Origin of the sequence: Oxalobacter vibrioformis (genome assembly GCF_027118995.1) — a bacterium.
GTDB lineage: Bacteria > Pseudomonadota > Gammaproteobacteria > Burkholderiales > Burkholderiaceae_D > Oxalobacter > Oxalobacter vibrioformis.
This window is the reverse complement of the sequence record NZ_CP098242.1, coordinates 1,948,015-2,005,685: the sequence shown is the minus strand read 5'-3', so window position 1 is coordinate 2,005,685 and position 57,671 is coordinate 1,948,015. Positions and strand designations below refer to the sequence as shown.

Annotated in this window: 57 protein-coding genes and 1 pseudogene (2 of these 58 only partly in view); 7 read left to right on the top strand and 51 right to left on the bottom strand. The window is 52.3% G+C overall.

The genetic code is table 11. The annotated features are described in order from the left end of the window. From NB640_RS09880 to NB640_RS09870, 3 genes are all read right to left on the bottom strand, one after another. Positions 1-924 carry the 5' portion of a heme biosynthesis HemY N-terminal domain-containing protein gene (locus tag NB640_RS09880; protein WP_269308541.1) on the bottom strand. Its footprint begins 267 nt before the window's first position, so only the first 924 of its 1,191 coding nucleotides appear in the window; its start codon is at positions 922-924; its stop codon lies beyond the left edge, outside the window. A gap of 11 nt (positions 925-935) precedes the next feature. After that, positions 936-2,063 carry a uroporphyrinogen-III C-methyltransferase gene (locus NB640_RS09875; protein ID WP_269308540.1) on the bottom strand — a complete coding sequence of 376 codons (1,128 nt, stop codon included), beginning with the start codon at positions 2,061-2,063 and terminating at the stop codon, positions 936-938. Between the two features lie 332 nt (positions 2,064-2,395). Then, on the bottom strand, positions 2,396-2,527 hold the full coding sequence (locus tag NB640_RS09870; RefSeq protein ID WP_269308539.1) for a hypothetical protein: 132 nt from the start codon (positions 2,525-2,527) through the stop codon (positions 2,396-2,398). A gap of 68 nt (positions 2,528-2,595) precedes the next feature. Here NB640_RS09870 and ppc point away from each other — a divergent pair, with 68 nt between their 5' ends. Next, positions 2,596-5,472, top strand: a complete 2,877-nt coding sequence (ppc, locus tag NB640_RS09865) for a phosphoenolpyruvate carboxylase (RefSeq protein WP_408637924.1) — start codon at positions 2,596-2,598, stop codon at positions 5,470-5,472. Positions 5,473-5,487: 15 nt separating this feature from the next. Beyond that, positions 5,488-6,312, top strand: a complete 825-nt coding sequence (locus NB640_RS09860; protein WP_269308538.1) for an enoyl-CoA hydratase-related protein — start codon at positions 5,488-5,490, stop codon at positions 6,310-6,312. Here the strand turns inward: NB640_RS09860 and NB640_RS09855 are convergent. Further along, the gene (locus NB640_RS09855) at positions 6,299-7,921 is read right to left on the bottom strand and encodes a sensor domain-containing diguanylate cyclase (RefSeq protein WP_269308537.1); all 1,623 of its coding nucleotides are present in this window, start codon (positions 7,919-7,921) and stop codon (positions 6,299-6,301) included. The genes NB640_RS09860 and NB640_RS09855 overlap by 14 nt on opposite strands. A 346-nt stretch (positions 7,922-8,267) precedes the next feature. Between NB640_RS09855 and NB640_RS09850 the strand changes: the two genes are divergently transcribed. Next, on the top strand, positions 8,268-8,600 hold the full coding sequence (locus tag NB640_RS09850; protein ID WP_269308536.1) for a helix-turn-helix domain-containing protein: 333 nt from the start codon (positions 8,268-8,270) through the stop codon (positions 8,598-8,600). Positions 8,601-8,612: 12 nt separating this feature from the next. On the opposite strand, the gene NB640_RS09845 is transcribed toward NB640_RS09850, so the two are convergent. The 13 genes from NB640_RS09845 to flgB form a co-directional block, all read right to left on the bottom strand. Beyond that, entirely contained in the window at positions 8,613-8,819 is a 207-nt protein-coding gene (locus NB640_RS09845; protein ID WP_408637923.1) for a hypothetical protein, read from the bottom strand. Positions 8,820-9,064: 245 nt separating this feature from the next. Beyond that, complete coding sequence (locus NB640_RS09840; RefSeq protein WP_269308535.1) at positions 9,065-9,292, bottom strand: hypothetical protein; 228 nt, start codon at positions 9,290-9,292, stop codon at positions 9,065-9,067. 181 nt (positions 9,293-9,473) lie between these two features. Beyond that, positions 9,474-10,781, bottom strand: a complete 1,308-nt coding sequence (gene flgL / locus NB640_RS09835; RefSeq protein WP_269308534.1) for a flagellar hook-associated protein FlgL — start codon at positions 10,779-10,781, stop codon at positions 9,474-9,476. A 13-nt stretch (positions 10,782-10,794) separates the two neighbouring features. After that, positions 10,795-12,771 (bottom strand): flagellar hook-associated protein FlgK, encoded by a 1,977-nt coding sequence (flgK, locus tag NB640_RS09830; RefSeq protein WP_269308533.1) that lies wholly within the window; start codon positions 12,769-12,771, stop codon positions 10,795-10,797. Between the two features lie 88 nt (positions 12,772-12,859). Then, on the bottom strand, positions 12,860-13,873 hold the full coding sequence (gene flgJ, locus NB640_RS09825) for a flagellar assembly peptidoglycan hydrolase FlgJ (protein WP_269308532.1): 1,014 nt from the start codon (positions 13,871-13,873) through the stop codon (positions 12,860-12,862). A 38-nt stretch (positions 13,874-13,911) separates the two neighbouring features. Next, positions 13,912-15,027 carry a flagellar basal body P-ring protein FlgI gene (locus tag NB640_RS09820; protein ID WP_269308531.1) on the bottom strand — a complete coding sequence of 372 codons (1,116 nt, stop codon included), beginning with the start codon at positions 15,025-15,027 and terminating at the stop codon, positions 13,912-13,914. A 35-nt stretch (positions 15,028-15,062) separates the two neighbouring features. Continuing rightward, positions 15,063-15,713, bottom strand: a complete 651-nt coding sequence (locus tag NB640_RS09815) for a flagellar basal body L-ring protein FlgH (RefSeq protein WP_269308530.1) — start codon at positions 15,711-15,713, stop codon at positions 15,063-15,065. Between the two features lie 33 nt (positions 15,714-15,746). Beyond that, complete coding sequence (flgG, locus tag NB640_RS09810) at positions 15,747-16,529, bottom strand: flagellar basal-body rod protein FlgG (protein ID WP_269308529.1); 783 nt, start codon at positions 16,527-16,529, stop codon at positions 15,747-15,749. 53 nt (positions 16,530-16,582) lie between these two features. Further along, the gene (locus NB640_RS09805) at positions 16,583-17,326 is read right to left on the bottom strand and encodes a flagellar basal body rod protein FlgF (RefSeq protein ID WP_269308528.1); all 744 of its coding nucleotides are present in this window, start codon (positions 17,324-17,326) and stop codon (positions 16,583-16,585) included. Positions 17,327-17,361: 35 nt separating this feature from the next. After that, positions 17,362-18,663, bottom strand: a complete 1,302-nt coding sequence (flgE, locus tag NB640_RS09800; RefSeq protein WP_269308527.1) for a flagellar hook protein FlgE — start codon at positions 18,661-18,663, stop codon at positions 17,362-17,364. A 70-nt stretch (positions 18,664-18,733) separates the two neighbouring features. After that, positions 18,734-19,450 carry a flagellar hook assembly protein FlgD gene (locus NB640_RS09795; RefSeq protein WP_269308526.1) on the bottom strand — a complete coding sequence of 239 codons (717 nt, stop codon included), beginning with the start codon at positions 19,448-19,450 and terminating at the stop codon, positions 18,734-18,736. A gap of 39 nt (positions 19,451-19,489) precedes the next feature. Beyond that, complete coding sequence (flgC, locus tag NB640_RS09790) at positions 19,490-19,897, bottom strand: flagellar basal body rod protein FlgC (protein WP_269308525.1); 408 nt, start codon at positions 19,895-19,897, stop codon at positions 19,490-19,492. A gap of 3 nt (positions 19,898-19,900) precedes the next feature. After that, positions 19,901-20,326 (bottom strand): flagellar basal body rod protein FlgB, encoded by a 426-nt coding sequence (flgB, locus tag NB640_RS09785; protein WP_269308524.1) that lies wholly within the window; start codon positions 20,324-20,326, stop codon positions 19,901-19,903. 353 nt (positions 20,327-20,679) lie between these two features. On the opposite strand from flgB, the gene flgA reads away from it, so the two are divergent. The 4 genes from flgA (at position 20,680) to NB640_RS09765 (ending at position 23,430) form a co-directional block, all read left to right on the top strand. Further along, positions 20,680-21,498: a flagellar basal body P-ring formation chaperone FlgA gene (gene flgA, locus NB640_RS09780; RefSeq protein ID WP_269308523.1), complete on the top strand. Its 819-nt coding sequence runs from the start codon at positions 20,680-20,682 to the stop codon at positions 21,496-21,498. Positions 21,499-21,609: 111 nt separating this feature from the next. Then, positions 21,610-21,957, top strand: coding sequence for a flagellar biosynthesis anti-sigma factor FlgM (gene flgM / locus NB640_RS09775; protein ID WP_269308522.1), 348 nt, complete (start codon positions 21,610-21,612; stop codon positions 21,955-21,957). A 3-nt stretch (positions 21,958-21,960) separates the two neighbouring features. Continuing rightward, on the top strand, positions 21,961-22,455 hold the full coding sequence (locus tag NB640_RS09770) for a flagella synthesis protein FlgN (RefSeq protein ID WP_269308521.1): 495 nt from the start codon (positions 21,961-21,963) through the stop codon (positions 22,453-22,455). A 372-nt stretch (positions 22,456-22,827) separates the two neighbouring features. Continuing rightward, positions 22,828-23,430, top strand: coding sequence for an HD domain-containing protein (locus NB640_RS09765; protein WP_332880242.1), 603 nt, complete (start codon positions 22,828-22,830; stop codon positions 23,428-23,430). 103 nt (positions 23,431-23,533) lie between these two features. On the opposite strand, the gene NB640_RS09760 is transcribed toward NB640_RS09765, so the two are convergent. From NB640_RS09760 to thrS, 34 genes and pseudogenes are all read right to left on the bottom strand, one after another. Beyond that, positions 23,534-25,018: a flagellin N-terminal helical domain-containing protein gene (locus NB640_RS09760; protein ID WP_269308520.1), complete on the bottom strand. Its 1,485-nt coding sequence runs from the start codon at positions 25,016-25,018 to the stop codon at positions 23,534-23,536. A gap of 625 nt (positions 25,019-25,643) precedes the next feature. Then, positions 25,644-26,438, bottom strand: a complete 795-nt coding sequence (gene motD / locus NB640_RS09755) for a flagellar motor protein MotD (RefSeq protein ID WP_269308519.1) — start codon at positions 26,436-26,438, stop codon at positions 25,644-25,646. A 50-nt stretch (positions 26,439-26,488) separates the two neighbouring features. Further along, positions 26,489-27,247 (bottom strand): flagellar motor protein, encoded by a 759-nt coding sequence (locus tag NB640_RS09750; protein ID WP_269308518.1) that lies wholly within the window; start codon positions 27,245-27,247, stop codon positions 26,489-26,491. Further along, positions 27,229-27,960: an RNA polymerase sigma factor FliA gene (locus tag NB640_RS09745; protein ID WP_269308517.1), complete on the bottom strand. Its 732-nt coding sequence runs from the start codon at positions 27,958-27,960 to the stop codon at positions 27,229-27,231. Before NB640_RS09745 ends, NB640_RS09750 begins: the two co-directional genes overlap by 19 nt. A gap of 3 nt (positions 27,961-27,963) precedes the next feature. Next, positions 27,964-28,794, bottom strand: a complete 831-nt coding sequence (locus NB640_RS09740) for a MinD/ParA family ATP-binding protein (RefSeq protein ID WP_269308516.1) — start codon at positions 28,792-28,794, stop codon at positions 27,964-27,966. Continuing rightward, a complete protein-coding gene (gene flhF, locus NB640_RS09735; RefSeq protein ID WP_269308515.1) occupies positions 28,787-30,196 on the bottom strand; it encodes a flagellar biosynthesis protein FlhF in 1,410 nt (469 codons plus the stop codon). The genes NB640_RS09740 and flhF overlap by 8 nt, the downstream gene beginning before the upstream one ends. Further along, positions 30,193-32,310, bottom strand: a complete 2,118-nt coding sequence (flhA, locus tag NB640_RS09730) for a flagellar biosynthesis protein FlhA (RefSeq protein WP_269308514.1) — start codon at positions 32,308-32,310, stop codon at positions 30,193-30,195. Before flhA ends, flhF begins: the two co-directional genes overlap by 4 nt. After that, positions 32,307-33,485, bottom strand: a complete 1,179-nt coding sequence (flhB, locus tag NB640_RS09725; protein ID WP_269308513.1) for a flagellar biosynthesis protein FlhB — start codon at positions 33,483-33,485, stop codon at positions 32,307-32,309. The genes flhA and flhB overlap by 4 nt, the downstream gene beginning before the upstream one ends. A 690-nt stretch (positions 33,486-34,175) precedes the next feature. Beyond that, positions 34,176-34,571 carry a chemotaxis response regulator CheY gene (cheY, locus tag NB640_RS09720; RefSeq protein WP_269308512.1) on the bottom strand — a complete coding sequence of 132 codons (396 nt, stop codon included), beginning with the start codon at positions 34,569-34,571 and terminating at the stop codon, positions 34,176-34,178. A gap of 81 nt (positions 34,572-34,652) precedes the next feature. Beyond that, positions 34,653-35,711 carry a protein-glutamate methylesterase/protein-glutamine glutaminase gene (locus NB640_RS09715; protein ID WP_269308511.1) on the bottom strand — a complete coding sequence of 353 codons (1,059 nt, stop codon included), beginning with the start codon at positions 35,709-35,711 and terminating at the stop codon, positions 34,653-34,655. Between the two features lie 253 nt (positions 35,712-35,964). Continuing rightward, complete coding sequence (locus NB640_RS09710) at positions 35,965-37,221, bottom strand: EAL and HDOD domain-containing protein (RefSeq protein ID WP_269308510.1); 1,257 nt, start codon at positions 37,219-37,221, stop codon at positions 35,965-35,967. A 240-nt stretch (positions 37,222-37,461) separates the two neighbouring features. After that, complete coding sequence (locus NB640_RS09705) at positions 37,462-37,947, bottom strand: chemotaxis protein CheW (protein ID WP_269308509.1); 486 nt, start codon at positions 37,945-37,947, stop codon at positions 37,462-37,464. A 55-nt stretch (positions 37,948-38,002) separates the two neighbouring features. After that, positions 38,003-40,075, bottom strand: a complete 2,073-nt coding sequence (cheA, locus tag NB640_RS09700; RefSeq protein ID WP_269308508.1) for a chemotaxis protein CheA — start codon at positions 40,073-40,075, stop codon at positions 38,003-38,005. 195 nt (positions 40,076-40,270) lie between these two features. Next, on the bottom strand, positions 40,271-40,636 hold the full coding sequence (locus NB640_RS09695; protein WP_269308507.1) for a response regulator: 366 nt from the start codon (positions 40,634-40,636) through the stop codon (positions 40,271-40,273). A 94-nt stretch (positions 40,637-40,730) separates the two neighbouring features. Beyond that, positions 40,731-41,279, bottom strand: coding sequence for a hypothetical protein (locus tag NB640_RS09690; RefSeq protein WP_269308506.1), 549 nt, complete (start codon positions 41,277-41,279; stop codon positions 40,731-40,733). Between the two features lie 39 nt (positions 41,280-41,318). Next, on the bottom strand, positions 41,319-42,257 hold the full coding sequence (gene motB / locus NB640_RS09685; RefSeq protein WP_269308505.1) for a flagellar motor protein MotB: 939 nt from the start codon (positions 42,255-42,257) through the stop codon (positions 41,319-41,321). A gap of 22 nt (positions 42,258-42,279) precedes the next feature. Next, positions 42,280-43,140 (bottom strand): flagellar motor stator protein MotA, encoded by an 861-nt coding sequence (motA, locus tag NB640_RS09680; protein WP_269308504.1) that lies wholly within the window; start codon positions 43,138-43,140, stop codon positions 42,280-42,282. A gap of 156 nt (positions 43,141-43,296) precedes the next feature. Further along, the gene (locus tag NB640_RS09675; RefSeq protein ID WP_269308503.1) at positions 43,297-44,112 is read right to left on the bottom strand and encodes a class I SAM-dependent methyltransferase; all 816 of its coding nucleotides are present in this window, start codon (positions 44,110-44,112) and stop codon (positions 43,297-43,299) included. Positions 44,113-44,152: 40 nt separating this feature from the next. Further along, entirely contained in the window at positions 44,153-44,695 is a 543-nt protein-coding gene (gene flhC, locus NB640_RS09670; protein ID WP_269308502.1) for a flagellar transcriptional regulator FlhC, read from the bottom strand. A 33-nt stretch (positions 44,696-44,728) separates the two neighbouring features. Beyond that, positions 44,729-45,046, bottom strand: a complete 318-nt coding sequence (gene flhD, locus NB640_RS09665) for a flagellar transcriptional regulator FlhD (RefSeq protein WP_269308501.1) — start codon at positions 45,044-45,046, stop codon at positions 44,729-44,731. A gap of 803 nt (positions 45,047-45,849) precedes the next feature. Beyond that, positions 45,850-46,473, bottom strand: coding sequence for a septation protein A (locus NB640_RS09660; RefSeq protein WP_269308500.1), 624 nt, complete (start codon positions 46,471-46,473; stop codon positions 45,850-45,852). Positions 46,474-46,503: 30 nt separating this feature from the next. After that, positions 46,504-46,914: a peptide-methionine (R)-S-oxide reductase MsrB gene (msrB, locus tag NB640_RS09655; protein ID WP_269308499.1), complete on the bottom strand. Its 411-nt coding sequence runs from the start codon at positions 46,912-46,914 to the stop codon at positions 46,504-46,506. 92 nt (positions 46,915-47,006) lie between these two features. Continuing rightward, positions 47,007-48,359, bottom strand: coding sequence for a 23S rRNA (uracil(1939)-C(5))-methyltransferase RlmD (gene rlmD / locus NB640_RS09650; RefSeq protein ID WP_269308498.1), 1,353 nt, complete (start codon positions 48,357-48,359; stop codon positions 47,007-47,009). Between the two features lie 55 nt (positions 48,360-48,414). Further along, the gene (locus NB640_RS09645) at positions 48,415-49,221 is read right to left on the bottom strand and encodes a peptidoglycan DD-metalloendopeptidase family protein (protein ID WP_269308497.1); all 807 of its coding nucleotides are present in this window, start codon (positions 49,219-49,221) and stop codon (positions 48,415-48,417) included. 35 nt (positions 49,222-49,256) lie between these two features. Next, a complete protein-coding gene (locus tag NB640_RS09640) occupies positions 49,257-50,123 on the bottom strand; it encodes a protein-L-isoaspartate(D-aspartate) O-methyltransferase (RefSeq protein WP_269308496.1) in 867 nt (288 codons plus the stop codon). Then, positions 50,120-50,857, bottom strand: a complete 738-nt coding sequence (surE, locus tag NB640_RS09635) for a 5'/3'-nucleotidase SurE (protein WP_269308495.1) — start codon at positions 50,855-50,857, stop codon at positions 50,120-50,122. Before surE ends, NB640_RS09640 begins: the two co-directional genes overlap by 4 nt. A 60-nt stretch (positions 50,858-50,917) precedes the next feature. Further along, positions 50,918-51,331 (bottom strand): MerR family transcriptional regulator, encoded by a 414-nt coding sequence (locus tag NB640_RS09630; protein WP_269308494.1) that lies wholly within the window; start codon positions 51,329-51,331, stop codon positions 50,918-50,920. A gap of 11 nt (positions 51,332-51,342) precedes the next feature. Next, on the bottom strand, positions 51,343-51,699 hold the full coding sequence (locus NB640_RS09625; protein ID WP_269308493.1) for an integration host factor subunit alpha: 357 nt from the start codon (positions 51,697-51,699) through the stop codon (positions 51,343-51,345). A 77-nt stretch (positions 51,700-51,776) separates the two neighbouring features. Continuing rightward, on the bottom strand, positions 51,777-54,206 hold the full coding sequence (gene pheT, locus NB640_RS09620; RefSeq protein ID WP_269308492.1) for a phenylalanine--tRNA ligase subunit beta: 2,430 nt from the start codon (positions 54,204-54,206) through the stop codon (positions 51,777-51,779). Between the two features lie 58 nt (positions 54,207-54,264). Further along, positions 54,265-55,281, bottom strand: a complete 1,017-nt coding sequence (gene pheS / locus NB640_RS09615; protein WP_269308491.1) for a phenylalanine--tRNA ligase subunit alpha — start codon at positions 55,279-55,281, stop codon at positions 54,265-54,267. Between the two features lie 264 nt (positions 55,282-55,545). Continuing rightward, complete coding sequence (gene rplT, locus NB640_RS09610; RefSeq protein ID WP_269308490.1) at positions 55,546-55,905, bottom strand: 50S ribosomal protein L20; 360 nt, start codon at positions 55,903-55,905, stop codon at positions 55,546-55,548. Between the two features lie 25 nt (positions 55,906-55,930). Continuing rightward, positions 55,931-56,128, bottom strand: coding sequence for a 50S ribosomal protein L35 (gene rpmI / locus NB640_RS09605; RefSeq protein ID WP_269308489.1), 198 nt, complete (start codon positions 56,126-56,128; stop codon positions 55,931-55,933). A 317-nt stretch (positions 56,129-56,445) separates the two neighbouring features. Beyond that, entirely contained in the window at positions 56,446-56,991 is a 546-nt protein-coding gene (gene infC, locus NB640_RS09600; protein WP_269308488.1) for a translation initiation factor IF-3, read from the bottom strand. Between the two features lie 56 nt (positions 56,992-57,047). After that, positions 57,048-57,671 (bottom strand): annotated as a pseudogene (gene thrS / locus NB640_RS09595) (threonine--tRNA ligase); it runs 1,285 nt beyond the window's last position.

Here is a 57,671-nt window from a genome sequence, read left to right as displayed (position 1 = left end):
CGTCCCGGTCTCTGCCGCTGCTTCGCGGTAGGCATGAATCAGCCTGTCATCAAAGTCCGATTGGATTGCCGTTGCCAGCAAGTCGCGCGCTTCATCGCCCAGCCCGGCAGCGGTAAAGGCTTTCGCCGCCCTCACAGCAATATAGGGACGCACCCGGTCAGCTTCAGGCACCTTCTGCCACAAACGCCTGACACGCTCGGCATCATGTGAGCCGGAAACAAAAAGATCGGCATACGCCAGTTCCCGCAAACGATCTGCCAGCACCGGCTTGATCGCATGATGCTTGTCCAGCGACTGCACGAGCTTTAACACCTCATCCCAGTTCTTCGCCTGCTGTTGGGCCTTCAACGCCCAGCGCTGCGCCTGCACATGCCGGGTTCCGCTGGCGTTCAGTTCATTTAACACCTCAAGCGCCCCACGGGTCTGGTGATCCCTCACCAAAAACTCCAGGCTTGTCATGAGGCGGGCCGTGCGGAAAGACTCATCCTTTTCCAGACTGGCCAAAAAAGCGTCACGTCGGGCCGTCTGCGAAAGAGAATGCGCCGCCCGCGCACCGATTAACGCGGCATTGCCCGCATTTTCCGGCAGCTCCTGCGCTATGACCGCTGATTTTTCCGCCTGCACAAAACGGCCCTCAAAAAGCGCCTTGATGGCTTCCCGCAACGCCCGGTTGCCTTCATTCTCCCGTTTTTTCCTGCGGTACTCCGTTACCTGCGCCGGCAGCCGCCGCGCAGTATCTACCGCCCGTATGATGAGATACATCACGAAGAGAAAGAGGAAAAGAATCAGCAGGAAAAAATTCAGTGAAAAATCGATCCGGTATGGCGGAAAAAAGATCACTACATTACTGACGTTATAGCGCACCAGGACAGCCAGCCCCACCGCTGAGGCAAAGAGTCCGAAAAACCAGAGAAAGATGCGCATGAGAAGCTTCCCTATGGTTTGGTACGGTAATTCTGCACCGCTGTCAGGCTGTCTGACAGGCTGGGCAGCTCGATAGCAACATTATTTTCCATGATCTGGGCAAGCGTGGTCTTGACGGCCTGCACCTGGGAAGAAGACGGATCAAAGTAGGTATCCACCACCTTGATGGCCGCTTTCATGTCACTGGAAAAGGACACATGGTCACGTGCCATCATGGCCACCCGGGCACCGAGAAGGCGCAGCGTCAGGTTTTCCCGCAGGAAGTACGCCTGTGTCGGCGAAAGGATCAGGGCTTCAGGTGACTCTACATTGCGCACATGCACGAGTGTTTTCACCTCACCCCAGAATTCCCCGGTCCATCGGTTCCACATTTTTGACAGGGGCGAAAACCACGATTCTTTTGGTGCTTCCCGATCCACCTTGGCGGCGGGCGCCTCCTTTTCAAGAGCCGCCATTTCCTTTCCTGCATCCGGCACAGGTCTGATCTGTGCATCAGACAACAGCGGCAAAGTCTTGATCTGGGCAATCACCACATCCAGCTTGACAGCCATGCCGGTCACATCCACATACGGCACCGCCCGCAAACGCTCAATATCTTTCGCAAGCGAACGCCGGATGCCGATAAACTGCGGCCGGTCTTCCCGCGCCAGGAGCCTGTCGGCATTTTCCAGTGCAATCAGCGTGCCATGCACATTACTGGACAACTGCAACTGCTGGTTAGCCATCAGGAGGATCTGCTCGATATCTGTCAGTACGCGGTCATCCCGGTTCTTGGCCAGCTCCCGGTACATCTGCTCCAGTGAGGTATGCTGGCTTTGCGACTCCATCTGGCGGTTTTCCAGTGCCGCCACCTTGGCCTGCAGGTTCAGTACCGTATCCTGCATGGATTTGGCAATCCCCTTCACTTCCGTGCTGACCGTATCTCCCGTTTGCAGCCGTCTTGCCATTTCCTCGCGCAGACGGATCGTATCCTGGCGTTCCAGCCAGAAATGCGCCAGCAGCCCCGCAACCACGATGCAAAGCACAACCGCCAACACGATCAGCCAGCGGCGCTGCTGCCTGATCGGGTCCGGCATACTGTCAGAGGGTCGAACCGGTGGCACGGTGGCAGCCGGTTCATCGGGAGAAGGCGTACGCATTCTTGAGCCTCAAAGAGGGAATTAACCAGTTTGTCTATTACGGCATTGTAGCGCAGCCCGTTAATTTGCACATGCGGGGGCGCTTCACGCAGATCAAGAGAAGAACAAATAAGCCAGGCCGTTATACCGGAAAAAGCCAGGTATGCGTCAGGATGCGCATCAGGCCACTCTCTCCACGCAACCAGCATTTTCACCTTCCATGTTGCAAATATGACACGCTTGCCCGAAAAGCCGGGTTGCACTGCTCCTTACCCGGCGGATAACGCGGAGGTGGCAAAAAAATAAAAAAGGGGGTACTCTGGCATTTGTCAGACACAATGGCATAAAAGCTGTTATCCGGCCAGCGGGGAATCATGGACTGCTTCACTGTCATCCTGCGAGGGACGAGGCGGCATACCCAAACGAAAAACCAGCCGCCCGGCTTTTCGCAAGCCCTGAAAATAGGCAACGCGGGCTATCGGCATATCGAACAATTTCCTGCCGGGCCTGCCGCCAACGAAAAATCAGTAAACCCCGAAAGAACAAACACATCATGGCAAAACAGCATCAGGAAAACAGCCATTCCCCCTACTATCTGGACAGTTCCAATGAAGCCATGCGGGCCGACATCCGGATGCTCGGCTACATGCTTGGCGACGTAATCCGCGACAGGGAAGGTGAGGAAGTTTTCAGCCTCATTGAAAATATTCGCCAGACAGCCGTTCGCCTGAGAAAAAATCCGGAGCTGTACGCTTCTGACACACTGAACAACCTGCTCAAAGACTTAAGCCGCAATCAAGCTATTTCGGTTGTGCGCGCCTTTTCCTACTTTTCTCACCTGGCCAATATCGTCGTCGACAAATTTGAAAACCGGCGTTACCGCGAAGCCTGTATTGCCGGCGAGGCAGCCCCCCAGGGCAGCCTCGCCTGTGCCTTGAACCGCCTTGATGAAGCAGGCGTCAGCGGCACCGATATCAAGAAACTCCTGCAGGACGCCCTTATTTCCCCCGTACTCACCGCCCACCCGACCGAAGTACAGCGGAAAAGTACACTGGAAAATGAGCGCGAAATCGCGCGGCTTTTAGCCCAGCGCGATGGCGATGTCACCCCCCGGGAACACCGCCGTATCACCGATATTCTCCACGGACGCATAGCCGCCCTGTGGCAGACCCGTATGCTGCGCTATACCCGGCTGGCAGTCGAAGACGAAATCAATAACGCCCTGTCCTACTACCTCATCACCTTTTTGGAAGAGCTGCCGGCGCTTTACCTTTCTATTGCCGAGGAAATCAGTGACCGTTACCCCGATTCAGCAGACGGCATCCCTGCGCCGGACGGTACCTGCCGCTATCTCCAGATGGGCAGTTGGATCGGGGGCGACCGTGACGGCAACCCCAATGTCAATGCCCATACCATGCGCCTGGCCCTGGAGCGCCAGTCCCATCTCATCATGGATTTTTATCTTGAGGAAATCCACAGCCTGGGTGCCGAGCTTGCGCTTTCCTCCATGCTCAACCCCGTATCAGCAAAACTGCAGGCACTGGCTGACGCCTCGCAGGACAGCTCGCACCACCGTGACGACGAACCATACCGCCGGGCCCTGATCACTATCTACAACCGGGTGGCAGCCACCGCACGCGACATGGGCATACGCAATTTTATGCGCAACGAAGTCGCCAAAGACCAGCCCTATACCACCCCCGAAGCACTCAGCGCCGATCTCCAGGTATTGATCGACTCCTTAAATACCCACGCGGGAAGCCGGGTTTCCTGCTTGCGTATCGCCTCTTTCAAAACAGCCGTTGATGTGTTTGGTTTTCACCTGGCCACACTCGATATGCGCCAGAACGCCGATGTCCATGAGCGCACCCTGGCCGAACTTTTTGCTGTGGCACAGGTTGAGCCGGATTACGCCGCGCTTCCGGAAGAGAAAAAGATCGAACTGCTTTTATCCGAACTCAGCCAGCCCCGCCTGCTTTTCTCGCCTTTTGTGACCTATTCCGAAGGCACCACGTCCGAGCTTGAAATATTCCGTACCGCACGGGCCATCCGCGAAAAATACGGCCACCGCGCCATTCGCAATTACATCATTTCCCATACCGAGACCGTCTCCGACATCCTGGAAGTCTATCTCCTGCAAAAAGAATCGGGCCTCTTGTGCATGACATGGGAAAAACAAACCGAAAGCACTTGCCAATGGCTCGACACCAGGCTGGAACTTATGGTGGTACCGCTTTTTGAAACCATCCAGGATTTGCAGTGCGCCGCCAATATCATGGGCGATGCCATGAATATCCCGCTGGTGCGCCACTTTATCGAAAGACAGGGCAACCTGCAGGAAGTCATGCTGGGCTATTCCGACTCCAACAAGGATGGCGGTTACCTCACCTCCAACTGGGAGCTGTACCGTGCCGAACAAAGTCTGGTGGAGCTTTTTAACAGCAACGGTGTAAAACTCCGCTTTTTCCACGGACGGGGCGGTACGGTCGGACGTGGAGGCGGCCCCACCTATGAGGCGATCCTTGCACAGCCGCACGGCACCGTCAATGGCCAGATTCGCTTAACCGAGCAGGGCGAGATGATCGCTTCCAAGTACTCCCATGCCGAAATCGGCTCACGAAACCTTGAACTGATCGTTGCTGCCACGCTGGAAGCCAGCCTCATGCCCGAAGAAAAAGCCAGTGTGCATGGCCGGACCAAGCGCCGCTTTGAATCCACCATGCTGGAGCTTTCCCGGATTGCCTACAAAACCTACCGCAACCTGGTGTACGAAACCCCGGACTTCCCGGACTATTTTTTCCAGTCCACCCCGATTGCCGAAATCTCCCGCCTCAATATCGGCTCCCGTCCGGCATCGCGCAGTGCCAGCCGCAAAATTGAAGATTTGCGCGCCATCCCCTGGAGCTTTTCCTGGGGACAGTGCCGCCTGCTGTTGCCGGGCTGGTATGGTTTTGGCACCGCTGTCATGACATGGCTTGATGACCCGGAAAGCACCATCTCACGTGAAGACAAAGCCAGTACCCTGCAGGCAATGTATCGCGAATGGCCTTTCTTCAATTCACTTTTGTCCAACATGGACATGGTGCTTTCCAAGGTCGACATGAATATTGCAAAGCGATATGCCCATCTGGTCACCGATGAAAAACTGCGCCATACTGTCTTTACCATGATCAGTGAAGAACACGCCCGCACGGTATCGGCCTTTGAGATCGTCACCGGCGAAAGGGAAAGGCTGGTCAACAACCCGCATCTGGCTCGCGCCTTGAGGGACAGGCTCGCTTACATCGATCCGCTCAATTACCTGCAGATCGAACTGTTGCGACGCCACCGCGATCCGGATACGGCACCGGAAAATACAGATTCACGCGCCCATCGGGGCATACATCTATCGATCAATGGTATTGCCGCAGGCATGCGCAATACCGGCTAAACCAGAAAAACAGATATGACTGAAGAAACCATCCAGGCAAAGGAAAATGAAACCCCGGTACGTCCGGAAGCCATCTATGTTGAACGCGATGAACACGTTGCGACCATCGTCATCAACCAGCCGCAAAAGCACAATGCCATCACCCTTGCCATGTGGCAGGAAATCCCGGACATTATCAATGCGCTGTCAACTGACGACAGCCTGCGCTGTGTTGTCTTGCGCGGTGCCGGGGAAGAAGCGTTCTGCTCCGGATGTGATATCGGCGAATTTGTCGATGTCCGTTCCAACCGCGAACAGGGCATTATCTATGGCGAGGCAATGAAAAAAGCCGTTTTTGCCCTGTATAACTGCCGGCACCCGCTTGTCGCCCAGGTACACGGCCTGTGCCTGGGAGCCGGTATCGAGCTCCTTTCCACCTGTGACATCCGGATCTGTGGCGAATCCAGCATTTTTGGTGTCCCGGCAAAAAACCTCGGGCTCGTCTTATCCTACGCCGAACTCGAACCGCTTTACCACCTTGTCGGCTCCAATATCCTGATGGAAATGCTGCTTGAAGGCCGCGTCTTCGGTGCAGAAGAAGCACGGGAAAAAAAACTGGTGACCCGGGCTGTGCCGGATGAAATGGTCGCAGAAGAAACGACCACAGCAGTACAGCGCATCATCCAGGGCGCACCGCTTACGGCGCGCTGGCACAAGAAATTTGTCCGTCGCCTGGCCCGTTCAGAGCCAGTTACGTCCGATGAAAATGCCGAAAGCTTTTATTGCTATGACACCGAGGATTACCGCATCGGCTGCGCGGCTTTTCTTTTACGTGACCACCCGATATTCAAGGGAAAATAGGCTCTGCCCGGGTAACACTGGAATAAAACGCAAAATGGGCGCGATCCGCATCCTTGACATGATAAAGCGCCTTGTCCGCATGCTGCAGCAGCTCCATCAGCGTCCTGCCATCATCCGGATATATGGCAATCCCGATACTGGCTGACAGGTTGATTGCCGCTTCCTGCACCACCATCACCTGCTGGACTGCATCCAGAATATGGGTTGCCACACTGCCGACGTTTTCAACCGTGCGGATATGGTCCAGCAATATCAGGAACTCATCACCGCCATAACGGATAATCACATCCGACTTACGCACAGATGCCTGCAACCTCAGCCCGATCTCTTTTAACACCTCATCGCCAACCGCGTGTCCGTAGGTATCATTGACCTCCTTGAAAAAATCGAGATCAATAAAAAGCAGTGCAAACCGCGTATGCGTCTCACCCGCGTGGGATATCGCCTTTTCCAGCATGCTTTCAGTCACCACACGGCTGTATACCCCTGTCAGCACATCATGCGTGGCAATGTGCTCAAGCACCTCCTGCCGCTTCCTGTTAAATGCGGCCACCCGCCGGCTTCTGATCTGGTAAACCACGCCCGTCACAATCAGGATGCCAAGCCATCCGCCAATCAGCAGGAGAAAAAAGACAAGCGTTCCATTTGCCATGATTGCCGCAGGAAAAGCCGCTTCTTCGGCAATCATCAACTTGAGCCTGTTTTGCAGCAGTTCAACTGATTCCACATAATAAGGAAATTCAGATTCACCAAGAGAAACAAACTGCTCACCCAACTCCTTGCGCCAGGGAGAAATAGGCAGTGTCACAAAATCTTTCCGTTTATAGCGTGCCAGCCGTTCCGCCTCAGGAAGCGAAAGCACCGTTGCATCCGGCATCGCCATCATCACAAATGCCGGATTTTTCGCCTCGACAATCACGCCAAATTCATCAATCAGAAACCCGTTGGCACGCCGTACAAGATTAGCCAGATCCTTCAATGCCACCTTCCCCGCAACCACACCAATCACCCGGTTTGTCTCATAAACAGGAGAAGAAAAATAGATGCCCTGGCTACCCGTCTGACTACCGACACTATATTGAACGCCTGCCTTACCCTCCATTGCCATTTTGAAATAGCGGCGCAAAGACAAGTCGTTACCCACATAACTTTCCAGGGTCTGTGCATTGCTTGAGAGGATGGTTCGCCCTTCCCTGCCGATAATCCAGATTACATTTATAATCCGGATTTCTTTGGCCGACATGGAAAGTGAACGATTGATCTTGGAAAAAGCCGGATCGTGTTCATATGTTTTTCGGTAATCCGCCGTTGAAAGCCTGTTGCCGAGTAGCGTGGCATTGGCCTTTTTCAGGGCATTCCCGATTTCGACGTCACGGCTGAGAATGGCAGGTACCGCATGCAGTACGCCAAGCATTTTATCAAACCCTGACTGAAACTCACTAATGGATTCATGCGTTTTCTTTTTTACCTGCTCAAAAGCTTCATCCGCCTGCCAGTCCACATAGGAATTTATTAGCAATTTCGCAACAAAAAACCAGGCTAAAAGCAATATCACCAGAATAACAATATATGGTTTTGCTGAAAGCGAATCCTGAGTGGGTTTTATCATTGTCCAGAAACAAAAAGTGCGTTCTGCTGCGAAAAACAGCGTGCCATATTCAGGCAATTCGGAAGACGTCACTCCAGAGTGATGCCACTCAGGGGAATGTCACATCAACCATTTCCCGCAGCAGACTCGCACAAGACCAGCGATAAACAGATTGGCAGCCCCGGACATCACTCACAGCGCCTCATGATGTTTTATATCAAAGCCTTATTGGCATACCAAAGATATTATTTTTTATGGAAATAGATGCAATATGTTAATTATAGGCGTCACATGATATTACATAACTTTTTCCATTAATACAACATGACCAGCACAGAGTTCAGAGTAATAAACCATTGATGGCTAAATGAAGACAGACATAGCGCAACGGATAGGAAAAAAGATCGCCCATGCGAGAAGAACAGCAGGCAAAACACAGGCACAAATCGCCGAACGTATTGGAATTGACACCGTATCCCTTTCAAGAATAGAACGTGGCGTAGTCACCCCCAGCATCCCGACCCTTGAAAAAATCGCTGACGAACTCAACGTCAGCATGGCCATCTTCTTTGATGGCGCTTCGGCAAACGCGGCCTCATTGGCTGACAGTATCATTTCACAGCTGGAACCCCTGCACAGGGATGACCGGCTTTTTCTGCTGGAACAAATCAGAATCTGGGCAGAAAAACTTTCCGGCTAGGCCAGGCTTCCCTTATCGCGCGTCCTTTCCTTCATTTGTCTTCGTTATCATGTATCCAGAGGAATGATTTTTCCTGAGCGCTGAGACCTGTCGCTGCTTTTTCGGCTTCGCCTTCTTTTCTCTCGCCACGCCCTTGTAAGCAGAATAGCTCGATCGCTCATCTCCCATCAGGCGGCGCAATTCCTGAATACTCAATTCACTGACTTCATGTATGCGCACCAGCAATCCTGCACTCACGGGAACCAGCTAGGCATGCTGGGCGATATCCTGGCAGGATCCGAACCTGGACAGCAGGCCAGTCCGGCATGGCGCTTGAGGGATTTGACGGCTACTATGACCACTACACGGTCAATAACGGGCTGGAAACTATCGAGATGTATGTCCAGAGCAACAGCCATATCATGTAAGCAATGCCAACAAAAAAGACGGGATACTTTCCCGTCTTTTGGCATGGAAAAAAACACCTACTTCAGTTCCTCTGATGCCGCCTCGTAAAAGGCCATGGTGCCTTCAAATGCCGAAATATACTCATCGGCGACACGTTCATTCAACATCATGGAAAACTCGGATTCCCGTGCAATTCTCAGCCGTTTTTTCAGTTTATCCTTCTGCGGATGCGTCTCGATAAGGGAGAGAAGCGTTGCCCGCATGGCCCGGATGGTACCTGCCATTTCATCAATATTTACCGGCATGACAAGCCTTTCAGTTAACTTCCTCAGGGAAATATCAATATAACATACCTTTCCCCCGGATATTGGCTGTCCTGGCGCCCGGTTCGTTCCATAAAAAAAGGCGTGAGGGACACATGTCGCTCACGCCGCAAAGACTGTTACAGTTAAAAACTGTCAGCCCACCTCACACTACTTCAAACCATTACATCAGATTAAAAAGCGACATCCCGTTCGTCATCATGAAAGTCTGCTGCGCCGCCTGAAGCGTCAACTGCTGCTGGTACAGATCGGAAATCGCCTTGTAATAATCCAGATCCTCCAGATCAGAGATCGATTCGGTATATTGCAGATCCTTGTCGGTACCGGAAAGCGTCAGTGCATCCAGCTCTTTCAACCGTGTGCCCGCGAAACCCTGCGCTGTCACCACCTGATCGAGTGCCGAAGCCATATTGCCGAGAAGCGCTTCCAGGCCCAGCGCCAGATTGGTGCTGCCGCCGTTGGACTGCAGATTTGTGCCTTCCAGCAAGCCAAGCGCTGTATTGATATAGTCAAACACATCGGTTCTGACAGGTTCGCCAGGCGTGATTCCTACCGTATCGCCATTGGATACCTCACCGCTGACTGAAAAACGCACCCCGTCAAATTCCACTTCCATCTTGTTTTTCTGGTCGCTGGTGTAAGGGGCACTCTTGGTCAGATCAACTGGGCCAACCGGAAGCGTAATAACGGTTCCATCAGGATTGAGAAGCGGATTCCCGTTTGCATCCATATCGATCTGGGCGCCGTTTTTCCAGAGTGTATACGATGCAGCAGGAGAGTCTCCGCTGAACCGGATCTCATAGTTATGCGCCGGGATACTCAGCAACGCCTCATCCTTGATGTCCACATCAATTGTCAGGTCATTGCGGCTTGGCGTAACAGTAGAGCCTGTCATGCCCTTGATTCCCATGAAAATGTCTTTTCCCGAATTGGTTGTGGCCATAAAACGGGCAGCATCCACCTGGACCTTCATTTGCCCGCCGTCACCCTTATAGGTGATCTGTCCGAGCACTGACATGTCAAATGGCTCGGTACCTGCCTTGTGTCCACTGAAAAGATAACTACCGTAAGCATCGCGGGTATTGGCATAGCCCACCATCTCGTCACGGATGGCACGGACTTCATCGGCCACCACACGAAGCTGTTCCTCGGCATAGCCGCCATTACCGGCCGACACCAGGAGTGTCTGTATCCGCTGAATACCATCGGTAAAGCTGTTAAGGGTGCTTTCCTGCAGTTTCAGCGCATCCTCGGCGATGCCGCGATTGCTGGCAAACTGCGTATTCATCGATTTACCCTGCTTCAGATCCAGCGCACGCGCTGCCGCCACCGGGTCATCCGCCGGGGTCAGAAGGCGGGTATTGGCTGAAAGATGCTGCTGGGTTTTATCCAGTTGCGCCTGCAGATTGGACAGGCGCTTCATGCTTTGCCCGTACTGCATGTTTTGACTGATTCGTGCTAAAAAAGCCATGATCGTTACTCCATCAGAAAATTGCCAGGATCGCGTCAAACATTTCGTTTGCCGTCTGGATCACCTTGGAAGCCGCATTGTAGTTCTGCTGATAGCGCATCAGGTTGATGGCTTCCTCATCCCCGTTAACACCCGACTGGCTTTGCTGCTCTTCATAAATTGAATTCAAAAGGTTGCCCGTTGATGTGCTCATCACCTCCAGTTCGCGTGTTTTCGCACCAACGCGATTGACCAGTTGTGAATAGGCTCCCTGATAAGAAGCCGTGCCATTCAACATGGTCTTGGCATCCTGCAACGCGGCAAGCGCCAGCATGTTGCGGTTGTCGCCTGTACCGCCTGTATTTGGTTCGATAAAGAAGGTATCACCTGTTTCCGGATCACCCGTGATGCTGAAATCAAAATCACCAAAGTTGTAGGTGGCTCCCTCCTGGTACGGCACATTGGTAGCGCCTGCCATATAAAGGGTGGGGGCACTCCCATCCGGCGGGTAATACCAGACATTTGAATCCGTGGTAAAGGTACCTGCGGTCTTATCAAAAGTCAGCGTACCGGAAGTAGCAAAGCCGGGACCTTTTACCTCACCCAGTGAAATCTTGCCGGTACCCAGGTTATCTGTTCCCGAAATCGCATTCGGCCCTGAGCCGGTGCGGACGGGAGAAGCGGCTGCAATCTTGTTGGGATCGGAAATCAGCACATCCAGGCTGGCAGCGATCTCGTTTAATGGCTTCAGTACCAGCGTTTCGCCGACATTAAGTCCGGTCGCCTCAAATTTAATCCCGTCAATGGGGACGGGGACAGGCATCTGCCCGTTCCAGACTGTTCCATCGGGAAGCGTAGAACCATCCTGAAAAACCGTGCCATCAGACTGGCGCGTAATTTTGTATTTACCGCCAGCAAGCGCCTGTATCTCGTAATTACTGGCAACGAGATCCTTGACATGATCCAGATCGATAGTGCCCTTGACCGATCCGGTTCCTGCCTGATTCCCCACTGACGCCACCGTATTAAAGCTGAAGAAATCCTCTCCCATCTCGCCGTTCAGGTCCATACCCAGCTTGTGCTGTTTATTGAAATCCGCCGCCAGATTAATGGCGATCAGGCCCAACTGGTTCAATACCGGATCAATCTGCTCATTGCGGTAATCCATGTACCCCTTGATATTGCCGCCTGTCAGCAGTTTTTCCGGAATCTGGACTTTCATGCCATTATTGATATAGCCGATCTCGACTTGCTGGGGGTCCTTGGCCGAATATTCCGCATACATCGCAAACGCCTGGTTGTTGATCACCAGCGGCTGGCCATTGCCGATATACACATCCAGGCTGTTGCCGTTGACCACCGTGCGCACACCGATCTCCTGCGACAGTTGCGAGATCAGGTAATCGCGCTGGTCCAGCAGGTCATTGGGGGCAGGGTCCGTAATCGCAATCTGCGCACGGGCAATCTGGTCATTCAGCTTGGCGATCTCCTGACCATAGGTATTGATCAGCTCCACACTATGGATGATCTGCGCATTGGCCAGATCGCGCTGTTCCGTCAGCTGCTTTGCCAGGTTATTGTAGCGCCCTGCCAGAATATCAGCATCAGACAGCATGGCTTCACGGGTCGCCGCCGAAGTCGGCGTCGAGGCAATTTCCTGCACCGCGCTGAAAAACTGCTGCAGGGCAGGCGAAACGCCCGCCGTGTCATCCGCGAGCTTGTTATTGATCTTGGCAATCTGGTTGTAATATGTATCCAGCCGGCTCGATTCCGACTGGGTATCAAGAAACTGTTTGCCTAAAAATTCATCATACACGCGCCGGATATCGTCCAGTTGGACACCACTGCCCACAAAACCAAAACCAAACTGCTGCCCGTTTTTGCCGGATTGCAGGATCACCTGGCGGTTATAGCCGGGCGTACTGGCATTGGCAATGTTGTGGCCGGTGACGCTGATCGCATAATTCGCCGACAGAAGCGCACTTTTACCGATACTGTAGATATTTGCCATTTTTGATTCCCTATATCTCTACAGATTAACTACGGCTGTTTGGCCAATAACTTGAGCAAACCCGTTAATCTTTCCATTCAAGGCCTTATCAGCCCTGAGATACCCTGTTGATCACCCGCATGAGCTTGGAACCGTATTCCGGGTCGGTTGCATATCCGGCGCGCTGCAAGCCATAGGCAAAGGCTGCCGGGTCCTGTGCATTCATCACCTTCTCATAACGCGGGTTTTCACTTAATAATCTTGCATAATCCTTAAACGAATCGGCATACGAATCATAAGCGCGGAACTTTTCCACCTTCTTGATCATCCTGCCGTTCTCAAATTCCGAGGTGAGCACATCCACGGTCTTGCCGCTCCAGCCATTGGCCTTGATGCCAAAAAGATTATGGCTTTCCGAACCATCCGGATACAGCATCTGTTTTTTGCCCCAGCCCGTTTCCAGTGCCGCCTGTGCCAGCATGAATTCCGGGGGGATGCCTGTTGTCCTGCTGGCTTCTTTCGCATGGGACATCATCTTGTCCGTAAAAGCTTTCACATGGCCTGGAAGAGAAGCGGGCTTATCCCCTGCATCCACACCCGGCAGCGTGATCGCCTGTGCCTGCGTCCCCTGCCGTGTCACTGCTTCGGCCGCCTTGCCTTCCGAACGGAAAATCGAATGCTGCCCCTGCAGCAGTGAAGATGCCTGCTCCCTGGCCGATCCAATCGACATCGAACGGTACGCATCCACGGATGTGGAAATCTGGCGCTTGGAAAGATACGGCTCGGTCTCTTCCGCATTCAAAAGACCGGTTGCCACCATCTGGCGGAGCATCTGGTCAGCCAGGCCAATCCCCTGTTTGGCCACATGCTGGCTGACTTCCTCATCCAGAAGCTGGGTATACAGCTTCGTCTGCTGTGAATTAAAAAGCCCGTCCTGCGGCAGTGATTCCCGCATGCTCTTCAAAATCATCGAAAGAAAAAGCGCTTCAAACTGCTGGGCAGCCGCTTTCATGGCCGCAGGCGAATTACCGTCCCGGTTCGCCACCGCCTTGATATCATGCAGATTGCGCGTATTGATCGCCTGCATGGCTGAAGAAGACACATTTTCCGTCAGGTCGCTCATACTGCCTTCACCGCTTCAAACCCGATGTCTGCGGTTAATCAAATCACTTCCAGCTCGGCACGAAGCGAACCGGAAGCCTTCATGGCCTGCAAAATCGCCAGCAGATCCTGTGGCGTGGCGCCAATGGAATTCAACGCCTTAACCACATCGGCCAGCGTTGCTGCCCGATTTAACAGGATCACCTCGCCTTCATCTTTCTTGATCTCGATCTGGGCGTTCTCAACCATGGTGGTCTGTCCCTGGGAGAAAGGCGCGGGCTGGCTTGCCGTATTTTCCGTATTCACGATCACGGAAAGATTGCCATGCGAAATCGCACAGGTATCCAGTGTCACCGTCTGGTTCATGACAACCGAGCCGGTACGCGCATTCAATATCACCTTGGCGGATTGCACCGCCGGCGTCACATCGAGGTTTTCCAGTTCACCAATAAAGGCCACTCTCGCATCCGGGCTTTGCGGCGCCTTGACTCTGATCACCCTGCCATTCACGGCAGAAGCCGTTGTCATGCCAAAACGCGTATTGATTGCCCCCACCATGCGGCTGACCGTTGAAAAATTGGTATCCGTCAGTTCCAGTGTAATCGTTTCACTGTTATGGATGGTGCTCGGTACCTCGCGCTCAATAGTGGCACCGTTGGAAATACGTCCGGCTGCCAGGTGATTTACCTTCGCACTGCTGCCCCCGGCTGAGGCGCCGGCACCGCCGACCACCAGATTGCCTTGCGCCATGCCATAAATATTACCGTCTGCGCCTTTCAGGGGCGTCAGCAAAAGCGTACCGCCTTTAAGGCTCTTGGCGTTACCAATGGAAGAAACCACTACATCCACCATCTGGCCCGGCTGGGCAAAGGGCGGCAGATTCGCCGTGACCATGACCGCTGCCACATTCTTCATCTGAAGGCTGCTGCTGTTAAACGGCACGGTAACACCGAGTTGCTGGAGCATATTTACAATACTTTGCACCGTGAAAGGCGTCTGTGTGGTCTGGTCACCGCTGCCATCCAGACCGACGACAAGGCCATATCCCAGCAATTGGTTGTTACGAACGCCCTGGATGGTTGCCAGGTCACGTATGCGCTCCGCATAAGTCGGCACCGAGGCAAAAAGCCCCAATCCCAGCAAAAAGGCACCGATTGCTTTAACTGATAGTGACATATTCACTCCTGTACAAAACCCTGACAACCTCAAGCCTAGAACGGCAGCACCGAAAGGAAGAAGCGGGAAAGCTTGCTGGCCACTTCTGCCGCATCAATACGTGTATTGGTACGATACTCGATTCGCGCATCGGCGACCTTGGTCGAAGCTACCTGATTGCCGATAGCGATATCCTTCGGATCAATCACGCCGGAAAAGCGGATGAATTCAGAGCCGTTATCCATGGCAATCTGCTTTTCACCACTGACGATCAGGTTGCCATTTGGCGCGACATCAATCACGCTCACCGCTATGGTGCCGTTAAACACATTGTTGGCACTTTTCGCTGATTCTTCCTCATATTCACGCATGCCGCTTCCAGAGGCTTCCACTTTCTCGAAAGAACTGCCAAAGAATCTCGGCTTGTTAAAATTGGCGCTGTTAGTCCGCTCCGAACTGTCACTGCCGGCCTTGGTGGCGCGATTGCTTTCTGTAATCACGATCGTAATATTGTCCCCCACCAGTCGCGCCTTGTGATCCTCGAAAATCGGACGGTAGGCATTCTGGTGGAAAATCGCACCATTCGCACCGACAGCCGGCTGCGCATATTGCGTATTACTTCCGGGGCGCTGATGGGTAATGGTATCCGGCGTTACAGCGCATCCACCCAACAACAACGCCAATATCGCCAAAACTGTCAAATTCATTCGCATAAACCGCCTCCGTTACTTCTCAGCCTGTTACAGCTGTGTCAGCCTGCCCAACATCTGGTCAGATGTGGTAACTGCCTTACTGTTGATCTCGAATGCGCGCTGCGCGATGATCATGTTCACCAGTTCTTCTGCCATGTTCACATTCGACGTTTCAACATATTTGTGCAACAGCGTGCCCGAGCCATTTAAGCCCGGTGTGTTTACCTGCGGCGCACCGGATGAGTTAGTCTCGACATAAAGGTTTTCACTGATGGACTCCAGACCAGCCGGATTGATGAAAGTCGCCAGTTGCAGATCACCCACCTGGGTTACCTGGGTCGTGCCAGGCGTGGTGACCGACACAACACCATCGCGTGCCACCGTAATGGAAAGCGCATCCACAGGGATCACGATCGTGGGCTGGATCGTATAACCACTGGAAGTGACCAACTGCCCCTGGTCATCCTTCTGAAAGGAGCCGTCACGCGTATAGGCGGTGGTGCCATCAGGCATCAGCACCTGGAAAAAGCCCTTGCCGCGAATTGCCACATCCAGCTCGTTTTCAGTGAGCTGGACATTACCCTGTGTATGAATCCGTTCCACTGCCACTGGGCGCACACCGGTGCCGATCTGCAAACCGGTAGGCAGATACGTCTGCTGGGAGGATTGCGCGCCGGGCTGGCGGATGTTCTGGTACACCAGATCCTCAAAAATCGGACGCGAACGCTTGAAACCGCCTGTGCTGATATTTGCCAGGTTATTTGAAATCACGTCCAGATTCGTCTGCTGCGCATCCAGGCCGGTCTTGGCTATCCACAACGATCGCATCATAATAAAAACCCTTTCAAAAACAATTAACTACTGCAACCAACCCACTGAAATCATCAGCCGTTCAGCGTGAGAATACCGATAGCGCGGCTTGCATTTTCATCCGCATGCTTGATCATGTTCATCTGCAATTCAAACTGCCGCGCCAGGCTGATAATATTCACCAGCGTCTCAGCCGGATTGACATTACTGGCTTCCAGTGACCCATTGACCAGCTTGACCCCCGGATCAAAGGCCGGAAGCGTCCCGTCCTTCATCCGGAAATAACCATCAGTGCCGCGCACCAGCTGGTCCTGGGGAGGATTGACCAGCCGCAGCTGCCCGATCACCATGACCGTCCTGGGAGTGGTCGTGTCATCCATTGCCGATATCGTTCCATCCGTTTCAATCGTGTACGGAATATCAGTCGGCAGGACAATCGGCCCTTCCAGTCCCTTGACGTTATAACCTTCCCGCGTCTGGAGGAGACCCTGTGGCGTTGTCACCAGGCTGCCGTGGCGCGTATAGCTTTCCGAGCCATCCGGCATATCAATCACCAGCCAGCCCTCATTAATCAGGGCCACATCAAGGATACGGCCAGTCTGCTGGATCGCACCCAGGCGAAAATCAGTGCCGACTTCGGCATCGACCACAAAATCCCGGGTAGGCGATCCTTCACTGATAACCGGCACGGCACGGAAAGAATCCACCTGGGCCCGAAAGCCCGTGGTGGTCACGTTTGCCAGGTTGTGCGACGTTGTCGCCTGCTGGTTCATCGTGTGAATCGCCCCTGTCATTGCCGTGTATAGCAGCCGGTCCATATCCCTGTTCCCCTAATTATTTCCGTCAGTCCTTATTACCTCATGCTCACCAGGGTCTGCAGGATCGCATCCTGCGTCTTGATGGTCTGCGCATTGGCCTGGTACACCCGCTGCGCCACAATCATGTCAACGAGCTCTTCTGTCAGATCCACATTGGATTCCTCAATCGAATAGTCATTGATCTGGCCAAGCGATGCCGTCAGCGGCGAACCGATAATCGGCGCGCCGGACTCCAGCGTCTCAACCCACTCATTGTCACCAACGGGATTAAGTCCATTCGGATTGCGGAAAGCCACCAGGCAAACCTGTGCCAGGACTTTCGCTTCACCATTCGAATAACGGCCCAGCACATTGCCATAAGGATCCACTGTAAAGCCGGTGAGACGCCCGGAAGCATAGCCATCCTGCTGGTTATCATTCACGGCAAAATTTGAGCCGTATTGGGTGGTGCCTGTGTAATCAATGGTAAAGTCAAAATCAGCTGCACCAGCCATAGCAGGAATTTCAACCGACAGTTGAAAACCGGGCAATAAAGTCGAGCCATCACTGGCATAGGCATCCTGAGGCTGACCATAATCATTAAACCGCAAATATCCAATCGGATTCACCACACCCGGATTCGGATCAGCCACACCAGCAGTATCGCCAATATAAAGCCCGTCTGCATAAGCATATACCGCCCACGTAGACGGCATGGTGTCAGTGGTTCGGACATAAAAAGTCTGCAAAACATGCATATTACCCAGACTGTCATACACATCAATCGCAGTGGCATCATTGTAGCTGAGCGGGTCATTCACATCGAATGGGTGTGTTGTCTGATCAATAACATCCTCACGTGAATCAAAATTCAGAAGTGACGTGACCTGACTGGTGATTTTCGGCTCAATATATTCTGTTGACAACTGGATGACAGTCGCTGCGCCGGATGCCACCAGTCCCGTATTCGGATCTACCGGAAAGCCCGTCAACTTGTGATTGGCACCATTGACCAGGTAGCCTTCCTTGGTCAGCTCCAACTGACCGTTACGGGAGTAAAGGACGGAACCCAGTTCATCCTGAAAACGGAAAAAACCATTGCCATTAATCGCCAGGTCCAGTGAATTGGCCGAAGGCGTCACATTACCCTGGGTAAACTGCTGCTGTACCCGCATGACCGATACGCCGATACCCACCTGGTTAGACGCTGCGGTATGCATGGTCATCGAATAAATATCGGAAAACTGTGCCTGCCCCTGCTTGAAGCCCACGGTACTGGCATTGGCCACGTTATTACCAATTACATCCAGTGAAGTGGATGCTGCTTTAAGGCCGCTCAAACCTTGTTGGAAACCCATTGTTATCTCCTGTCAAACTGCTTGTTAGTTCTTTCTATATAGTGATTCAGCTATATAGGAATAGTATTAATTAAAGAATCTGGCGAATGTCAGACAGCTTCACAGAACCAACCGTCAGCACATTCAGGAGCACACTGTTGTCTGCCCCCTTTGTCACGCTCAGTACCTCGCCAAAGGCAAGCGGATTGGCCTTGACCGACTGGCTACCGGAAGCGGCTTCCACCGTAAAGGTGTATTTGCCCGGCAGTGCCGTATCGCCATCATTCGTTGAGCCATCCCATGAAACCGGGATCACACCGGCATCAGCCGCCCCGATATTCATGGTTTTAATCAGGGCGCCTTTTTCATTGTAGATATTGACCGTGACACTGGTGGCACTGGATTCCAGATCCACACCAAAGATCGCCAGTGACTGGCCTGTCGTGGTTGTTCCATCCTCATTCGTTATATCATCCGCCTTGGACAGCACCATCGAATCACCACTCACCAGCACGCCGTGGCCAATCATGGCAGCCGCTTCCAGCGTCTGGTTGGATGACAGGCTTGTCATCAATGCACTCAGCGTCTCATTTAACTGGGTAATACCCGTTACCGTGGAAAGCTGCGCCATCTGGCTGGTCACCTCGGCGTTTTCCATCGGGTTTAATGGATCCTGGTTCTGCATCTGCGCAATCAGCAGTTTCAGAAAGCGGTCTTCCGTTTCCTGGGCTGCGCTCTTGGTCGATGAGTTCACATTCCGTGTATTCACCGAATTCAACAGCGCATCATCGATATTATTTACTGCCATGTTGTACCTCCGTTCGAATGATTTCTTTTACCCTGGTTATTACTGGCCGATCGTCAGGGTTTTTAAAAGCATGGTTTTTGCCGCATTCATCGTTTCCACATTGGACTGGTAGGAACGGGAAGCGGACAGCATGTTCACCATTTCCTCCGCCAGATTGACATTTGGCAGAGCGACATAGCCTTGCTCATTGGCTGCCGGGTGTTTCGGGTCATAAATCAGTTTCGGCTCCGAGGCATCCTCAACCACCATTTCCACTTTCACGCCGGTTGACGCATGCGATTCATCCAGTCTAACAGGTTGGAAGACAACCTGTTTGGCACGGTACGGTTGCCCTGTTGCGCTCGTTGCGCTGTCAGCATTGGCAATATTGGATGCCACCACATTCAGGCGCTGGCTTTGTGCACTCATGCCAGATCCGGAAACATTGAAAATCTTGAATAAAGACATAAATCACCCCGCAATCACGGCAAGCAGATTCTTGATCTGGTTGCTGATAATGGAAATGCCGGCCTCATAGCGCAAGGCATTGTCGGCAAACTGGTTGCGTTCCACATCCATATCCACCGTATTGTTATCCACACTGCCCTGGTGCATTTTGCGATACAAAAGCGGCACACCGGCCACCATATCCACCCCCGCTTCCCCACCGATACCGGCTTCGGGCTTATGTTCCGAATCCGTCAGGGAAAGCCGGTTTTCACCGGGCTTTGCCTGTCCAAGCGCCACCTGCAGTGCCGCCTTGAAATCAATGTCCCGGGCGTGGTAATTCGGTGTATCGGCATTGGCAATATTGGATGCCAGCACCTGCTGGCGCTGGGAACGCACCCTCAGCGCCGCCTCATGAAAACCCAGCAATTCATCAAGTTTTCCAGCCATTTCACACTCCTGAAACTGGGGCCTGTTAACGCCAAACTGTCGTCGCGAAAAGTTGTTATGTTTCAAAGGGCAAGGCGCAGTGGACAATCTGGATGCAGATGGTGTAAACACCATCAAATTCAGATTTTTCACTGCAACACCGCCATTTGGAACCTAACGGCTTTACAGCAGATGGTTTGGTGTTAGCAGGCCATAAGCCCCTGCCCGAAAAAAAAGAGTCTAAAAAGGAGCCATCCGGGCAATGGGGGCAATGACATGAATCTATCTTACAGGCAACACTTTTTTCCAATCACCCAAAAAGACTCCCAAAACACCCCCTATTCTCGGCTTAACTTTTCATCAGGCACGCTACCATGGTCTCTGTCATAAACCCGACCCAATATGGCTTGCCTGTGTTGAGAAGAAAAAACCTGACAAAAGCCCTTTTATTGCTGCTTGCCACGACGGCAGGCAGCGCTTTTGCGCAATCGGCTGCCTTGCAGACGGCCTCGCTCACCCCTGCCCAAACACAGGCAGCATATGCCGTCGCCCCACAAAACACGCCACAAAGCCAGAGCCTGGATGAGCTGGGCCTGCTTGCCGAGCAATTCCTGATCGAAAAAACAAAAGACCTGCCCGGAAAGACCGAAATCGCCATCACCCCTTTGGACAACAGGCTTAAGCTTCCGGCCTGCCCGAATCTGGTTGCATACCAGTCCCAGGGTGCCAGAATCTGGGGAAAAACCACCGTTGCCATCCGCTGTGAAGGCCCGGAAGCCTGGCGGATTATGGTCAAGGCACACGTCAAAATCCATACCGCCTACCTGGTCGCGGCCAGGGTCCTGCCGCAAGGCCACGTTATCCGGGAAAGCGACCTCACGCTGGTCACAGGCGATGTTACCGCCATGCGCCCGGGCGTTCTGACGAGCAAGGAACATGCGGCAGGGCGCACGGTTGTCCGCTCCATGCAGCCCGGAGCCGCTATCTGGGCCGAGCAATTGCGAGCGCCTAAAGCCATACAGCAGGGCCAGAGCGTCCGCATCATCAGCCAGGGGCAGGGGTTTTCTATATCAGGCGAGGGTTACGCCATCAACAGCGCCAGCGAAGGCCAGGTGGCCAAGGCAAAGATGCCAAATGGCGCCATTATTAGAGGAATTGCAAAGGAAAATGGCATAATTGAGGTGAATTTTTAAAAAAAAGCGATAAAAAAACAAATATAAATGCGCAACAAACTAAAGTTTCAGGCTGGAATACCGATAATGGTGTAGAGCCATAATGAAAACCAGTCTGAAAAGGAAACCGTTGTGAAAATAGATGACTCAATGAAAAAAGCTGCCTCGACATCGACAACCGATGTCAAACAAAGGCAGACAGCGAATACCGGGGCGACGCAAGCCGGCGGTTCTGCGAGGTCACATGCCACATCTGGCGCCTCCGGTTCCGGCAGCATAGACTCAGCTGTTAATGTCAGCCTTTCTTCACAACTGCAAAGTGTGATGGAGCAGGTTGGCGACACCGCAGTCTTTGATGCGAAAAAAGTCGACGAGATCAAGGCAGCCATTTCCAGTGGCCATTTTCAGATCGACACAGAAAAAGTCGCCGATGGGCTTCTTAAAACCGTGAGTGAATTGATCCAGAAACCCAGGGAATAAGAAATGAATGCAATACATGCAGAAATGACAAGCTACCTGAACAAGGAAGTCGTGGCGGCGCACGAGCTGATCGATATCCTGCAGGAAGAGCAGAATCGTCTGCTGTCAGCCAGTATCGATGAACTCGAGCCACTGGTTGCCCAAAAAGCGGCTTTGGTTGCGCAATTGACGCAGCATACCCGGGGTCGCCATGAATGCCTGAAAAAAGCCGGATTTGAGGCTAACCTGGCAGGCATGAACGCATGGATTGAAAACGGTAAAGATCAACCTGATACCATCAGCATTGAGAAAAACTGGGGCGAGCTTGTCTCACTCACCCAGTCCGCCAAGGAGTTAAACCGTCTGAACGGCATGTTAATCTCTTCTCACATGGCCCGAAACCAGCAGGCGCTTTCCATTCTCCACAGCAATAGCCAGCCGAATGCCGGCATGTATGGCCCGGATGGCCAACCAAGCCGTCTTGCAGCAACTCCGGTTCGGAGTGTCATTACCGGCTGATTTATCAACCCCTTTTTCGGTAAACCAGATTAATGGCTGCCAATCCCTAAGGCAGCCATGCCTTTTTGTGGGCAGGGCAGTATAAAAAGGCAGACACACACCAAAAAGACCTCCCTCGAAACCTCCAAAAAAACGAAAACCGCCGGTAAAGGCGGTCAAAGTAGGGTGATACCCCCTTTATACAGCAAACATTGAGCAGATGTTTTTTGAGCAGGCGGGAACGGAGAGCCGCCATCGTGTTATATAAAAGAGGTATCGCTTTTCATTATAGCAATCTCTTGTCATTTCGACAAATATCTGTCCCCAAGCGTTTCAGCCTGCCGCCGGATTTCACGCATTGCCACCAGGAACAGGCAATGATAAGCTGAGCCAATCGACAGCAACATCATCCTCTTTTGCATAAAACAGAAAGACATCCCGAAGCGCCTGGCTTTTATCCGTGAAGCCGAACAGCTTAAAAATGTCCTGCGTAGCGCACATACTTCATCGGGCCGCCAGGAAAGCACGGCAGAGCACTCATGGCGGCTCTGCCTTCTGGCACTTGCCCTGGAAGACCGCCTTGCCCACCTGGATTTCGCAAAAGTACTGCAACTCTGCATCGTGCATGATCTGGGGGAAGCCATCAGCGGCGACATCCCTGCCATCGCACAAACGGCAGACAGCAACAAATCCGAACAGGAAAAGCAAGACCTGCTCACCCTGCTTTCTCCGCTGCCAGCATTTCTTCAGAAAGCGCTCTTCTCTTTGTGGGAAGAATACGAAGAGGCGTCATCACCTGAAGCACGTGCCGTCAAGGCGCTCGACAAGATAGAAACGCTCATTCAGCATAACCAGGGCACCAATCCGCCGGACTTTGATTACCGCTTCAACCTGACCCACGGCAGCCAATACACCAGCAATGATCCCCTCTTTGCTGAAATCCGCGCACTGATCGATGCAGATACGGCCGTGCACGCCGATAAAAATAGCCTGTAACGTATCAACGATCCTTACACGCACAAAAGGCACCGTTGATGGTGCCTTTTGTGCCCCCCGCCAGGGAATCAGGCTGGCGGGATATTCCAGTTTATACAGGAGATTACTGGAGAAGACCTAAAACTGTCTGTGGTATCTGGTTAGCCTGCGCAAGCATCGAAGTACCGGCCTGCTGCAGGATGGATGCCCTTGAAAGTGCTGCTGTTTCCTGGGCATAGTCCGCATCCGTGATACGGCTTCGGGAGTTGGTCGTATTTTCAGCTGTCACTTCCAGGTTGGAGATGGTTGACTCAAAGCGGGCCTGGAGCGCGCCGTAGCGGGCCATTTCACCAACAATATGCACAAGGGCGGAGTCTACTATGGCAAGCGTTTTCTGTGCCTCGTCAAAGGTCGACACATCCATGGTGGAGACCGGCATCAGTACGCCCGTCCCATCCATGGGATATTCTAAGGGATCCGGTGTGCCTTTTTGCACCACAAAGCTGTTTGGGGAATCAATGGTGACTTTTCCGAAAGCCGTTGCACCAAAAGTATTCGTAGCAGCAGGTATCGGAAAACTGCCCATAATCGTTCCATCATTCTTGAAACTGGCAAGTTCCGGTGCTCCTGTCATAACGTCAGTGACGAGGTTGATGTCATTGCCATTCGGGTTAGTCAGGCGAATGCCATGCTTTGGTGTGCCAGCGTCATCGGCAATATAGTATTCTGCCGTAACACCGGTTTTTGCTGCCTGGGCATTGATGGAGTTCACTGCGGCCGCATAGGCATCCCCCAGCGTATTATCCTTGCCGATCGCAAAAGACACAATGACATCCTGAGCATTATTTGATTTCAGCTTGAAAGCATAGGTCCCATCATTATCAAGATCGCTGATAAATGCCGTCGTCTTGGCCGTTGCATTCACACCGGTATCACCAGAGGTCAGATTGACCTTTTCTGCAATTGTCCGCGCGGTATCTGCCGGTGTTGTCGTTACCGTTGCCTTCCCAAGATATCCCGTAATATTCACACTTCCTGTTGTTTTTGGCGTTGCATTAACATCCATGGGAGCCGGTGTATCATTTTCCCGGCGATAATTGCCATAAGTCGTTGTCATGAAGTTCGTGCCATTGGCGCTGATCACCTCATTGGCGTTCGGGCCTACCTGGAAGTACTGCGTGCCCATCGTCCCGTTAAGGAGATTCTGGCCGTTAAAGGTCGTCACTTCCGCTATCCGGTTCAGCTCTGACACCAGTTGCCCGACTTCATCCTGAAGGGCCTGGCGGTCTGCCGGGGAGTTGGTCGCGTTGGAGGACTGTACTGCCAGCACCCTTACACGCTGGAGCATGTCATTCATGGTGGAAAGTGCACCTTCGGCTGTCTGGCCAAGCGAGATGCCGTCACGGGCATTTCTGATTGCCTGGTTCATGCCGTTGATCTGGGAGGTCATTCTTTCCGAGATGCCTAAACCGGCTGCATCGTCCTTGGCGCTGTTAATGCGCTTGCCTGAGGACAGGCGTTCCATGGCCTGGGAAAGGGCTGACTGTGTGGCATTCAAGTGTCGCTGTGAATTCAGCGACATCATGTTGGTATTGATAATCTGAGGCATAACCTACTCTCCTGTAAATCTTTCGCTATGGTTAAGGCGCCTGATTTCGCCTTTTCATTGGTGGGCTTTGCAAATAAGGTCTTTACGTTGCATTGGTGTGTTCCTTGTTTTTTGAACCGACCGCTGCGGGTATTCAAAGCCGACCGCTGTTGTCCTGTTAACGGAGGGGGTGGTGAAAGGTTTAATTTGAGGCGGGTCGAAATGGCGATGGAAACGCCTTGTGCAATTCGCGCTCTAGGCGGCATTTTTCCGGAAAACTTTAGGGTGGGCGAAGATTTTTTTCAAGCAAGGAAACAAGGCAAATATATTTAATTAAATCAATATACTAAAACAAATTCAACCTGTTTGACACACCCGATTCAAAACGCCGATAAGCGTGGTGTTTTGCCTTTTTATCATCGTTTTGAATGTGATGTTTTTTTCAGGATAAACCATAAATCGCCGCTTTTTCGCTTTTTTTCATCCACCGGGGATGGTGCCAATTCGATGAATTGAACGGCTTTTACCCCTTATTTCCTGGATTTGAATGCGGGAAAACACTACCCCGACAGAGGAATATGACATTCAGGCAAACAAAAAGGGGCGGCATATGCCGTCCCTTCAAGACAGGTAAGCGCTGGATGAATCAGTGCCCTGCCGTATTATTTTCGCTAACCGATACCGGCACCTCTGTCACTGCCTCCGGAATATTGGATAAAACCGTCAGCGCCACCCTTCTGTTGCGCGAACGTCCATCAGAAGTCGCATTATCATCAATCGGGCTATTGGCGCTACGTCCGATTGCCACCATCCGCTCCCCGGCGATACCCTGATCAACAAAAAGCCGCACCACACTGCTCGCCCTGGCAGAAGAAAGCTCCCAGTTGGAAGGATACTGTGCCGAACTGATTGGCATATTATCCGTAAACCCTTCTACCTGGATATCATTTGGCTCATCTTTCAGGATCTGGGCAACCGCCCGTAACACCTCCTCAGACTGCCGCGAAAGACGAGCCTCGGCAGGCGCAAACAGGACACTGGCATTGATTTCCACATTGACGCCGCGCGCGCTTTGTATGACCTTCACCTTGCCCTCATTAATCAGCGGAGACAGTACCTTCATCAGGTCACGCCCGATCCCGGTCATCTTTTCGCGCTCTTTTCTGATTTCCGTATTGGTTGTGGCCTTTTTCCGCAAAGGACGGGTAATAGCGGGAGGCACAATGGAGACAGGCGGATTCTCGTTAATAACCGTTGGCACAACCTTGACGCCAAAAGCCGAGCCAATAGACTGGGTCAATTCACGATACTTGTTTTCATTGACAGAAGAGATGGCATACATCACCACAAAAAACGCAAAAAGCAGGGTAATAAAGTCGGCGTAGGAGACCAGCCACCTTTCATGATTGTCACTTTCCTCTTCGCGTTTTTTTCTTGCCATGCGCATTTCCTGACAATGTTGCTTCAGACAGGCCGGTCAAAAAGCCTGATCTATTTTTTTCCTTCCCGTTTGGGCAGAAAAATCGCCATCCGCTCGGAAACCATGCGGGGATGCTCGCCCATCAGCATGCCGAAAAAGGCTTCCAGCAGCATTTCACGCTTGGTCACCTCACGATTAAGCCATGCCTTTAAGCGGTTACTGATCGGGAGGAAGACCAGGTTGGCAAGACCCACACCGTAAATCGTGGCAACAAATGCCACGGCAATACCGCTCCCCAGACGTCCCGGGTCGGAAAGATTCTCCATCACATGGATCAGCCCCAGCACCGCACCCAAAATACCAATCGTCGGTGCGTAGCCGCCAGCCGCTTCCCAGATACGGATAGGCAGCTTTTCGTTTTCTTCGTAAACCTGGATTTCAGCTTCCAGAAGATTTCTCAGCTTCATCGGGTCCACATTATCGACCACATAACGAAGCCCTGCACGGACAAAAGGATGTTTTGCCTGGTTGATCTGGCCTTCCAGTGCCAGTGTCCCATCACGCCAGGCGATCAGGCTCCAGCGTCCGATATCTGTCTGCATCTGTGGGTAATCATCTTCGGGCGGAAAAAAAACGATCCTGACCAGCTTCACACCGCGCCAGAAAACAGGAAAACCCGACTGCAAAACAACCGCACCGAGCGTGCCGACAAAAACAATCACAAATGCAGCCGGCTGCAAAAGCGAAGTGATATGACCGCCTTCGATGACCTGACCGGCAACAATGCCGCCAACACCGAGGATAATACCGACTATGCTTCCCCAGTCCACATAAGCTCCTTTAACCTGACACGCATGCGTGCAATTGCCTGACTGTGCAACTGGCTGACACGCGATTCCGTGACGCCCATGATTGCCCCGATCTCCTTGAGATTCATTTCCTGCTCATAATACAGGCCCATCAACAGCTTTTCCCGCTCAGGCAGTGCATCAATCGCATCAATTACCGCGTGTCTGAAACCACTGTCCATGAGCATCTGTAGCGGGTCTTCTGCCACGTCAGTCGCGTGCCGGTCAAGGAAGTGCTCACTTGACTCCGAATCAAAGAAATCTTCGTAATAAACCAGCTGGTGACCTGCACCATCAAAGAGCAGATCCTGGTATGCCTTGACGGAAAGGTTCAGCTGCTTGGCCACCTCCGACTCATTGGGCGAGCGGCCCAGGCGCTGTTGCAGGGTACGGATGGCATCTTCGACCTTGCGCATGTTCTGGCGCATGCCGCGCGGCATCCAGTCATTGCTGCGAAGTTCATCGAGCATGGCGCCGCGGATGCGCTGCATCGCGTAGGTCTCGAACTGGGCGCCATGCACCTCCTCATAACGGCTGGCAGCATCCAAAAGACCAATCATGCCTGACTGAATAAGGTCATCCACCTCCACACTGGGAGGCAGTCTCGCCCTCATCATATGCGCCAGCTTTTTTACCAGGGGCGCATGCTGAATCAGAAGTTCGTTTCTGTCAGATTTACCCTGTATGTTGTACATGCGTCATGCACCAGCCATTTCATACACATTCTGTTGAGAAGGTCCAATATCAGAAAACGCACCCGCAATGCGTCTGAATGCAAATGACGACAGCGCCATCGGGAAAGCATCAACAACAGAACGGCCCAGGCTGGCTGCCCGTGCCATGTGATCATCCTTCGGCACATAACCCATGGAATACAGCTGAACACCCAGGTAATGTGCGGCTGTCTGTGCCATATTGCGGAAAACTGCCTGCGAGCGGTTTTCTCCACTTCCTGATACTAGCACACCAAACGGCATGCGTCCAAAATGACCAGCCATACGCTTGATCAGCATATAGGCGTCCTTGATTGATCTTTCCGTATCCTCTATGAGTAAAATCAACGAACTGCTTTCCATCGCCGTCAGGGAAAACCCGTTTTCCTTATCCAGAAGCGAGTCAATCAGCACCACATCCGCGTCAACAGCCGCTGACTCAAAAGACAGGTCCAGCCAGTTGCGGAAAGAGCGCTTTTTCCCGATTTCACCAGCGGAGTCCGCCATGCGAACCACATCAAAACCCTGTGGCACATGGTAAAACGCATCATCCACGGCATATTCATTGCGCGCAACCTGGGCCAGCGTGGCACTGGCATATTCCTGCGGCTGATAAAAGCCTACCCCTTCACGCGAACAGGTCGCATCCAGAAGCATCACCGCACTGCCGGAACGGGACAGGGAGGCTGCCAGATTGAAAAGGACATGATTCTTGTTTCTGTGCGGCAGCGTCGACAAAAACGTATAGATGCGCTGCCGGGGCTCGCCCAGAAGACGCCTTAATCCCTCGGCCTGGTCAAACTGAAAATTATCCACGTCCGGCCTCCCGGGTACGTGCAGGCTTCATTGTCTGAATCGAATGGGCAACCACCATCGGCAACTCGTCATCGTCAAAAGTATAGGCTTTGGTCTGCTTCTTCAGGCTGAAAGCATGTCTGATCAGTGCATGTGAATCCGCCACTTCCAGATCTTCAGGCACACGCTGACCATTGGCCACATAATAAAGCGCCAGCTTCTGGCGGATGATGACATCCAGCAAGTTACCAATCGTTGCTGCCTCATCCATCTTGGTCATAATGCACCCGGCCAAGCCATTGCCCTTGTAGGCACTGACCACTTCATTCAAGGTTTCCCCTGTTGATGTGGCTGAAAGGCAAAGCAGCCGTTTCACATCCTTGCCCGTATTGGACAACATGGCAATCTGGTCTGCCACCATCCTGTCGCGCTGGCTCATGCCAACCGTATCGATTAAGACCGTGTGCTTGTTTTTCAGCTCATCGAGCGCAATGCGCAAATCAGCCTGATCCTTGACAGAATGCACCATCACGCCCAGGATTTTTCCATAAATGCGTAATTGTTCAAACCCACCGATACGATACCCGTCTGTTGTAATTAATGCAAGTTTTCCAGCACCGTGACGCATCACAAAACGCGCTGCCAGCTTGGCTGTCGTCGTTGTTTTCCCCACACCGGTCGGGCCAACCAGCGCAAAAACGCCCCCCTGGTCCAGGAGGTCATCTTCATTGCCAACCGTCACCAGATTCCTGGCAAGCGCACGCTGAACCCAGCGCATGCCGCCATCGGCCTTTTCCTGTTCCGGGAGATTTTCCACCAGATAACGTGCCATCCCCGGAGAAAAACCGGCCGTGAGCATTTCACGCATCAGGTCAGCCCGCAGTGGTTCACGTTCCTGCTTGCTGCCCCAGGTGATCTCTGCCAGTTGCGTTTCAAACATCGTCCGCATGGAGCGCAGCTCTGTCATGACATGCTTTAAGCGGGTATCGACCACCTCAGGAGAAACACCGGATTTTTTGGCAGGCGCAGACTTGGCTGCCGCTTTTTTTACCGGCTTTGGCGCAGCAGGCTTCATGACCGGCGGCGCAGCTACCGGCTCAGGCGGCAGGTATTCCTGTGCGATGGAGCGGATATTGGCCATCAGCTTTTCCTGCTGAGCTGCAGAACCAGACCTCGCCGGGGCCGTATCCCGAACAACCGGCACAGCAGCAGGACGCAGTGTTTTTGGCATCGGCGCGGCAAGGGCTTCCTTTTCAAAAACGGGGGCTGTCAGAGACGACATGTATTCATTGGCAACCGCTAAAATCTCGATATAACCATTGACGTTCCTGTTTGACAGAATCACGGCATCCTCGCCGAGCGTCTCCCTCACAAGGCGCATCACTTCACGTGATGAGTTAGCGGTAAATTTTTTGACGTTCATGCCTGTCCTCCTACGACGGTAGTCACTCTGATAGTTTTGGAATCTGGTAATTCATTATTTGAAAGCACCCGCAAGTGCGGTACCGCGCGGCGCAGGAAACGCGCCAGAAGCGGTCTTAATGGCCCGGGCACTAAAAGCACGGCGGGGTATCCCATCTGCTCCTGCTGCTGTGCGGCCTGTTGGGTCTGGATCATGATCGTGTCAGCCAGCCCTGGCTCAATCGCCATATTTTCCGCCCCGCCTGTCGAGAGGGCCTGAAGCAGAAGTCTTTCAAGACGGGCATCCAGGGTAATGACCGGCAGCTCATCGCCTGTCGGGAAAATCTGCTGCACAATCGAACGTCCCAGCGCGATCCGGATCTGCTCAGCCAGTTGGGTTGGATCTTTGGTTCTGTCTGCGTTTTCTGCAATCGTTTCAATAATGGTGCGCATATCGCGGATATGCACACCTTCCGAGAGCAGATTCTGCAGAATTTTCTGCAGTATTGGCAGCGTAATGGTATCCGGCACAAGATTTTCGACCAGCTTGGGGGCCTCTTTCTGCAGATGATCAAGGAGCGCCTGGACTTCCTGGCGTCCGAGGAGCTCGGAAGCATACGTGTTGATCAGATGATTCAGATGCGTTGCCACCACCGTCCCGGCATCCACAACCGTATAGCCCATGGATTGGGCCTGGTCACGCTGGGAAGCATCAATCCATATCGCAGGCAACCCAAACGCCGGATCAATGGTCTCTGCCCCTTGCAGCGTACCGGTTACCATGCCGGGATTAATGGCAAGGAACTGCCCCAAAAACACCTCGCCACCGCCGATCTCCACGCCTTTGAGCAGAATACGATAGGCCGAAGGCCGCATTTCCAGGTTGTCACGGATATGAACTGATGGGGCAAGAAAACCGATGTCCTGCGCGAATTTTTTCCTGATCCCCTTGATACGCTTGAGAAGCTCGCCACCCTGTGCCTGGTCCACCAACGGGATCAGGCGATAACCGACTTCAAGTCCCAGTGTATCAATCGGCACGATATCCTGCCAGGTGGCTTCTTCCACCTCTGGTACCGCCACAGAGGGCGGGCCTTCCACCGCCACTGCACCTGACGGGCCTGCACCGGTTTTCGCCATTGCCCCTTCCCCACTCAAACGTTTTGAAAGCAGGTAGGCACCGCCACCGAGCATCGCGGAAAGCAGGATAAAGGCAATATGCGGCATGCCCGGAATCAGGCCCATGCCACCAACAATCGCGGCCGAAATATACATGACCTGCGGCTTTTCAAACAGCTGCATGATCATCTGGCTACCCACGTCTTCGTCACTGGCTACGCGGGAAACCACGATACCTGAAGCTGTCGAAATCACCAGGGAAGGAATCTGGGCCACGAGACCGTCACCAATAGCCAGCAACATGTAGTTGCTGGCTGCATCAGCAAACAGCATATCGTGCTGGACAACACCGACATACAGGCCGCCCAGGATGTTTACCACCGTGACGATAATGCCTGCAATCGCATCACCGCGGACATATTTACTCGCACCATCCATGGCGCCATAAAATTCCGCTTCCTGCGACACTTCCTTACGACGGGAACGCGCTTCATTTTCACCAATCAGGCCCGCATTCAGATCCGCATCAATCGCCATCTGCTTGCCGGGCATCGCATCCAGTGCAAAACGGGCGCCCACCTCGGCAATCCTGCCGGCACCTTTTGTCACGACCACAAAGTTGATGATCGTCAGAATCACGAACACAACCACACCCACCGTGTAGTTGCCCCCGATCAAAAAGTGACCGAAAGCCTCAATCACCTTACCCGCTGCATCAGGGCCGGTATGCCCTTCTGTCAGTACCACGCGGGTTGATGCCACGTTCAATGAAAGACGCAGCATCGTGCTCATCAGCAGAATGGAGGGAAACGCCATGAAATCCAGCGGCTTGACTGTATAAAGACTGGTCAAGAGCACAATGATTGACAGCGCGATATTGAAGCTGAAAAACATGTCCAGCAAAAATGGCGGCAGCGGCAGCACCATCATCGCCAGCATCCTGATAATCAGGACAGGTGCGGCAAGCGCACGCGAATTCTGTCCGCTCATCCATGAAGGCAGCGCCAGCGACCTCATACGGCAACTCCTTGTTCAGACAACCTGGCCGTCTGGGGAGGGTTGTTATGGGGGTCCAGATGTGCGGGCACATCAATCTTTTTCGGCTTGGCCGGCCGTTTGCCGCCAAGACGCTTGAATGCGCGCAACTGGTAGATATAAGCCAGCACTTCGGCAACCGCCGTGTAAAGCGCCTGGGGAATCTCTTTTTCCAGATCGGCATGGCTGTAAAGCGCACGGGCCAGGGGCGGCGCTTCCAGCATCGGCACATTGTGCTCTTCTGCCAGCTCACGAATTCTTGCGGCAATAAGCCCCATCCCCTTGGCCACCACAACCGGTGCGCCCATCGAGCCTTCCTTGTACTGCAGCGCGACAGCATAACGTGTCGGGTTGGTTACCACCACATCGGCCTTGGGCACTTCAGCCATCATCCGTTTTCTCGCCATTTCACGCTGCTGCTGCCGAATCTTTGCCTTGATCTCCGGATTACCTTCGGAATCCTTATGCTCCTGACGAACCTCTTCCTTCGTCATCTTCAGCTTGTTGGCGTAGTGCCACATCTGGTACGGCGCATCAATCGCGGCAATAATCACGAGGGCACCCACTGTTGCGAGAAAAGTCACCAGAATAATCTCGCCCATATGTTCTGCGCCGACTTTTGCCGGCTGCATACCCAGCGACATGATGCCGTCAATCTGCGTACCCACGACCATCCAGGCGACAATGCCAACAAGAAGCGTTTTGCCAACCGCCTTGATCAACTCCACCAGCGCACGCATGGACACCATGTTTTTCAGGCCGTTCAAGGGATTCAACTTCCCGAATTTCGGCTCCAGTGCCTTGGTACTGAAAAGCCAGCCCCCGATCAAAAGCGGAGACGCCAGTGCAATAATCAGCAACATCAGGGCAATCGGGGAAAAAGCAATGATGACTTCATAAATGCGGCTGATATTGCGCTCAAGCAAAAGCGACATGTCAAAAACTTCTTCACGCGACAGCGTCAGCCCGCCTGAAACCATCATCTTGAGCTCACGAATCAGATTGCCTCCCATCATCAGGAAAGCCAGTCCGCCACCGAGCAGGATCGTGCAGGTCGCCAGATCCTTCGATCGGGGAACATCGCCCTCTTCCCGCGCCTTTTCAATGCGTCTGGGCGAGGCCGATTCGGTTTTCTCAAGATCGCTTTCTTCTGCCATGGCAAAAAATCCCGTCCTGTTGCGTAGCCGCTCCCATAGCGCGCAATAACCCGCAACATAGCCGGATCATTATTTCGTGAAATGCGTATCAGGCATATCAAGAAAAGAGGCGAAAAAACCCCTCTTATTTACTGATAAAAAAGAAGAAAGTCTGATGAGGCAGAAAATATCATGTTTAAAAACCATACGATTCCTGCCATGTGAGATCATAAAAACCCGCCGCTGCTCTGGTGGAAATCACCGGAGAGAAAACAAAAAAAACCATATTAAATCAATAGATTAAAATAAAAACAACAGGCAGAAAAAGCAGATGCGTTACTCGCAGACGGCCTGTGTTACTTTCAGTCCCGCAACCGGTAAAAAGGCGGGCCATATCTTTTGAAGAAAACAGTAAAGTGATCAATACACCAGCGTCAACACATAGATTTGGCGATATATTCTTTACAAGAAAACCCGAAAGCGCCTGTTATCGCATGTTCAACCATTTATGGTGCCTCAAAATCACGATAAAAAGCCTGTATCCGGCATGGACCGGAGCACAGGCTGTCGGGTAAAAAAGATCACGGCTTATTTCAGGAACACACATAAAAAAACAGGCTTTCTGAAATCAGAAAGCCTGTTTGCCGGTTCATTCCCTCTCAAAAAAGAAAGGGCCCGTTTTCAGCATCCGTTCGCCACGGATATTGCGGATTACTTCTGCGGCATTTTCTCAAAAATCTTGCCCAGTTTTTCGTCGAGTGTGGCCGCTGTAAACGGCTTGACCACATAGCCGCTGGCACCGGCCTTGGCTGCCTCGATAATATTTTCCTTCTTGGCTTCCGCTGTAACCATCAGAACGGGAAGATGTTTCAGTGCGTCGTCCGTGCGGATCTGTTTCAGCATGGCCAGGCCGTCCATATTCGGCATATTCCAGTCAGAAACCACAAAATCAAATTTATCGCTCCTGAGCTTGTTCAGGGCTTGCACGCCATCCTCAGCCTCATCCACATTCGTGTATCCAAGCTCTTTCAGGAGGTTACGGACAATGCGCCGCATCGTCGAGAAATCATCCACCACAAGAAACTTCATTTTGGGATCAGCAGCCATGTAACTCTCTCAGATCAGGTTGGTAAAATAACACTTCCGCCATATGGTACAACATTTTCTCCCGGCAACAAGCAATCCGTATCAAACACGCAGTGCACGGGTGCTGTTTTTCGCCAGGAATTCAAGCACCATTCTTGGCAATTCACGCAATGGAGCCTGTTCATGGACAGCACCGGCCATAACGGCTTCACGCGGCATACCGTACACCACACAACTGGCTTCGTCCTGTGCAAAATTATGGGACCCCGCTTCACGCATTTCCTTCATGCCGATCGCACCATCCTTGCCCATACCGGTCAGGATCACCCCGACCGCGTTCGGACCCGCCGCTTTTGCGGCTGAACGGAACAGGATATCCACCGAAGGACGATGGCGGCTCACGGGCGGTCCCTGATCCAGCTTGGTCATATAGTTTGCACCGCTTCTTTGCAACAGCAGGTGAGAATGTCCTGGCGCCAGATAGGCATGGCCCGGCAGCACACGCTCATTCCCCTTGGATTCCGTTACCTCAATCCGGCACAGGCCATTTAAGCGTTGCGCAAACGACGTGGTAAAACCTTCCGGCATATGCTGCACGATCAGAATACCCGGCGCATCCGGTGGCATCTGCACGAGAAAATCCTTGATCGCCTCGGTCCCCCCCGTAGACGCGCCAATGATAATCAGCTTTTCACTACTGATCATCGTCGTCCTGATCGGTGGCGGCGGTGGTGCAGCTGAACGTGATTGCAGACGGACTTTAGCCTTTGCTGCGGTACGGATTTTTTCTGCGATCAGGTCAGTGTATTCCCGCATCCCGCTCTGGATGGAAATCTTCGGTTTGGTTACAAAATCAACTGCACCCAGTTCCAGCGCACGCATCGTGATTTCAGACCCTTTTTCAGTCAGCGACGAGACCATGACAACCGGTATCGGGCGAAGCCGCATCAGCCTTTCCAGAAAATCCAGGCCATCCATCTTCGGCATTTCCACATCCAGTGTGATCACATCCGGATTCAGCTGCCTGATCATATCGCGTGCAATAATCGGGTCAGGCGCAACACCCACCACTTCCATATCCGGCTGGCTGCTGATGATTTCCTTCATGACACCACGAATCAGTGCCGAATCATCCACTATCACCACCTTGATCTTAGCCATGCATCACTCCGATTTCATCCGGCATCATCATCTGCCGGCACAAAAAGCCTTAAAATTCACTCGCATTTTCACCCAGGTAACTTTACCAGCAACAAATGCGCTGGTAAAACGGGGTTATTTGCATTCCACTGTCAGTATTATCGCCAAAAAATTTCCTGAGCACAACAATCTGTTGCGCAAAAAACCTGCTGATACCGTACCAGACTTCGAGATATTGTGCAGAGACAACCTGTCCAGGGCGTGTTAACACGCCCTAGATACCCGCATCAATAATCTGGTTAACCCAGGCAATTGTCTGTCCCTGTGCCTGAACGAGCGGCTCATAGCCCCCCTTGACCTTGGTGCCGACAAGCTCAGCAACCTTTGACGTATTGTCCTGCTCGATAGCCTCAACCAGATTGAGCAAGTCGCCCAAAACCCCTTTTCTTTCCACAAGCGCATCCCGTACTTCCGGCATGAGGCCCAGTGACTCGACCAGTGTCTCCGCTTCCATACCCAAAAGCGCCTCCATCACCGAGACAATACCGGTGATAAATGCACTTTCAGAATAAGGTGCCCACGCCTTGTTGGACAAGGCCATCAGCTCCATAAACTTGGCACGCCCTGCCGCCTGGTGAATCAGCACTGTCTGCCGCCCTTTCCTGGTACTGCCATGCGCCATCAAAAGCAAAAGCAGCCAACGCTGCAACTGCTTGTGTCCCAATAATACGACCGCACTCTGGATAGAGGTCACCACATGCCTCAATCCCACGGATGCCGAGTTGGTCAGGCGCAAAAGCCCCACAGAGAGTGTCGGATTCTGCTTGAACGCTTCCACGATCTTGTTGACATCCGAATCACCTTGCACCATGGTCAACAGCTGGATGATGGCCGTTTGCGCTGTCGTAAAACGCTTGCCGGATACCCTTTCCGCCTTGGAAAAGAAATACCCCTGGTACAGGTTAAAACCCAGGTCCAGGCAATAATTGAATTCGTCCTTTGTCTCGACTTTCTCAGCCAGAAACAGCGCATCCCGCTTCATGATCTGGGCCATCGCGTCCTTGAGCCTTTGCCGTGAAAGCCCTCTGATATCTACCTTGATAATATCAACCAGATCGAGAAAACCCCGGTTTTTTGAATTGATCCCCTGAAAATCATCCAGCGCCAGCCTGAACCCCTTGCGCTTCAATTCAGTGCAGCGTTTGAGAATCGCTTCGTCCGCAACCGTTGTTTCTAAAATCTCCAACACTATCCGGTCGGGAGGAAGCAGTTCGATGACATCACTTTGCAAAAAAGAGGCATCGCAATTGATAAAGCCAACATACCTGCCCAAAACGGCTTCAATCCCGAACTCGGAAAGCGTATGCGCAATCACGGCGGAGGTTGCCGCAATATTGTCAATAATATCAGCATGGTTTTCCCGGCCGGCACGAAAGAGCAGCTCAAACGCATAAAGCGATTGATTGCGATCCAGAATTGGCTGCCGCCCCAGATAAACATCTTCTGTTGTAGTCGATGCAGATGAAACCATCAGATGCCTTGATCATATTGCCACAGGGAAATTTCAGCATACCATAAAAGCAGCCAAAGCTGTCTCCAAACTCCGTTTTATCACGCCAAAAACCGGAAAAATCCGGATGTTTGTCATAGCGCATGTTGCAAACTTCCCACTATCTTACTACCGGAAAATAAAACCGGTTTTTTGTTTTATGTGTAAATGTTGATGAAGGAAAAAACTGATACAAACATTTTTGGCGTGCAACCTGTTACGTTATTGCGCCGGTGTGATATCCAGATCACAAACAAAAGACATGAGGCCTGCAATATTAAGCAGGACAATCAGGCGGTTTTCCAGTGTCCCCAGCCCCATCAGATACTGCGGATTGATAATGGTTCCGGCTGTTGGTGCCGGTTTGATCTGCTCAGGAGAAAGCCGCAGGACATCGGAGACGGCATCCACGACAAGGCCGACAACCTGTCTGCCGATATTGAGAATCATGACAACAGTAGAATCATCATAAACCGGTTCTCCCAAGCCAAACTTGATACGCATATCAATGATCGGCACAATGATTCCCCGCAGATTGAAAAGCCCTTTCAGGTAAGTGGGCGCATTGGCCACTTCAGTGGCAACCTCGTAACTGCGCAATTCCTGTACGGTCAGGATATCGATCCCGTACTCTTCAACACCCAGCCGAAATGCCAGCACTTCTTTACTGGAATCACCACTTGCCTGTATTTCCTGTTGTGCTTTCATGTTTTTACGCTCTAAAACGCCCGTTTGCCGACAATCCAGGACGTGTAAACACGTCCTAGAATCCACCAATATCGTTATGCAGGTTAATGGCCCGCAGCATGCCGGAAACATCCACAATCAGGGCAACCTCGCCATCCCCCATAATGGTTGCTCCCGACACATTCGGCACCTTGCGGTAATTCGTTTCCAGATTCTTCACAACCACCTGCTGCTGCCCGACCAGCTCGTCAACCAGCAGCGCAGCACGGTTGCCGTCCGCTTCCAGAATCACCACAATCCCTTCTGAAGGCGTTGTCGCACGAGGCTCAATATTGAAAATATCCGCTAATGACATAAATGTCAGGTAATCACCGCGAACCTTGATCACCTTGCCCTGACCGGTGATCTCCTTGATGTCGCTTTCCACCGGCTGAAGGGATTCCACCACATGGCCCAGGGGCAGGATATAAATTTCGTCCCCTGTCCTGATCGACATACCATCCAAAATCGCCAGCGTCAGTGGCAGATAAACTGACAACATGGTACCCATCCCTCTTGCAGAACGGATATCCACAAAACCACCCATTTCGGTGATATTACGCTTGACCACATCCATGCCGACACCACGGCCGGAGACATCAGTCACGACATCAGCGGTTGAAAACCCTGGAGAAAAAATCAGGTTCCAGACGTCAGAATCCGACATATTGTCAGATACCGGCAAACCTCTTTCGCGGGCCTTTTCCATGATTCTTTCCCGGTTCAGCCCGGCACCATCGTCATTGACTTCAATGACAATATTGCCGCCCTGGTGGGAAGCGGAAAGAAAAAGCTTGCCCACATCACTTTTGCCATTGGCGTGGCGGACATCCGGCATTTCGATACCATGATCCACACTGTTTCTGACCAGATGGGTCAGCGGGTCAATAATACGCTCGATCAACCCCTTGTCGAGCTCAGTGGCAGCACCGGAAGTCACCAGTTCCACCTTCTTGCCCAATTTTCCTGCAAGATCATGCACCATGCGCGGGAAACGCGAGAAAACATAATCCATCGGCATCATGCGCATGGACATCACCGCCTGCTGCAAATCGCGCGAATTACGCGAGAGCTGGCTGACACTGTCCAGCATCCGCTGGTATACCATCGGATCAAGTGTGCTCGATTGCTGCTCAATCATGGCTTGCGTGATAACGAGCTCCCCCACCAGGTTGATCAACTGATCCACCTTGTCCACACCGACACGGATAGAAGTGGAGCCGACTGACTGCGAAGGAGCGCGCGATGCTTTCCTTGCAGAGGCACCCTTTACCGCTTCCGCCTTTTTCTTTGCCTCTTCATCGGCGTTTACGACATCATCATTGTCTTCCCGCTTGTAGGGCAGTTTGATGTTGCCGAAAAAACCATAACCGCGTTCATCATCGGTGCGGCCGTCCGCTTCTTCTTCCTCATCCTCATCATGCTCCAGGCTGGGCATGACTTCCTCGATAATCGTCAGATCATCCGGATCCAGGATAAAAGAGCAAACGGAAAGAATATCGTCCCGGGTTTCCTTGCCGATCAGCCGGAGTACCGCATGGCCATCCGGTGTCATTTCCTTTTCCAGTTCACCCAGCGTTTCAAGCTCACCGATCAACGCTAGAAGCTGCTCATCCTCCATGGCCGGCAGTTCGATCTCATAACAAATTGTCTGTTCCTTGATTGCTGACTTGCCCTTTTTCGGCCTGGCTTTATCGCCACTGCCGCCTGATCCACTCCCTGACGTATGGGAAAGTGCCTCCAGACGCTGCATAACCTCGGCAACAGCATCCTGATCCACTTTCGTTCCATGCTGGTGCCCGTCACGCAGCATCTTGAGCACGTCCTTTGCCAGCAAAAAGACTTCCACATGCTCGCTGGTCAGCTTCATATTACCGGTGCGGACCTGGTCCAAAAGCGACTCCATCACATGGGTCACCTCTGACATATCCGACAATCCGAATGTCGCTGCACCGCCTTTAATGGAGTGTGCGGCCCTGAAAATCGCATCGATATCTTCCATATCCGGATCAGATAGATCCAGATCCAAAAGCAGTCTTTCCTTCTCAGCAAGCAATTCCTCCGTCTCATCAAAAAACACCTGAAAGAACTGATTCATATCAACATTCATGATCAACTCCTTTTCGGTTCAGTCGAAAAAACGAAAAAGTTAAAAATCGCTGCTGACACCATTTCGGCACACTGACTCCCCATCATGATCTCTTTTTTTTACACCATGCGAGCACACTCGTCTCTCCTGGGCGCTCACGACAGGCGGCCCTGTTTCCCTGGCCGCCCGCCCTGTCATGTGCGCTTGTCCAGCGCATCAGCCGAGTACCTTCTTGACCACTTCAATCAACCGTTTCGGGTCAAAAGGCTTGACCATCCAGCCATTGGCACCCGCAGCACGGCCACGGGATTTCATCTCGTCACTTGACTCCGTCGTCAGCATCAGGATCGGCACCTTCCGATATTGCGGCATCGCCCGCAAAGAACGGATCAGTGTCAGGCCGTCTATTTTTGGCATATTCTGGTCTGTCAGAATCAGATCAAAAATCTGTTTTCTGGCCAGATCAAGTGCCTCCTGCCCGTCAGCCGCCTCAACAACCTGGTAGCCAACAGATTTCAGGCTGAATACCACCATTTGCCGCAATGAGCCGGAGTCATCTACTGCAAGAATTGTCTTGGACATCTTTACCCCCAAGTTTATTTGCTGCAATATTTCTCAAATGCAATTTAACCATAATATACGCTTTTAAACCACCAAAATATTGCCCACCAGCAATTTAAAAGAGCTCGATACTTCCTGAATCCATGTGTTTCTGTGATACCCGCTCGGCATGCTGCCCCTCCAGATCGTGCCGTTTGTTGGTCATTTCCTCCACCATCGCGCGAATCATCATCTGGACATCGCTTTCACTTTCCGCACCCGATACCTCCACTGCCAGTTTATCCATTTCCCCAATCATTTCCTGGAGCGCCATTATGCGGGAAAGCACCTTGTCGAGTAATTGGCTTGTCATGTCCTGAAACTGCATCGCAGTGACCACCGAAGCGACCTTGACATCCATTGTCTGATTGAGTTCATTGAGTTTTTCCAGCGCAAAAGGCGAACAGCTTCCCGTCTCTGTCAACTGCCTGACAAGCTTTTGCTGATGATGTACATCCTGGCCGATCTGGACCACGTTGTCCCCCAGCTTGTTGATCGCTTCCATGAGCAGCAAATTGATCTGCAGGAGATCACTTTCTATTTCAGAAAGGTAGATCGAACCGTTCCCTGCAACATTTTGCAGCAGCTCCTGCAGACTTGCTCCCCAAACTGTCTTGTTTGTCATCTGACACCCTGCATTGAATAGTTAGAACCGTTATCAGGGTTACGGCCCATCACCTCGCTTGAGACCTTCCCGAATGTCCGATGTTGTTACGATATCCAGTGCGCCATTATCATCTTTTAATGCCGCTTCTTCCGCTTTCTTATTCATGACCACAATACTGATCCGGCGGTTAATCGGATCTTCGGGATCCTCCTTGTCCAGCAAAACAGAAGACGCCAGCCCAACCACACGAACCACCTTGGTATCTTCCATACCCCCGGCTAAAAGCGCCCGGCGGCAGGCGTTGGCCCGGTCGCTGGATAATTCCCAGTTGCTGTACCCTTTCTCACCACCGGCAAAAGGCTTTGAATCAGTATGCCCGGAAATACTGATCTTGTTGGGCACATCATTTAACACCGAACCGATCTGGTAAAGAATTTCCTTGGTGTAAGTCTGCAACTCGGCGCTGGCCAGTGCAAACATGGGGCGATTCTGCTCATCAACGATCTGGATTCTTAAGCCCTCACTGGTAATATCCAAAAGCAGTTGCTTTTTGAACATCCGGAGCACCTTGTGTGCCTCAACAGCGGATTCAATCTTCATTTTCAGTTGACTGAGCTTTTCCGTTTCCAGCCGTTCCAGCTCTGCCTTGGCCGCTTTGAGATCCTTGGGCTTGCTTCTGAGCCCGCTGCTTTCAGGATCGCCTTTTTTCACCTGCCCGGCAGAACGGGAGAGATCCGTTCCCCCGCCCTGCACAATACTGGTCGCATCACCCACACCAGAGCCGCCGGAAAGCGCAACCTTGATCGGGGTGGAAAAATATTCGGAAATACCCTTGAGATCGCCCTTGCTGACAGAGCCAAGCAGCCACATCATCAGGAAAAACGCCATCATTGCCGTCATGAAGTCGGCAAATGCGATCTTCCAGGCACCACCGTGGTGACCGCCAGCCACCTTCTTAACGCGTTTGACAATAATCGGCCGTAAATCGTCAGCCATGACTCATCCTGATAAAGCCGCTCTAGCGTGAGCGGGATTGCTTGATATGGTCTTCCAGTTCCATGAAAGTCGGACGCTCGGTTGAATACAGCACCTTCCTGCCGAATTCGACAGCCAACTGGGGCGCATAGCCATTCAGGCTGGCCAGAAGCGTCACTTTCACACATTCCAGCATCTTGCTGGATTCATCCAGTTTCTGTTCCAGCGTAGCGGCAATCGGTGCCACAAACCCATAGGCAAGCAAAATACCGAGGAAAGTACCCACCAGTGCCGCAGCAACCAGCATACCCAACTCAGCCGGTGGAAGATGAACAGATTCCATGGTGTGAACCACCCCCATCACCGCCGCAACGATACCGAACGCCGGCAGACCGTCTGCTACCTTGGCAACACTGTGAACCGGGATATGGCCTTCCTGGTGATGCGTCTCAATCTCGTTATCCATCAGGTTTTCGATCTGGAACGCATCCATATTGCCCGAGACCATCAGACGCAGGTAATCCGTGATGAATTCCATCACGTGATGATCCGCCATGATGGCGGTATATTTTGAAAAAATCGGACTCTGCTCAGGCATCTCCACATCGCCCTCAATGGACATCAACCCTTCCTTTCTGACCTTCATCAGAACCTCAGAAAGCATGGCCATCAATTCCAGATAAAGCGCCTTCGTATATTTGGAACCTTTTAATGCAGAGGGGACCGCTTTCAAGGTCGCCTTAAGCTGTTTGCTGCCATTGGATGCAATGAACGAGCCAAGTGCTGCACCGCCAATAATGACGAGCTCGTTGGGTTGCCATAGCGCAGCAAGGTGACCGCCGGACATCATAAATCCGCCGAACACGCAGCCAAGGACCACGATATACCCGACAATCAGTAACAACGTCTCTCTCCTTTATGACAGATGGCCTGAAAACACGGGCCATCAAAATGCCGGATGAAAAAAATTACTTCCCGTTTTTCATATTGTGCCTGAAAAAATGGAATTGCCCAAAAGCAAAACCCTACTTTGGCACAAAATAGTGGAGAAATACAACAGTTATGACTGAATTCGCGGTGTTTTTCCCATGACCCAACCGAACAGGACCCTGTTTCCGGCGGCAATACGAATATCCGGATCAATATCCTCGACTTCAAATTCAAGGCTCAAAAACAGGCTGCCCGGACGCATTTCCGTATCCGTTTTTACCCAAAGGCTATCCATCACGACAGGAGAGAGATAAGCAAAAACCACATCATACTCAGCCAGGTTGAGCTTTTCATAATTACCCAGCCGGAAGCGGGCAGGCGTTTTTGATAATTTTTGCCTGAGGCGGCTGACCATCCACAGGAAAGGAGAAAGTTCAATACCGGACACGCTGCAGTCCGGCCTTTTAGCAGCAAGATACAGCACCAGCCCGCCCAGCCCGCTTCCGATATCAATCACCCTGAGCGGGCGGTCTTTTGGCAGCAGTTCTTCGACAGCTTCCCACGCAGCATGCCCGGAAAGATACAGCGGGACCCGGGTGACTATCGCGCCCCAGAAAAGCAACAGCAGAATAAAAAAAGCACCCAGATACCATACGGGTGATATTTGCAGTGCCAGCAGCAGAAACATCGCTACCGGGAAGACAAGCTGGATCGGCAACCACCAGTAAGGCATCCGCCGCACATAAGTAATCAACGCCGCCAGCGCCCCCTGGATCAGACCAAACGCCAGGGTACTGGCCATCCATCCTGTCAGCTTGAACAGAACCTGCACCATGAAAAGTGTCAGGCAAAAGGCAATCAGCTGGATAAAGAGCGCCTGAATCGGAATGGAAAAACCCGGAAGACGCGGATTGCGGCCTTCCGGGTTTTTGCTGTAGTCCCTCATGAGTCTGATTTTTTAACTTTCAGCGCACACTGCAACAAAATCAGGCTGCCTTCTTTTCCTCTGCTGCCTTTTTGGTTTTGCCGGCACGGGAAGGCAGATTACAAAGACCACAAACAAACTGGTCGTGCAAATCATAAGTATGGGTGACAAAGTGCCCGCCGCACTTGGTGCAGGGAGCGGTCTGCAGCATATTGCTCTCAAAGAAGCGGATCAGGCGCCATGCCCTGGTCAGTGACAGGACCGGCTCTTCACCCGGCCTGACCGGCAACTGTTCCAGGTACAGCCGGTAAGCCTTGAGAATGGCAGCAATGCCGGACATATTGGCGTGCTCGCACAGATACTTATAGATATTGATAAAAAGCGAAGAATGGATATTGGGCTGCCAAGTCACAAACCAGTCTGTTGAAAACGGCAGCATACCCTTTGGCGGAGACATCCCCTTGATTTCCTTGTACAGCCTGATTAAGCGCTCACGGGAAAGAGAGGTTTCCTGCTCAAGCAACTGAAGGCGGGCGCCATGCCGGATCAGGTCGATGGCAAGCTGGACTTCCTTCGCATCGGTTAACAGACTTTTGCGTGACATATCATTCTCCGAAAAAAGGTGTTAAACCGCTAATCAGCTGATCTGTTCAACAGGCTGCGACGACATCAGGATCGCCGCATGGGATTTGGCCTGTGCGCCATCCTTGCTGTAATCCGTGAGCATGCCCAGGATAATATCGTCTTCAAAACGAAAGCGCGCCAGCATCATATTGGTCGAAGCCAGTTTTAACAGCTGCGCATTGGAAAGACTTTCCAAAAGCTCGGCAATGTCAATACTGATGCCCAGGCGAAAGATCGCCGCTTCCTTATCAGCACGAATCATCTGCTGGGTCAGTATCAGGTAGCTGAGATTCAATTCCCGAATCTCGGACATCATGTTTTCGATATTCATCTCTTTCTCCAGGTGTCAAGATTGCCTGATCCGGCAACCACAAATGTTGCCGTCACGAAACAACTTCATTGTGCAATTGCACCAGAGAAAGAGGGAATAGGAATAAGGCGGTATTTTTTGTCGGCGAACGACCAGAGGATTTGTAGGTGTTTGTCCTACAAACAGTTGACCAACCTTGATTTTTCCTGATTTTTCAAGAACATATCAAGCGTCAGCCTGTGGTTCGGTTTTTGAACATCGCTGCCTTTTTGTTACAAAAAGAAGCCTTTTTTCAAAAACCATCCGTTAAAAAAACGGTCTTTTCAGGGTCTTTTTACCCTTTCTACAACAGTTAACGTCCGTTTTCGGTGCAACCTTGGCTTTTCTCAATTTGTTTTTCACTGTTTCTTGATCCAGCGAAAGGCCTTTGTTTCGTTAACTCCTGCGGGGCGCATTTCCCCTCATCCTTATTGTTTTACGACAAACAAACGCAAAACTTTAGGGTTGAAATTAAAAAATCTGAAAATTTTTTTAATTCCTTACCCCAACCAAAATCTGGAGAAAAAGAACAGTGGCGAAAAAGTCTTGCCGGGTTGTTTCGTGGTCCAGACAATTTTTGACCCCTTTACACCTGTCTACAACTCTATTACGGATGAAAAGGAGAAAACTTTAGGCTTTTTTTGAAAAAAATTGAAAAAAATTCCAACCAGACAAAAAGTTGAATAAATTCAATCGAATAGCGAAGAAATTTTTTTGCAAAAAACAAAAAAAGAGGCGGTTAGCGCCGCCTCTGATGGAATATTTTTGACAAATTTGCCTAAAAATCAGGCATCCCGCATGTACCGGGCAAGATAAATACTCTGACCGACAACAAAGACAAGCATCAGCCCCATGCCGCCAAAGAGCTTGAAGCTCACCCATGTGGAAGTGGCAAAGCCGCCCCAGAAGGCCACATACAGATTGACAACCCCCATGACCAGGAAAAAAGCCACCCAGGCATAATTTAAGCGTCCCCAGACAAAATCAGGCAGACGGATCTGCTTTTCCATCATGAGGCGAACCAGGTTCTTGCCCATGGCGAAATTACTGACTAAAAGCGCAGCACCAAAGACCCAGTAAAGCACGGTTGGCTTCCACTTGATAAACTCCTCGCTCGCAAAATAAATCGTCGCTCCGCCAAAGATCACAATGATAAGCAGCGAGACCCAGAGCATCGGCTCCACTTTCCGCTTCCTGAGTTTCAGATAAATAATCTGGCCAATCGTCGCCACAATGGCAACTGCAGTTGCCAAAAGAATGGGCACGGTATCCGGTGCGGCCCCTGCATTGCCAACAAAGGCTGACAGATAACTGTCAGCTACGGCCTGCGCTTTTTCCGGGTTTTTCCCGGCCCAGGAAAAGACGCCAAAAAAGAGCAGAACGGGAAACAGGTCAAAAAGAAATTTCATTTTTAAATAGAGTCGGGCTTTTTCACGATTTTACGCCTTTTCGCCCCCGGTTTCAAAGCGTAATGCTGCCGAATTGATGCAGTACCGCAAACCGGTGGGCGGTGGCCCGTCATTAAAGACATGCCCAAGATGGGCATGACAGACCGCACAGATAATTTCTATCCGGCTCATACCCAGTGAGTGGTCAGGCTTTTCAATCACATTTTCCGGATTGATCGCCTTGAAATAACTCGGCCAGCCACATCCCGATTCAAACTTCGCATCGGACTCAAAAAGCGGTGTGCCACAGCAAACACAATAATAGATGCCTTTTTGACGGTATGCCCAGTACTCCCCGGTAAAAGGCGCTTCGGTTGCCGCCTGGCGTGTGACTTTATATGACATGGGTGAAAGACTGGCCTGCCACTCTTCATCCGTTTTTTTGAATTTCGGTTCACTCATCAGATATCCCTCCTCATCACGAGGCATGACACCCCGCTTGAATACTTTATTCTGACAGAGAACCCGAATTCCTGCTTTTCACCCGCTGTTTTTCAAACCCGGTCAAACACCGCAATCGACTCCACGTGTGACGTATGCGGAAACATATTGACCACACCCGCCAGCTTCAGGGCATATCCCCCAACATTAACCAGCACACCGGCATCCCTTGCCAGCGTGGATGGATTGCAGGAGACATAGACAATACGTGAAGGCTTGAACTGTGCATATTCGCCTGTCAGTGCCGCAATAGTCTGACATACTGCCAGCGCACCATCGCGAGGCGGATCAACAAGAATGCGATCAAACCTGCCGGCAGATACCCATCCTTCTTCATTCATCTCAAAAAGATTGCGGGTAAAAAAATCCGTTTTTTCTGACAGGCCGTTCAGCCTGGCCGCCGCTTTTGCCCGTTCGGTCAAGGCCTCGCTGCCTTCCATGCCAACAACTTCTTTCGCCTGCCGGGCAATCGGCAAGGTGAAATTACCCAGACCGCAAAAAAGATCCCCTACCCTGTCATCGGGAAAGATACCCAAAAGACGTACCGCCTTTGAAACCAGGACCTGGTTTATCTGGTGGTTTACCTGCGTAAAATCAGACGGCTTAAAAGGCATGGTCACAGAAAATTCCGGCAGGGAATACTGCAACTGTTGCGTATCCGGGTAAAAAAGTGTCACCGTTTCCGGCCCTTTTGTCTGCAGCCACCACTGCACCCCATACTGATCGGCAAAGGTTTTCAGGCGGACCTCATCTTCCACCGATAGCGGCGCCATGATACGCAGCACCATGACAGTCAGGCTTTGCCCCTCCTCTTCGCCAATGGCCAGCTCAATCTGGGGTACCTTGTCATAAATCGACAGCGAACCAATCAGCTCACGCAAGGGAACCAGCATATCAGACACATGGGCAGGCAAAATCGCACAACTCGTCATGTCTGCCACAAAACGCGACTTGCGCTCGTGAAAGCCCACCAGCATCCCGCCTTTTTTGGGTACATGATTGACAGACAGGCGTGCCCGGTAACGGTACCTCCAGAAGGGCCCGTACACCGGCCGCAACATCCGCTCGGGATGCACACGACCGATGTGCCACAGGTTATCTTCCAGTATGCGTTGCTTGACGGCCACCTGCGCTGACGGCTCCATGTGCTGCATCGAACAGCCGCCGCACACACCAAAATGCGGGCATCGGGGTTTGACACGTAACACCGATTCGCGAAAAAGTCCGGTTATTTTTGCCGCTTCCCAGCTTTTCTTTTTCCGCCAGGATTCAAAGCCCACCCGCTCACCCGGCAGTGCCCCTTCCACAAAAATAACCTTGCCGGGCGTTCCGTCAGGATTCGCCAGATGCCCGACACCGCGCCCTTCGGTATCGAGAGATTCAATATCAATGATGTTTGGATTCATGGAAATAAAAACACCAGATGGGAGTTGCCATCTGGTGTTGGTGAAATAACGTGACTTATTGTTTCGGCAGATAGCCCAGCGGATCAACCGGCTTGCCCTGGCGGCGCACCTCGAAATGCAGCTTGACCGAATCGGTACCGCTGCTGCCCATTTCAGCAACCTGCTGGCCGCGTGTTACTGCACTGCCCTGCGCTACCGTATTCGAATTGTTATGCGCATAAGCCGACAGCAGATCATCATTGTGTTTGATAATCACCAGATTGCCGTAGCCATTCATCGTGCCGGAATAAATCACCCGGCCATCGGCGGCAGCAAGCACTTTCTGTCCCTTGGTGCCTTCGATATCAATCCCCTTGCTCTGTCCCTCGGAAAATCCGCGCAGCACCTTGCCACTGGCAGGCCATCCCCAGACAATACCGCCTGCTTCACGTGATGCACCCGTTGCTGCAGCCGCACCAGCCACAGCACTTTCCGAATAAGCCTGCTTTTCTGCCGAGGGCTCTGACTTGGTCTCTGCAATCGGCTGCACATCCCTGTCACCTTCGCTGACGCTTGCCGTCTGGACAGGCGCCGTACCTTCAGCTCCTGGCGGTGCCACACGCAGTACCTGGCCTTCATTGATTTCGTTTGCATTGTTCAGGTTATTCCATGCCACCAGGTCAGACATATTCTGGTTATGGGCTTTTGAAATACGGTAAAGCGTATCGCCCTTCATTACCGTGTAATATCCCGGACCGGCAGGTGCTCTTGTCGGCACTGAAGTCACTGAACGGTCCTCAATAGGGGCCTGGGTTTCAGAAGTACCGCAAGCCACAAGGCCGGCACAAACCACAATCAATAAAGGATAGAGAAGTCTCTTCATAAATGCTTTCCAATCAATATCACGCTGGTCTCAAATCAAATGATGCCCTGGCGTAAAGGCACAAAATGGCAATCCTCAAGCATAACAGATTGCCACTGCCTCTCACCAGTCCGTTTCGTTAACTGCAATGTCTGTTTTTCATTTCCAATCGGCGCAATCATATACCCGCCAACAGCCAGCTGCAAAAAAAGCGCCTCGGGCACCTCCAGTCCTGCTGCCGCTATCACGATGGCGTCAAATGGAGCAACCTGTGGCAGGCCAAGCATCCCATCGCCATAATGCAGCCTGAGATTGGGAATACGCAACTGGCGCAGATTATTTTTTGCCAGTTCATGCAACGCCCTGATCCGCTCGATGGAATACACCATGTCAGCCACCTGCGACAAAACTGCTGCCTGGTAGCCGCAACCGGTACCGATTTCCAGCACACTGGCCAGCTTTTTGCCTCCCGCATCCACCCTGACAGCCTCAATCATGCGTGCGACCGTATAGGGACGCGAAATCGTCTGCTGGTGGCCGATGGGCAGCGACGTATCCACATACGCCTGCTGCGAAAGACCGGATTCCACAAACAGGTGTCGCGGCACCGTGGCGAGGGCACCAAGCACCATCGGGTCTTTCACACCCTGCGCCGCGATCTTTTCTGCCATGGCAATCGCCCCGCGTATCGGCGCAGGCTGATTTTTTGACGCTACCGGTAACTGTGGCAATGGCGTGGCTTTTGGCCGCAGCGCCGGTTCTGTCCCCGGTTTTTGTGCGCCCCGGTTTTGTGCGATATTGCGCACTGCTGTCTGGGGGGCAATTTCCCTTAACCGGTAATCCGAATCCGTCAGGCGCTTAGGCTGGGACGTCCCCATCACGCTGGACAGGGGTAACGGAAAATTTTTCGGTTTCTCGCTCACTTCAACACCTTTTGAAGTTCATCCATGAGCTTTTCTTCCGTCCACTCAAATTTGAGTGGCGTGACAGAAACATACCCGTTTTGTGTCGCGTAAAAATCCGTTCCTTCACCCCCATCCCGGGTTTTTCCGGTTGGCCCGATCCAGAACATCTCCCGGCCAAACGGGTCTATCGTCTTCAATACCCCTTCAGAATGGTGCCGCCGTCCGAGCCGTGTCGCCATGGGCGCCTTCAGTTTTTCATACGGCAGGTTGGGGATATTCACATTCAGAAGGAATGGCCCTGAAAGCGATTCATAAACCGAAAGGACAATTTCGCGCGCCATTTTTGCCGCACTTTCCAGTTCCATCCACCCTCTTTCCACCTGGGAAAAAGCAATGGCCGGAATATCAAAGAGAAACGCTTCCATGGCAGCAGCAACCGTACCGGAGTAGAGAGTATCTTCCCCCATATTGGCGCCATGATTGATCCCGGACACAACCAGGTCCGGCTTCCAGGAAAGGATGCCTGTCAGTGCAATATGCACGCAGTCAGAGGGTGTTCCGGTCGTGTAATTAAAGCCGTTTTCAGCCTGGTATACCGAAATGGGCTTTTCCAGCGTAAGGGAGTTGGAAGCGCCGGAACGATTGCTGTCCGGTGCGCAAACAGCGATTTCGGCGATAGGGGCCAGCGCACGGGCCAGCGCATTAATGCCTGGTGCCAGATATCCGTCATCATTACTTATCAGTATGCGCATATCCTGCCCGTTTCCTGTTCTGTCCGGTCTGATACCAGTCTTTGCTGGTATCAAGGACGTTTATTCTGCCATGCCAGGTGGCGTCAGCAGCTTCATGATTTCTTCCAGTTCGGTGCGAACCGCCATCAGGTTTATCCCTGACGTGACCGGCATCATGTCGTCAGCCGCCTCGGCTTCTTTTTTCGCGCCCCTGCCACTGCGTTCATCCAGCCGGTTTCTGGCACCGTTGATCGTAAACCCCTGCTCATACAAAAGCTCACGGATACGTCGGATCAGAAGCACTTCATGATGCTGGTAATAGCGTCGGTTACCCCGCCGTTTGACAGGTTTGAGCTGGGTGAATTCCTGTTCCCAATACCGCAAAACATGCGGCTTTACCCCGCACAGCTCGCTGACTTCCCCGATGGTGAAGTAACGTTTTGCCGGTATTGAAGGCAAAGCACCTGTTTGAACCTTGCTGGCTTGTTCAGTCATGAGTCAAAAAATTATTTATTCGAGGCGGAATCAACAATTTCTTTCAGTTTCTGGCTGGCGTGAAATGACACCACGCGACGTGCCGTAATGGGTATTTCAACACCGGTTCTCGGGTTGCGCCCGGGACGCTCCGGCTTGGTGCGCAGGGTGAAATTGCCAAAACCGGACAGCTTCACTTCCTCACCGCGTTCCAGCGACTCAATAATATGACCAAAAAAAGAATTCACCATTTCCTTGGCTTCCCGTTTGTTCAGACCGACACGTTCATACAGCGTTTCGGCAATTTCCGCTTTCGTCACGGTCTTGACCTCTTCCGGGGACGGCTTTTGGGATGTCGATTCGTTCTTATCGGCTGACAAAGGGTTCATATCATTATGCTGACTGGCAGAAATTGAAATATTTACTGGTGGCTTCATTGTTATTTTTACTCAAACAAAACTGACAATCAGGTGCGCAAGCGGGCACCTGATCCTTTTTCCGCTGCGGCAACAAAGGCTTTGATTGCCGCGTCCACTGCATCATCCTGCAAGGTTGACTGATTATCCTGCAAGGTGAAACGGAATGCGAGACTCTTCTCATTTTCCCCCAAACCTTTACCGCGATAATCGTCAAATAAAACAACAGACTGCATGATAGCACACTGCGGGTCGTTTTTACGTGTCATTTCAAACACATCCATCAATCGGGAAACCGGTACCGACTGTTCCACCAAAAGCGCAATATCCCGCATCACCGGTGGAAAACGCGATATCTCCGTGTAAACCGGCACTTCGTCCGGCTGCAGGGCATCCAGTGCCACCTCAAAAAACACCGGCGAAAGCGGCAGTTCGTATTTCTGCTGCCACAGCGGATGCAGTTCACCAATCACACCCACCGCTTTTCCTTCACGCAAAATGCGGGCACAGCGTCCCGGATGAAACGCCGGATGCTCCGCTTTTTCAAAACGGAAAGCACGTGGTGAAAAGAGCGCTTCCAGATCGGCCTTCACATCAAAAAAGTCGACATTTCTCGCCGGCTGTCCCCACTGCTCGTTTGCAACAGGCCCATAGGCAATCGCTGCCAGGTGCCGGGGCTGGTCATAACCTGCCACCGTTTTTTCACTGTCAACCTGTTCAGGGTTCCTCAGAAAAACCGAGGCAATCTCAAACACCCGGACCCGTGTGGCACGGCGGTTGAGGTTATAGCGTACATTGGCTATCAGTGAACCCAGGAGCGTGGAACGCATCACGCTCATCTGGCTGGAAATTGGATTCAAAAGCCGGATCGGGTTGTCATTGGCGGCAAAATCCGTCTCCCAGCTCTCTTCGACAAAACTGTAATTGACCACTTCCTGGTAATCCATATCCGCCATCTGCCGCCGGATGTCATGGGGTGAACGCCGGCTTTCCGGCATCGTCCACATCACATTGGGTGCCACCGGCGGCAACGCCGGAATGTTTTCATAGCCATACACCCTGGCCACTTCCTCAATCAGGTCTTCTTCAATACTGATATCAAAACGGTAAGAGGGCGGCGTCACGACAAATACCCCCGGTTCCCGGGTAAACGGCAGGCCAAGGCGGGTAAAAATATCTGCAACCTGGTCATCGGTAAACGGCACCCCGATCACCTTTTCGGCACGGGCGGTGCGCATCGTGACAGGAAGGCGCTTGGGCAGATTCGCGATATTGTCATCCACCGGGCCAACCTGTGTCTTGCCGTCAATACCGCATATCTCAAGAATCAGTGCCGTAATACGCTCGACCGTACGGATGGTCCCCTCAAAATCCACCCCTCGTTCAAAGCGGTGCGCCGCATCTGTGGAAAAATTGAAATAGCGTGTACGGCCCTGGATCGATTCCGGCCACCAGAACGCCGCTTCCACAAACACATTTTCCGTATCCAGTGAAATGGAAGAACGATCACCGCCCATGATACCGGCCAGTGATTCCAGGCCGCTGTCATCAGCAATAACACCCACCCATTCATCCACTTCAACGGTGCTTTCATTCAACAGCGCAACCTTTTCCCCTTTTTTGCCCCAGCGGATAGTGAGCCCGCCATGTACCTTGTCCAGATCATAGACGTGATTGGGCTGACCCGATTCCAGCATGACAAAATTGGAAATATCCACAAGTGCCGATACCGGACGCTGCCCGCTGCGAATCAGGCGCTGCTTCATCCAGTCCGGGGTTTCAGCGCGGGCATTGATGCCGCGGATCACCCGGCCGGAAAAACGGCCGCACAAATCAGGTGCCGCAATGGTCAGCGGCAATTTCTCATCCATGGTGGCAGCCACAGGTGTATCGTCCGGCATCACAAGCGGCACACCTGTCAGCGCAGACACTTCACGTGCCACACCCAGTACCGAGAGGCAGTCCGCCCGGTTGGGCGTCAGCTTGATGGTATAAACCGCATCATCCAGATCAAGATATTCCCGGACAGATGTCCCGATTGGCGCATCCCTGGGCAAGTCCATCAGCCCCGAATGATCCTCCGACATCTTCAGCTCCCGTTCGGAACACAGCATGCCTTGCGACTCTACGCCGCGGAGCTTGCCCAGCTTGATCGAAAAGGCCTTGCCATCCTCACCCGGGGGCAAGCTGGACCCCACCAGCGCACAGGCTGTGGTCATCCCTTCATAAACATTCGGCGCCCCGCAAACAATATTCAGCAGTTCGCCTGTTCCGGCATCCACCTTGCATACCGTCAGCCGGTCTGCATTCGGGTGCTTCGCCACTTCCAGCACCTTCGCCACCACCACGCTGGTAAAAGGCGGCGCCACCACATCCACCTCTTCCACTTCCAGTCCTGACATGGTCAAAAGATGCGCCAGATCCTCCGTACTCATTGCCGGATCGGCCATCGTGCGCAGCCATCTTTCAGAAAATTGCATATGTCGCCTTCAGCTTCAATACGGGCACCCCGTCAAAACGGACACCAATATTCATTCATTAATTAAACTGTTTCAAAAAACGCAGGTCGCCCTCAAAAAAGAGGCGCAGGTCATTAATCCCATAACGCAGCATGGTCAGCCGCTCAAGACCCGACCCGAAAGCAAACCCCACATATTTTTCCGGATCAATCCCCATATTTCTTAACACCACCGGATGAACCTGCCCGGCACCGCAGACCTCCAGCCAGCGCCCTTTTAACGGTCCGCTGCCAAAAGCGATATCCACCTCGGCAGACGGCTCGGTGAAGGGAAAATAAGAGGGACGGAAGCGGATCTGCAGATCATCAGTTTCGAAAAATTCGCGGACAAAATTGAGATAGACGCCCTTCAGATCAGCAAAACTGATTGCCTCATCAATCCACAAGCCTTCCACCTGGTGAAACATGGGCGAGTGGGTGGCATCACTGTCCACACGATACGTCCGTCCCGGCACAATCACCTTGATGGGCAGCGGATTTGCCGAGGCATAACGCACCTGCATCGGGCTGGTATGCGTGCGCAACAGCAAAAGCTTGCCATCCTTATCCTTGCCATCCACATAAAACGTATCCTGCATGGAACGCGCTGGATGGTTTTCCGGGTTATTCAGCGACGTAAAATTCGTCCAGTCATCTTCAATTTCCGGACCTTCCGCCACATCAAAACCGATCGAGCCGAAAATTTTCTCTACCCGTTCCCAGGTTTTCATCACCGGATGAATCCCGCCGTGCCCGCGCCCGCGTCCAGGCAAGGTCACATCAACCGACTCGGCATTCAGTCTCGCTTCAAGCTGTGCCATCGCCATCGCCTGGCGCCTGGCTGTTAACGCATCCTCAATCTGTGATTTGGCCGCATTGATAACCGCACCGCGCACCTTGCGTGCATCCGGATCCAGCTTGCCCAGCGTTTTCATCTGCTCGGTAATCAGTCCCGTTTTTCCCAGGTATCTGGCTTTAATATTTTCCAGCGCCGCCGCATCGGGTGCCGCCAGAAAATCCGTTTTTGCCGTTGTTACCAATTGATCTAACGAATCCATACTCCGTTTTTCCTGTGGTGTGCCAGAAGCTGCCTGGCAAACTCAAGGAAACGGTGATTAAATGGCTTTGTGAGCGAATTGCTGCGTTACGCGGTACCCGCAAGCTTGTCTATCCCGAGATATGCCGCGCTTGCTGCGCTCCGTGCGCCTTACTCTTCATCTCCCAAAATCATTCAATCAGCGTTTCCTCAAAAATAAAAAGCGGGACAGGAATGGATTCCTGCCCCGCTTGTCAGTACCGCACCGTACAGCAGTACGGAAATATTATGCAGCGATGGCAGACCTCACCCGATCGACGATCGCGGCAAAGGCTGGCTTGTCAGCCACAGCCATATCGGCAAGTACCTTGCGATCCAGCTCGATCGCAGCCTTTTTCAGGCCGTTGATGAATACACTGTAGCTCATGCCATGCTCACGGGTAGCGGCATTGATACGCGTAATCCACAAAGCGCGAAATACTCTTTTCTTGGTCCTGCGATCACGATAGGCATATTGGCCTGCCTTCATGACCGCCTGTTTTGCTACGCGATAAACCTTGCTCCTGCGGCCGCGATATCCCTTGGCCAGCTTAAGCACTTTTTTATGACGGGCCCGTGCTGTGACCCCGCGTTTTACTCTCGACATAAAACCTCCTGGAAAGTCGTTGGGATCAGCCGTTCGGCATCATGCGCATCACAGACTGGACGTCACTGTCGTGAACCTCCGTCATGCCACGCAACTGGCGTTTGGTCTTCGGGCTTTTTTTGGTAAGAATGTGGCGCTTGAATGCCTGTGCGCATTTCACGGTGCCACCTGGACGAATGCGAAAACGTTTTTTCGCACCGCTTTTGGTCTTCATTTTTGGCATAACTCAACTCTGTCCTTTCGGACAACTCCTTTTTTATTTGATGACGGCAGGTGGTAATAACAACATTACACTTGGATGCCTGCAATCACTTGTCATGTAATGGCTTACACCATTACTTTTTCGCCTCCCTGCCTGCTGTCAGAACAAGACCGGCAGGACGGCAAAATCCTTCAGAAAACGCTGATTAAAAGGCTTTGTGAGCGAATTGCTGCGTTACGCAGTACTCGCAACCTTCGCCTATCTTAAGATATGTCCTGGTTGCTGCGCTCCGCGCGCCTTGCACTTCATCTCCCAAAATCATTTAATCAGCGTTTCCATTACTTCTTTTTCTTCGGCGCCAGCACCATGACCATCTGGCGGCCTTCCATCTTCGGGAACTGCTCTACCTGGCCCACTTCTTCCAGATCGGCTTTCAGCCGCTCCAGCATACGCATCCCGATATCCTGATGCGCCATTTCACGTCCACGGAAACGAAGCGTGATCTTGCACTTGTCACCCTCTTCGAGAAAACGGGTCGCATTGCGCAGCTTGATGGTGTAATCCCCTTCGTCTGTTCCGGGACGGAATTTCACTTCCTTGACCGAAATCACCTTCTGCTTCTGCTTGGCTTCGTGCGCTCTTTTCTGCTCCTGGTAACGGAATTTTCCGTAATCCATCAGGCGGGCGACGGGCGGACTGGCATTGGGTGCAATTTCCACCAGATCAACATCGGCTTCCTCGGAAAGCCGGAGTGCCTCGGCAAGACTGACAATCCCGATAGGCTCATTGTCCACGCCAACCAGGCGAATCTCCTGGGCGGTAATCTCGCCGTTAATGCGATGCGATTTGTCGGTAGCTATCTTCTGTTCCTCATTAAAAATCAATCAACTGTCTGTGCAGACATCATAAAACCCGATGCCCGGCATTACCCTGACCCCGGTTATTTCCTGGCGGCGATCTCGTTTTGAAGCCGCTCTGCCAGTGCTGCAACAGGCATCACACCCAGATCGGTATTGCCTCTTGCACGGACAGACACTGTCTTTTCATTCTTTTCCTTATCGCCGACAACCAGCAGATAAGGCACACGATTGGTCGCGTGATCGCGTATTTTATAGGTAATTTTTTCATTGCGCAAATCTGTTTCAACCCTCAGGCCTGATTTTTTCAGCATATCGACCACTTCCTGCGCATAATCAGCCTGCCGCTCGGAAATATTGAGCACCATCGCCTGCACCGGCGAAAGCCACAGCGGCATCGAACCGGCATGGTTTTCAATCAGGATACCGATAAAACGCTCAAGCGAACCCAGGATCGCGCGGTGCAGCATGACAGGCACCTTGCGGGAATTATCCTCATCCACATATTCCGCGCCCAGGCGTTCCGGCATGGAGAAATCCACCTGGATCGTCCCGCACTGCCACATCCGGCCAATCGCATCTTTTAACGTGTATTCGATCTTCGGTCCATAAAAAGCCCCTTCACCCGGCGAAATCTCATACTCGGCCCCGATATTGTCCAGTGCTGCAATCAGCGCCTGCTCTGCCTTGTCCCAGGCGGCATCAGA

What these genes read in the sequence shown, in the direction of transcription:
- NB640_RS09875 (WP_269308540.1), bottom strand. Translation starts at nt 2,063, where the DNA reads ATGCGTACGCCTTCTCCCGATGAACCGGCTGCCACCGTGCCACCGGTT.
- NB640_RS09870 (WP_269308539.1), bottom strand. Translation starts at nt 2,527, where the DNA reads ATGCCGATAGCCCGCGTTGCCTATTTTCAGGGCTTGCGAAAAGCCGGG.
- ppc (WP_408637924.1), top strand. Translation starts at nt 2,596, where the DNA reads ATGGCAAAACAGCATCAGGAAAACAGCCATTCCCCCTACTATCTGGAC.
- NB640_RS09860 (WP_269308538.1), top strand. Translation starts at nt 5,488, where the DNA reads ATGACTGAAGAAACCATCCAGGCAAAGGAAAATGAAACCCCGGTACGT.
- NB640_RS09855 (WP_269308537.1), bottom strand. Translation starts at nt 7,921, where the DNA reads ATGATAAAACCCACTCAGGATTCGCTTTCAGCAAAACCATATATTGTT.
- NB640_RS09850 (WP_269308536.1), top strand. Translation starts at nt 8,268, where the DNA reads ATGAAGACAGACATAGCGCAACGGATAGGAAAAAAGATCGCCCATGCG.
- NB640_RS09840 (WP_269308535.1), bottom strand. Translation starts at nt 9,292, where the DNA reads ATGCCGGTAAATATTGATGAAATGGCAGGTACCATCCGGGCCATGCGG.
- flgL (WP_269308534.1), bottom strand. Translation starts at nt 10,781, where the DNA reads ATGGCTTTTTTAGCACGAATCAGTCAAAACATGCAGTACGGGCAAAGC.
- flgK (WP_269308533.1), bottom strand. Translation starts at nt 12,771, where the DNA reads ATGGCAAATATCTACAGTATCGGTAAAAGTGCGCTTCTGTCGGCGAAT.
- flgJ (WP_269308532.1), bottom strand. Translation starts at nt 13,873, where the DNA reads ATGAGCGACCTGACGGAAAATGTGTCTTCTTCAGCCATGCAGGCGATC.
- NB640_RS09820 (WP_269308531.1), bottom strand. Translation starts at nt 15,027, where the DNA reads ATGTCACTATCAGTTAAAGCAATCGGTGCCTTTTTGCTGGGATTGGGG.
- NB640_RS09815 (WP_269308530.1), bottom strand. Translation starts at nt 15,713, where the DNA reads ATGAATTTGACAGTTTTGGCGATATTGGCGTTGTTGTTGGGTGGATGC.
- flgG (WP_269308529.1), bottom strand. Translation starts at nt 16,529, where the DNA reads ATGATGCGATCGTTGTGGATAGCCAAGACCGGCCTGGATGCGCAGCAG.
- NB640_RS09805 (WP_269308528.1), bottom strand. Translation starts at nt 17,326, where the DNA reads ATGGACCGGCTGCTATACACGGCAATGACAGGGGCGATTCACACGATG.
- flgE (WP_269308527.1), bottom strand. Translation starts at nt 18,663, where the DNA reads ATGGGTTTCCAACAAGGTTTGAGCGGCCTTAAAGCAGCATCCACTTCA.
- NB640_RS09795 (WP_269308526.1), bottom strand. Translation starts at nt 19,450, where the DNA reads ATGGCAGTAAATAATATCGATGATGCGCTGTTGAATTCGGTGAATACA.
- flgC (WP_269308525.1), bottom strand. Translation starts at nt 19,897, where the DNA reads ATGTCTTTATTCAAGATTTTCAATGTTTCCGGATCTGGCATGAGTGCA.
- flgB (WP_269308524.1), bottom strand. Translation starts at nt 20,326, where the DNA reads ATGGCTGGAAAACTTGATGAATTGCTGGGTTTTCATGAGGCGGCGCTG.
- flgA (WP_269308523.1), top strand. Translation starts at nt 20,680, where the DNA reads ATGGTCTCTGTCATAAACCCGACCCAATATGGCTTGCCTGTGTTGAGA.
- NB640_RS09770 (WP_269308521.1), top strand. Translation starts at nt 21,961, where the DNA reads ATGAATGCAATACATGCAGAAATGACAAGCTACCTGAACAAGGAAGTC.
- NB640_RS09760 (WP_269308520.1), bottom strand. Translation starts at nt 25,018, where the DNA reads ATGCCTCAGATTATCAATACCAACATGATGTCGCTGAATTCACAGCGA.
- motD (WP_269308519.1), bottom strand. Translation starts at nt 26,438, where the DNA reads ATGGCAAGAAAAAAACGCGAAGAGGAAAGTGACAATCATGAAAGGTGG.
- NB640_RS09745 (WP_269308517.1), bottom strand. Translation starts at nt 27,960, where the DNA reads ATGTACAACATACAGGGTAAATCTGACAGAAACGAACTTCTGATTCAG.
- flhF (WP_269308515.1), bottom strand. Translation starts at nt 30,196, where the DNA reads ATGAACGTCAAAAAATTTACCGCTAACTCATCACGTGAAGTGATGCGC.
- flhA (WP_269308514.1), bottom strand. Translation starts at nt 32,310, where the DNA reads ATGAGGTCGCTGGCGCTGCCTTCATGGATGAGCGGACAGAATTCGCGT.
- flhB (WP_269308513.1), bottom strand. Translation starts at nt 33,485, where the DNA reads ATGGCAGAAGAAAGCGATCTTGAGAAAACCGAATCGGCCTCGCCCAGA.
- cheY (WP_269308512.1), bottom strand. Translation starts at nt 34,571, where the DNA reads ATGGCTGCTGATCCCAAAATGAAGTTTCTTGTGGTGGATGATTTCTCG.
- NB640_RS09715 (WP_269308511.1), bottom strand. Translation starts at nt 35,711, where the DNA reads ATGGCTAAGATCAAGGTGGTGATAGTGGATGATTCGGCACTGATTCGT.
- NB640_RS09710 (WP_269308510.1), bottom strand. Translation starts at nt 37,221, where the DNA reads ATGGTTTCATCTGCATCGACTACAACAGAAGATGTTTATCTGGGGCGG.
- NB640_RS09705 (WP_269308509.1), bottom strand. Translation starts at nt 37,947, where the DNA reads ATGAAAGCACAACAGGAAATACAGGCAAGTGGTGATTCCAGTAAAGAA.
- cheA (WP_269308508.1), bottom strand. Translation starts at nt 40,075, where the DNA reads ATGAATGTTGATATGAATCAGTTCTTTCAGGTGTTTTTTGATGAGACG.
- NB640_RS09695 (WP_269308507.1), bottom strand. Translation starts at nt 40,636, where the DNA reads ATGTCCAAGACAATTCTTGCAGTAGATGACTCCGGCTCATTGCGGCAA.
- NB640_RS09690 (WP_269308506.1), bottom strand. Translation starts at nt 41,279, where the DNA reads ATGACAAACAAGACAGTTTGGGGAGCAAGTCTGCAGGAGCTGCTGCAA.
- motB (WP_269308505.1), bottom strand. Translation starts at nt 42,257, where the DNA reads ATGGCTGACGATTTACGGCCGATTATTGTCAAACGCGTTAAGAAGGTG.
- NB640_RS09675 (WP_269308503.1), bottom strand. Translation starts at nt 44,112, where the DNA reads ATGAGGGACTACAGCAAAAACCCGGAAGGCCGCAATCCGCGTCTTCCG.
- flhC (WP_269308502.1), bottom strand. Translation starts at nt 44,695, where the DNA reads ATGTCACGCAAAAGTCTGTTAACCGATGCGAAGGAAGTCCAGCTTGCC.
- flhD (WP_269308501.1), bottom strand. Translation starts at nt 45,046, where the DNA reads ATGAATATCGAAAACATGATGTCCGAGATTCGGGAATTGAATCTCAGC.
- NB640_RS09660 (WP_269308500.1), bottom strand. Translation starts at nt 46,473, where the DNA reads ATGAAATTTCTTTTTGACCTGTTTCCCGTTCTGCTCTTTTTTGGCGTC.
- msrB (WP_269308499.1), bottom strand. Translation starts at nt 46,914, where the DNA reads ATGAGTGAACCGAAATTCAAAAAAACGGATGAAGAGTGGCAGGCCAGT.
- rlmD (WP_269308498.1), bottom strand. Translation starts at nt 48,359, where the DNA reads ATGAATCCAAACATCATTGATATTGAATCTCTCGATACCGAAGGGCGC.
- NB640_RS09645 (WP_269308497.1), bottom strand. Translation starts at nt 49,221, where the DNA reads ATGAAGAGACTTCTCTATCCTTTATTGATTGTGGTTTGTGCCGGCCTT.
- surE (WP_269308495.1), bottom strand. Translation starts at nt 50,857, where the DNA reads ATGCGCATACTGATAAGTAATGATGACGGATATCTGGCACCAGGCATT.
- NB640_RS09630 (WP_269308494.1), bottom strand. Translation starts at nt 51,331, where the DNA reads ATGACTGAACAAGCCAGCAAGGTTCAAACAGGTGCTTTGCCTTCAATA.
- NB640_RS09625 (WP_269308493.1), bottom strand. Translation starts at nt 51,699, where the DNA reads ATGAACCCTTTGTCAGCCGATAAGAACGAATCGACATCCCAAAAGCCG.
- pheT (WP_269308492.1), bottom strand. Translation starts at nt 54,206, where the DNA reads ATGCAATTTTCTGAAAGATGGCTGCGCACGATGGCCGATCCGGCAATG.
- pheS (WP_269308491.1), bottom strand. Translation starts at nt 55,281, where the DNA reads ATGGATTCGTTAGATCAATTGGTAACAACGGCAAAAACGGATTTTCTG.
- rplT (WP_269308490.1), bottom strand. Translation starts at nt 55,905, where the DNA reads ATGTCGAGAGTAAAACGCGGGGTCACAGCACGGGCCCGTCATAAAAAA.
- rpmI (WP_269308489.1), bottom strand. Translation starts at nt 56,128, where the DNA reads ATGCCAAAAATGAAGACCAAAAGCGGTGCGAAAAAACGTTTTCGCATT.